Origin of the sequence: Brachybacterium sp. AOP3-A1-3 (genome assembly GCF_052378285.1) — a bacterium.
Taxonomy (GTDB): Bacteria; Actinomycetota; Actinomycetes; order Actinomycetales; family Dermabacteraceae; genus Brachybacterium.
Genome location: NZ_JBQSXM010000005.1, coordinates 172,350 through 230,020, shown reverse-complemented (window position 1 = coordinate 230,020; position 57,671 = coordinate 172,350). Strand labels below are relative to the sequence as shown.

Below are 57,671 nucleotides of genomic sequence, written 5' to 3'. Positions count from 1 at the left end.
CGTCCTCGACTTCCCCGGCGCCGATCCGGCCGTGCCGCTGTTCGGTTTCGTGTTCCTCGTCGCGCTGGGGATCGACTACAACATCTTCCTCATGACGCGGGTCCGGGAAGAAGCCCTGCAGCACGGGGCCCGGGAGGGGGTGGTGCGCGGCCTGGCCGTCACCGGCGGGGTGATCACGTCGGCCGGACTGGTGCTGGCGGCGACCTTCGCGGCGCTGGCGGTCATCCCGATCCTGTTCCTCGCGCAGATCGCGTTCATCGTCGCCTTCGGCGTGCTGCTGGACACCTTCGTGGTCCGTACGCTCCTGGTGCCGGCGCTCGCGCTCGACTTCGGCCGAATCATCTGGTGGCCCTCGCGGCTGTGGCGCGCCGAGCAGAGGTGAGCGCGCCGTGACGTCCGCCCCACTCCCGGGCCCCGTCATGCGGTCGGTCATCGCACTCGGCCCCGTCCGCTCCTAGACTTCCGGCCATGAGCAGTCCGATCGCCGCCACCGGCGCCCTCTCCCCCACCGTCGAATACGTCCTGACCTTCGTGTGCGAGGACCGTCCCGGCATCGTCCATGCCGTCACCGGGGCCATCGTCGAGGTGGGTGGGAACATCACGGAGAGCCGCCAGTTCGAGAGCGGCAGCTCGCATCGCTTCTACATGCGCCTGCAGCTGACCACCAGGGCGACCGCCGAGGAGATCGCCGAGGCGCTTGCCCCCGTCGTCGAACGGTTCGGCATCGAGCACCGGCTCGACGTGGTGGGACGACCGGTGCGCACCCTCGTGCTCGGCTCCACCGCCAAGCACTGCGTCAACGACCTGCTGTTCCAGGTCGATGCCGGCCACCTGCCCATCGAGGTGCCGCTGATCCTGGCCAACCACCCCACCCTCGAACCCCTCGCGGATTTCCACGGGATCCCCTTCGAACACCTGCCCACCAAGGGCGAAGGGGCCAAGGCCGCCTTCGAGGACCGGGTGCGTGCGGCGATCGAGGAGCACGACATCGAGCTCGTGGTCCTGGCGAGGTACATGCAGATCGTCTCGCCCGAGCTGTGCGCGGAGCTCGCCGGGCGCTGCATCAACATCCACCACTCGTTCCTGCCCGGCTTCAAGGGCGCGAACCCCTACCGCCAGGCCCACGCCCGCGGCGTGAAGCAGATCGGGGCGACGGCGCACTTCGTCACGAGCGATCTCGACGAGGGACCGATCATCGAGCAGGACGTGATCCGCGTGGACCACACCCGCTCCCCCCAGGAGCTCATGGCCATCGGCCAGGACGCCGAGGTGCGCACCCTCCGTCAGGCCGTCACGTGGTTCGCCCAGTCCCGCGTGCTGCTGGACGGGACCCGCACGATCATCTTCCGCTGATCCGCAACGGGCGGTCGGTCAGACCAGCCTGAGCTCCCACGCCGTGCGGACCGCCGACGCACGGTCGCCGACGCCGAGCTTCTCGTAGACGTGCATCAGGTGCGTCTTCACGGTCGCCTCGCCGATGCCGAGCCGTGACGCGGCGGCGCGGTTCGTGCAGCCGTCCGCGACCAGACGCAGCACCTCCGCCTCCCGGCCGCTGAGGGCGACCCGGTTCCCGGGAGCACCGGTGAGGGCCGCGAGGGCCGCCGGCGCAAGGACCGCACGGCCCGCGACGAGGTCGTGCACGGCGCGGATGACCTCCTCGCGGCGGGTGTCCTTGAGGAGGTACCCGTCGGCCCCCGCCTCGAGCGCGCTGCGGATGTCACGATCGGTGTCATAGGTGGTGAGGACCAGGATCCGCGGGGCGGTCCGGCCGTCGCGGCGCAGGGCCCGGATCGCGTCGACGCCGTGGCCGCCGGGCATCCTCAGGTCCATGAGCACGACGTCCGGCACGGAGGCAGCGATCACCACGAGCGCCTCCACGCCGTCCTCTGCGGTGCCGACGACCTCGAGGTCCGGTTCGGCGCCGAGCATCGCGACCAGGCCGTCGCGCACCACCGGATGGTCGTCGACGACCACCACCCGCACCGGGCACGTCGCGGATTCCTCGTCCGACGTCATCGAGGGACCCGCGCCGTCACGGTGCAGCCCCGGCCGTCACGGGCCCCGACCTGGAGATCCCCCTCGGCCTCCCGAGCACGGGCCAGCATGTTCTCCAAGCCGTGGCCCCGCGGCACGGTCGCCGGATCGAAGCCGACGCCGTCGTCGGTGATCTGCAGGATCTGATCGTGGTCGTCCCCGGTCAGCGTCACGCTCACGGCGGTGGCGTCGGCGTGGCGGGCGATGTTCGCCAGCGACTCCTGCGCGATGCGCACCAGCGTCTCGGCATGGCGACCCTCACGCGGTGCGTCGTCCCCGTCGAAGGTCGCGACCACCCGATAGGTCCGTGCCCATCGTGCGACGAGGGAGGACAGAGCGTCGACGACGTCGCCGTCGTGCAGCTGGTGCGGCCCCAGCGCCTCGACGGCACGGCGGGCCTCGAGCAGGCAGTCGCGGGCGGCCTCCTCCGCGACGCTCACACGATGCCGCGCGGCCTCGTCGATCCCCGGCCCCACGGCCTCCAGCTGCCGGATCACGCCCACCAGACCCTGCGCGACGGTGTCGTGGATCTCGCGGGAGAGCCGCGCCCTCTCCTCGCCCGCGCCCGTGCGCCGTGCCCCGGCCATCAGCTGCTCGTGCAGCCGTGAGTTCTCCTGGTTCACCCGGGCGATCTCGGTCAGGGTCCGCTCGCGCTGCACGAGGAGCCGCTCCCGCTCGCGTGCCAGGTGCAGCATCCCGAGCGCGATCAGGAGGTTCACCGCGGCGAGCCCGGCGAAGAACCAGGTCTCCGCGAGCACCACCCGGTACCCGCCCACCTGGCCGATCGCGCACAGCAGCGCGGTCGCCACGACGACGACCCGCTCCCGCGCACCACCGAGGAACCGGCCGGAGTCCAGGTACCCGGAGAAGGCGTAGATGCAGGTCATGGGATTGAGCAGGAGCGCGGCCAGGACCAACACGAGATGCAGGCCGTAGGCGGCGATCAGCTGGGGTGAATCGGGGCCCGTTCGCCGCAGGAGCCGTTCCAGCACGATCCGCAGGGCCAGCAGGGCCGCGGTGGGCACGAGCGCCCACCCCACCGGGTCGCCCTCCATCCAGGTGTGCGCCGCGATCCATCCCACGATCCAGGACACGATCAGCAGGGCAGGGGGGCTCCACACCTCGATCGCTGCGCCGAGCGGGCCCGGGGACACTCTGGGCTCGACGTCGGGGCTCTCGAGGTCTGGGCTCTCGAGATCAGGGCTCTCGAGATCAGGGCTCTCGAGCTCCGGGTCCTCGCCGACGGGCACGTCCCGGACCCGTCGCGGGGTCGTTGCGGGAAGAATCGCCATGCCCACCAGTCTCGCCGCTGATGCCCGCCCGCACCAGGGCGGAGGCCTCCACCGATCGGTGGAGGGCCGTGCCCCCGATCGGGCGAGGTGCCGAGCGTCCCGCTCCCCTACCGTCGTCCCCATGTCCTCGCACCCTGCTCCCGGAGCCCAGGTTCCGCCCTCTCCGACGTCCGCCTCCCCGACCTCAGCCTCCCGGGCGGCGGCGCCGTCCATCGGCCCCTCGCCGCGCCTGCACCACCTCGACGCGCTGCGCGGCGGGGCGCTCCTGCTCGGCGTGCTCCTGCATGCGCTGATGCCGTTCCTGCCCGGCGGGTTCTGGCTGGTCGACGACGTCCACGAATCCGGTCTCGCTCTCGCCGCCGTCGGAGTGATCCATCTGTTCCGGATGGTCCTGTTCATGATGCTCGCGGGGTACTTCGGGCACATGGTGCTGCATCGCCGGGGCGCGGGATCCTATGTGCGCGATCGTCTGCTGCGCATCGGGCTCCCGCTCCCCACTCTCGGGCCGATCCTGTTCGTCCTGATGGTCGGCGCCCTGGTCCTCAACGGAGTGGTGCGTGATCTCGGCCCCGTGTCCGCCCCGCCGGCTGATCCGGTAGCTCCGACCGGCTTCCTCGCCCTGCCCACGATGCACCTGTGGTTCCTGCTGCTCCTGGTGGAGATCGCGCTCGTGGTGGTGGCGGTGCGGGCCGTGCTCGTGCGGGTGCTGGGGGCTGACCGGGCCGGGAGGCTCTCCGGTCGGATCAGCGATCTGCTCGCATCCCGGGCCGGCCTCCTCGTGGTCGCGGTGCCCTATGGGGTGGGGCTGATCGTCCAGGGCGACGGCATCGCGAGCATCACGGAGCCGTTCACGCTGGTCCCCGTGGCCGGCGCGAGCATCGCCTACGGCGGTGCCTTCGTGGCGGGATGGTTCCTGCGCTCCCGGCCCGGCGCGCTGGCCCGCGTGGAACGCCGATGGGTCCTCCACCTGGTCATCGCCGGGGTCCTCACCCCCGTGGCGCTCCTGCTCCCGCCGACGCTGCCGGTGGTCGTGGCCATCGCCGGGGCGCTCGCCGGCTGGGCCTGGGTCTTCGGGCTCCTGGGACTGTGCGCGCGTCTGGTGCGTCGCGAGATCCCGTGGGTGCGCTACCTCGCGGACTCCTCGTACTGGGTCTATCTCCTGCACTTCCCGCTGCTGCTCCTGGCCGCGGTGCCGCTCGCCGATCTGGGACTTCCCGTGCTCGTCAAGCTGGTCCTCTCCCTCGGGGTCGTGATGACCGTGCTGCTGCTGAGCTACGACCTGCTGGTGCGCCCCACCTGGATCGGGAGGTGGCTGAACGGGCACCGTCGGCCGTCGGCCCTCCTCGCCCGCCGGCGCGAGACCGCTCAGCCCTTCACACCGCCCGCGGCCGCGAAGCCCTTGCCCAGGTTGCGGCCCAGGAACAGGTAGAGGGCGACGACCGGCAGCGAGTAGAAGATCGAGAAGGCCGCGAGCTGGCCGTAGGCGACCTGCCCGTACTGCGAGGAGAAGGTGTACAGAGTGACCGCCGCCGGCAGGTTCTCCGGGCTCAGCAGCAGCATGAACGGGACGAAGAAGTTCCCCCACATGCTCACGAAGGTGAAGATCGTCGCGACCGCGAGTCCGGAGCGCATCAGCGGGATCACCACGGACCAGAGGGCACGCAGCACCCCGGCGCCCTCGGTCCACGCCGACTCCTCGATCTCGATCGGCACCCCGTCCATGAATCCCTTGGTCAGGAAGATCGCGTAGGGCAGCGAGCTGGCGCCGAGGAACAGGATCGCCCCGAACATCGAGTCGATGAGGTTCACCTGCACGAACAACGAGTACACGGGGATCATGATCGCGGTGATCGGCAGGCCGGTCGAGAAGATGATCGTCAGCAGCAGCGAACGCTTGGCCTTGAAGCGGAACCGCGACATCGGGTAGGCGCACAGGATCGCCGCGCTCATCGTCACCACCGTCGCGCCGCCGCACAGGATCAGCGAGTTCAGCAGCGGTCGGAAGGTGGTCTCCGCGTTCCAGATCGCGGAGAAGTTGCCGAGGCTCCAGCGGTCCGGCCAGGCCACGGACAGCGAGGCCTCGGTGTCGAAGGAGGCCAGCACGACCCACAGCAGCGGGACCAGGAACGCGAGACCGATGACGATCATCACCAGGGTGCTGGCGACATGGGCGCTGCGGGCCCGGGAGCCCTGCTTCGACGCCTTCGCGGTGGGCGCATCGCCCTGCGGGCGGGTACGGGTGGTCGCGCTCATCGCTTGTCCTCCTCGGGCAGCAGGCGCAGGTACACCAGCGAGGCCACGGCCCCGATCAGGAGCAGCAGGAGGGCCACAGCGGTGCCGTACCCGAGCTGTCCGTAGGAGAACGCCTGCTCGTACATGTACAGGGGCAGGGTCTGGCTCTGACGGGCCGGACCACCGCCGGTCATGATGAAGATGAGCCCGAAGACGGAGAGCGTCTGGAGGGTGGTCAGCATCAGGTTGGTCGCGATCGCCGGGCGCATCAGCGGCAGGGTCACGGAGACGAAGCGGCGCACGGGGCCGGCGCCGTCCAGGGCCGCGGATTCGTAGATGTCGCCGGGCACCGAGCTCAGCGCCGCGGAGTACACCAGCATCGAGAACGCGGTGCCCCGCCAGATGTTCGCGAAGGAGACCGCGATGATCGGGGCGGTGAACAGCATGTCCTGGCCGGGCAGTCCGATGGAGGTGAGGATCGTGTTGAGGCTGCCCTCGGACGCGAAGAACGTGTACAGCAGGTAGCCGGCCACGACCTCGGGGAGGATCCAGGCGGCGATCACCACCGAGGTGACCACGAAGGTGATGATCCGGTTGGCGCGTTCCATGAGCTGCGCCAGCAGCATGCCCATCACGTTCTGGCCGATCACGGCGGAGACCACGGTGAAGATCAGGGTCAGGGCGACGGAGTTCCAGAAGTCGGCGTCGGTGAAGGCGTCGAGGAAGTTGTCGAAGCCCACGAAGCTGGTCTCGGAGGCGCCGTCGCCACGGATGGCGCTGTCGGTGAACGCGAGATACAGCGAGTAGATGATCGGGCCGAGCATGAACCCGATCAGCAGCACTCCGGCCGGAACCATCGGCAGGGCCCGGGAGAGGGTGAGCCCGTCACCCAGCTTGCCGTGACGTCGGCGCGGGGCCGGGGCGGTGCGCCCGGGGGCAGGTGGGGCGTCGGTGGTCATGCGGTGGCCTCCTGCACGTTCTCGGGGCCGACGATGTCGGTGACGGTGGCGTCGTAGGCGGCCGCGGCGGATTCCGGGCTGGTGCCGGTCATGACCGCCTCCATCGCCTCCTGGATCGCGGAGGACACCTCGGGATAGGCCGGCAGCGCCGGACGGTAGTACGCGGTCTCCAGCAACTTCGTGAAGTACTCGACCGCCGGGGAGTAGCTGAGGTACTCCTCCTTCTCGGCGACGTCGGAGCGCACCGTGATGTGGTTGTCGGCGATCGCGTACTGCACGAGGGTCTGCGTGGAGACGAGCTTCTCGAGGAAGCGGTAGGCGATGTCCCGGTCGGTGACGTACTCGGGGATCGACAGTCCCCAGCCGCCGGCCAGCGTGATCGTGCCGGTCCCGCCGCCGTCCTGCGTGGGCATGTCCGCCAAGCCGATCACGTCGGGCCATTCGGGCCAGGGGCGGGCAGCGGAGTCCGTCCAGTTCTGGGAGATCCAGGAGCCGTCCACGAGCATCCCGAGCTTGCCGTCGGGCAGCAGCGAGGAGTAGATGGTCTCGGAGATGTTGGGGTCCAGGTGCTGGCCGAGGGTCGCGGTGAGATCCTCGTCGAAGAGGGTCTTGAGGAAGGTCAGGGAGTCCACGAAGCCGGGACTGCCCAGGATCCACTTCTTGCTCTCGGCGTCGTACAGACCAGTGCCGTCCCCGGTCCCGTACAGGAGCATCTCGAAGCCCTGCATCGAGGCCTTCTCCCCCTGCGGGGTGCCGGCGAAGAGGAAGAAGGGGATCGCCTCGCTGTCGGAGTCGCGGATCGCGCGCGCCGCCTCGAGGATGTCCTCCCAGCTCTCCGGCTGCCAGTCCGGCGGCAGACCCGCCTGCTCGAAGACGTCGCGGTGGAACCAGATCGCGCGGGTGTCCGTGGTGATCGGGACCCCGTAGACCTCGCCGTCCTCGCTGGTGACCGCCTTCTTGGAGGCATCGGCGATGTCGTCCCAGTGCTCGAAGCCCTCGACGAGATCGGTGATCGGCTGCAGATAGTCCGCGCCGACGTCGGAGAGCAGGATGAAGGAATCCTCGTACACGAGGTCGGGGCTGGTGCGGGGCGAGCTCATGAGCAGCTCGTTCTTGGTGAAGTAGTCGTTCTCGGAGGCGACGATCGGGACCAGCTCGACCGCGAGCTCGGGGTTCTCGGCGGAGAACTCCTGCGCGGCGGTGGTGATCCATTCCTGCTTGATCGTGCCGGAGCCGAACTGCTGGAAGGCGATCCGGATCGTGTCCGGGTCGCGCGAGCTCCCGGAGCATCCGGCAAGGGCGGTGAGCGGGAGAACGGCGGCAGCGCCTGCGGTGAAGCGCAGGAACGTACGCCTGTCGGTCTGTGGCGGATGGGGCGGCCCTGGGGGCACGGGGACCTCTTCGTCGTGGTCGATCACGAGCAGAGACCCTATACGTTGCGGCGCACATCACAAGTTCGCCGCCACGGTGCGGACGACCGCTCGGTCAGGGGCGCTGGCGGGCCCGTCCCACACCGTGCGCCTGCTCAGCATCGGAATACCGCATCCCGGCCGGCACCCCCGCGAGCTCGAACCAGCGGGCGGCGTGCGGCAGCAGACGCACATCGTGCCAGGGCAGTTCGAAGCCCGGGTCCTGCCACAGCGTGAGCGCGATATCGGCGCGGCGTCCCGCCGCGACGAGCACCAGGCGTCGCAGGCGGGACAGCGGATGCGCGGAGGCGCGGGCCGACGCCGGGATCGCAACCACTCCGCCGAGGTCGAGGGGCCAGACGGTCTCGCCCCACTGCAGCTGGGCCCTCTCGCCGTCGCCGGCGATCACCGCCGGCGGGCGGAGGTCCGCGGCGCCGACGCGGGCCGGGGCGATGGATGCACCCCGCTCGAGCACCTCGCGCTGCACCCAGGCGCCGGGGAGCACGAGCCGGTCGGCGACCGAGACATCGACCAGCAGGGAGTCGGCGAAGGGCAGCAGCGGCGTCCCCACGCGTCCGGCACGCACCATGTCCCGGCGGGGCGCGGCGATCACGCGGACGACGGCCAGGTCTCCCGGGGCGTCCGTCAGCGGGATGGTCACGCGGGTGCCGGGCAGGGGGTCGGACGGACCGCCCCGGTTCTGCACACGGGGCGGCGGCGAGAGAGGGGTCATCGACGGAACCGGGCCTCTGGCCGATCGGCCCGGATGAGCTCGAGCTGTTCGAGGAACCGATCGTTCATCGGAGGCGGTGCATCGATCGGGAACCACTGCGCCTGCGTGTTCTCGCCGTCGGCCGGGAACGGGTCTCCCCTGTCGTGCTCGCACAGGAAGCACAGGTCGAGGTATTGCGCGACGTCACCGTTGGCGTAGGTGATCGGCGGATGGGTGCGCACATCGACGAGTCGCAGCGGCGTGCAGTCGACGCCCGCCTCCTCGGCGACCTCGCGGACCGCGGCGGTCGCCGGCTCCTCGCCGGGGTCGATGATCCCGGTGACGGGGGTCCAGGCACCGGTGTCGGCGCGGCGCACCGCCAGCATCCGGGTGCGTGCGGGGTCGAGCACGAACGCCGTGACTCCGGACAGCCAGAGCGCCTCGTGGCCGATGTGCTCGCGGAGGGCGAGCACGAACTCGGGCGTAGCCATGGTCCTCCTTCTGCGCGGGGCGGATGCTGTGCGGATCAGCCGCCGACGAGGGCCGGGATGAAGGCCATCCCGACGATCAGGAAGCTGAGACCGAAATAGACCAGGACGACGAGGAGGCTCACACCGAGGAGCACCCAGAAGACGATCCAGCCGACCTTGTTCATCTGCCGGGCCTGCTGCGGATCCTTGTCCATCTGCACCAGGGCGATGATCCCGAAGATCGCCGGGATGGTCCCTCCGCAGAGGATGCCGACGACGATCAGCCAGATCGCGCTGGTCTGGATGGATCCTCGGTCCGGGGAGTAGCCCGGGGGCGGGTAGCTCATGGTGCTCCTCTGACGGCGTGGTCGATGGCGGGGGCGGCGTGGCCGATGACCAGGGTGGTGTGATCGATGAGGGGTCAGTCGTTGAGCGGTCGCCCGTGGGCATCACGCTCGAACGCGGGCGACTTCGCGAGCACCATGATGCCCTCGATCAGGCCCCAGATCTGAACTAGCGGGGAAAGGAGGAAGCAGCTCAGAACTGTCACAGCGACCTGGATGATTCCGATGGTGGTGTAGCCGAGCAGGAAGCGGTGCACGCCGAAAGCGCCGAGGAAGATGCCGAGCAGGCCGACCACGAGGCGGCTCTGCGCCTGGGGGTCGTGCGGGGCACCCATCGGGGCCTGCTGGCCGCCCTGAGGGCCGTTCTGCTGAGCGCCCTGCGGGCCGTATCCGGCGGCACCCGGCTGTCCGAAGGGACTCGGCTGTCCGAAAGGATCTGCGCCCGACGGGACAGGCCCACCGGCCGGGGTCCAGTTCTGCTGGCCGGCTCCAGATGCCTGCCCATAAGGATCGGAGGCCGACGCAGCCGATGCCTGGCCATAGGGGTCCGAGGCAGAACCTCCGGATGCCTGACCGTAGGGGTCCGAAGCCGACGCACCGGACGCCTGGCCGTACGGCTGCTGGGCTGCGGACTGTCCGGCCTGCGGGGCGCCGTAGGGATTCTGCTGGCCGTACTGCTGATGGCCCTGTTCGCCGCCCGGCGCACCGTAGGGGTTCTGCTGGCCGTACTGCGGGTAGCTCTGCTGACCGTCCTGCGGCTGCGCCCACGGGTCCTGTGCGGGCTGAGCATCCTGCGGGGCAGCCCACGGGTCCTGGCCAGGGGTCCCCTGTCCCGCCTGCGGGGTCGGCGCAGCCTGCTGGGCCTGGTCGTCGCCCTGAGGCGTCCAGGGGTCGTTGTCGCTCGGGGTGCTCATGTCCTCAGACTACTGGCTCACCGGCCACCTCAGCACGCCGGGCCCGCCCGGCCCGGCGTGCGCTCAGCGGCGGCGCTTCTCGCGGATCCGCACACCGATCACGATCGGCGACCCGGTGAACTCGAAGTCCTCGCGCAGGCGGCGCTCGATGAACCGCCGGTACCCGTGCTCGAGGAATCCGCTCGCGAAGATCACGAACCGGGGCGGACGGGTCCTCGCCTGCGTCGCGAACAGGATGCGCGACTGCTTGCCACCGCGCAGCGGGTGCGGATGCGCCGCGACGAGGGTGCCCAGGAAGGCGTTGAGGCGGCCGGTGGGGATCCGGATGTCCCACGACTCCAGGGCGCGCTCGATCGCGGGGACGAGACGATCGGCGTGACGGCCCGTCTGGGCCGAGATGTTCACGCGCGGGGCCCAGGCCACATGCGCGAGATCCTTCTCGATCTCCCATTCGAGCTGCTTGTGACGTTCCTCATCGATGAGGTCCCACTTGTTGAACGCCAGCACGAGAGCACGGCCCGACTCGAGCACCATGTCGATGATCTTCAGGTCCTGGGAGGAGATCGGCTCCGAGGCCTCCAGCAGCACGACCGCCACCTCGGCGCGATCCAGGGCGGCGCGGGTGCGCAGCGAGGCGTAGTAGTCCGCCCCCTGCGACTGCAGGACCCGGCGGCGGATCCCGGCGGTGTCCACGAACGTCCAGTCCTTGCCGGCGAGGGTGATCCTCTCGTCGACCGGATCACGGGTGGTGCCGGCCTCGTCGTCGACGACGACACGCTGCTCCTTGGCGAGACGGTTCAGCAGGGAGGACTTGCCGACGTTGGGCCGTCCCACCAGTGCGACGCGACGCGGTCCGTTGTCGACCGGGGCGCCCCGCCCCTCCTCCGGCATCGCCGCGAGCATGGCGTCCAGCAGGTCGCCGGACCCACGCCCGTGCAGGGCCGAGACCGGGAACGGCTCGCCGAGACCGAGGTTCCACAATCCCGCGGCCTCGAGCTCCCCGCGCTGGTCATCGACCTTGTTCGCGACCAGCACCACCGGGCACTTCGCCGTGCGGAGCACCTTGAGGAGCTGCTCGTCGGTCGTGGTGATGCCCACGTTCGCGTCGACGATGAACATCACGACATCGGCCAGGGAGATGGCCACCTCGGCCTGCTCGGCGACGCGATAGGCCATGCCCTGGACACGGTCCTCCCAGCCGCCGGTGTCCACGAGCCAGAAGTCCTTGCCGGCCCATTCGGCGTCATAGAACACACGGTCGCGGGTCACGCCGGGGCGGTCCTCGACCACGGCCTCGCGGCGCCCGAGGATCCTGTTGACCAGCGTGGACTTGCCGACGTTGGGGCGGCCGACGACCGCCACGACCGGCAGGTTGCGCTGCACGGTGGGACGCGGGTCGTCGGCGTCCTCGCCCTCGAGCAGGGCCAGGTCCTCGTCGTCCAGGTCGTAGCCGGACAGACCGGCCCGCAGGGCGGACTCGACGTCGTCGTCGGACGGCCCGTCCGAGCTCGTCGCGTCGTGCGGACCCCTCGAGCTCTGGCTGCCGACGACGGGCTGCGCCGGGCGGGGCTCGGGCTCGGGCGCGCCATGGAGGGCCGCCTCCTGGGCCTCCTCGGCTTCCGCCACGAGCATGAGCACGCGCTCGACGACGTCCGGGATGTCCAGACCGGTGGTGTCGACGGCGTGCACACCCTCGGCGGCGGTCAGGAACTCCGAGACGGCGGAGTCGTCGCGGTCCCGCCGCAGCACCTGGTCTGCCATGCGGGCGCGGGTCTCCTCGGAGTCCTCGAGGTCGAGCTCGGTGGCCCGACGGCGCATCCGCTCCTCGTCGGAGGCGGTCAGCAGGACGCGCACGTGGGCGTCGGGAGCGACCACCGTCGTGATGTCGCGACCCTCGGCCACGCAGAAGCCGCGCTCGGCCGCGGTTCTGAAGAGGACGTCGCGCTGGCGGCGCTGGAGGATCGCGCGCACCAGGGTGTTCGTGGCGACGGCGCTGACCTGCTCGGAGATCCGCTCGGTGCGGATCTCGGTCGTGATGTCGGTGCCGCCGACGACGACCGTCGCGCCCGCAGGGTCGGTGCCGAGATCCAGGTCGATGGACTCGGCGATCGCTGCGACGGCGTCCCGATCCGTGAGGTCGATGCCCTGCTCGAGACAGGACCAGGCGACGGCGCGGTACATGGCACCGGTGTCGAGGATCCCGCCGTCGAGCGCGTCGGCGAGGAGGCGGGAGACGGTCGACTTGCCGGACCCGGCCGGGCCGTCGATCGCGATGGTGATGCCGGCCCCGTGCTCCGGGCTCGCGAGGGCGGAGGGGTCGTGCGGCGCGCTGGTGTGCATCCCCCAAGGATAGGGGTCGTTCAGGCGTCGGCGACGGTCCAGCCGCGTTCCGCGAGCGATCTCGTGAGCAGGTCCTCACGCGTGGCGTCGATCGCGACGTGCGCGAGGCCCACCGCGCGGCCCAGTTCGTGCTCGAGGCGGAGGTCCTCGAGGTTGACGCCGATCTGCCCGATCTCGGTGAGCAGGCGCGCCAGCTCGCCGGGACGGTCCGGCACGAGCACGGTGACCGTCGCGAACGAGTCGGTGCCGCCGCCGTGCTTCCCGGGGATGCGTCGCACCCCGCGGTTGCCGTCGGCGATGAGTCCTGCCAGCGCGCGTCGCGACCCGATGGACGGGTCCGGGGAGCCGCGCAGCGAGTCCAGCGCCGTCAGCACGTCGTCCAGGCGCACGCGCACGTCGCCGAGCACGTCGGCGACCGCGGCCGCGTTCGCGCCGAGGATCTCGACCCACAGGCGCGGATCGGAGTCGGCGATGCGGGTGGTGTCGCGCAGGCCCTGCCCGGCCAGTCCGAGGGCCGCCTCGGTGGGCTCGAGGAGCGTGCCCGCCACGAGGCTCGCCATCACCTGGGGCACATGGGAGACATGGGCGACCGCGGTGTCGTGCGCGGCGGCGTCCATCGTCACGGGGACCGACCCGATCTCGGTGGCCAGGCCTTTCAGCGCGGTCACCGCCTCGGGGACCGTGCCGGGGTGCGGGACGATCACGAAGGGCCGGCCCTGGAAGAGGTCGCCCCGGGCGGCGATGACGCCGGAGACCTCGCGGCCGGCCATCGGATGGGCACCGATGTAGCGCGGGAGGTCCTCGGCCCGGGCGAGCGACCTCACACCGTCGAGCACCGTGGTCTTCACGCTCGCCACATCGGCGACCACGGCCCGTGGCCAGGTGCGCAGCGCCCGGTCGATGACCTGCGCGGCGACGTCCGGCGGCGCGGCCACCAGCACGAGCTGCGGCGCCGGGTCCTCGGCGCCGGGGAGCGACCCGACGCCGAGCTCGACGGCGAGGGCGGTGGTGCCCGGGGAGACGTCCTCGACCTGGACGGCGGTCCCTGCTCGTCCCAGCGCCATGCCCAGGGAGCCGCCGATGAGGCCCGTGCCGATGATGCGCACGGGTGAGGGCACCAGCGTCGTCACAGGCCGACCTCGGCCATCAGGGTGCCGAGCTCGCGTCCTGTCAGCTCGCGGGTCTCCCCCGCGGCGAGATCGCCGAGCACGACGGGGCCGATGCGGGTGCGCATGAGCGCGGTGAGCTCGAAGCCCTGGGAGGCGAACATCCGACGCACGATGCGATTGCGACCCTCGTGCAGCGTCACCTCGACCACGGCCTCGCGACCGTCCTGGGCGAGCACCCGCGCGCGATCGGCATGGGCGGGGCCGTCCTCGAGCTCGACGCCGTCCCGCAGGATCTTCACCAGTCCGCGGCGCGGCCCGCCCGGGGCGTCGAAGCGGCACACGTAGGTCTTCTCGACCTCGAAGCTGGGGTGGGTGAGCCGGTGGGCCAGCTCGCCGTCGTTGGTCAGGAGCAGCAGCCCCTCGGTCTCGTAGTCCAGCCGCCCCACGTGGTAGAGCCGCTGGGAGAAGGGAGCGGTGAACTCGGAGAGGTCACGACGGCCCTCCGGATCGCTCATGGCGGAGACGACATGGCGCGGCTTGTTCAGCACGACGGTCACCTTCGCGTCATCCAGCTGGAGCCGACGGCCGTCGACATGGATCACATGGGCCGACGCCTCGATGCGTATCCCCTGCTCGCTCACCACGACGCCGTCGACCATCACCCGTCCGGTGGAGATCAGCGTCTCGCACGCGCGTCGGGAACCGAACCCGGCGCGCGCCAGAATCTTCTGCAGACGCTCCGCGCCCTCCTGGTGGAGATCCGGCCCGTCGCCGTCCTCGGACCGATCGGCCTTCGGACGCGGCGCCCCCTGGTCGTCGCGGAGCTTCACCGTGCGCGGCGGGGTGAAGGCGCTGCGGCGACGCGGTCCCCGCCCCGAGGCGCCGGGACGCCCCGCCTCCGCCTTCGGGGTGGCCATCAGGCCGCCGCGCCGCGGGAGATGAGCTCCCGGGCCAGCTGCCGGTAGGCGTCGGCGCCCTTGGTGGAGCCGGCGAAGGAGATGATCGGCTCCGCCGCCACCGAGGCGTCGGGGAACTTCACGGTGCGGTTGATCGTGGTGTGGAAGACCTTGTCGGGGAACGCCTCCACGACGCGCTGGCACACCTCGCGGGCATGGAGGGTCCGCGGGTCGAACATCGTGATGACGATCCCGTCGATCTCCAGTCGCGGATTGATGCGGTCCTGCACCTTCTCGATGGTCTCCACGAGCAGGGCCACACCGCGCAGTGCGAAGTACTCGGCCTCGAGCGGGATGATCACGCCGTGGCTGGCCGCGAGCGCGTTGACCGTGAGCAGGCCCAGCGAGGGCTGGCAGTCGATGATGATCACGTCGTACTCGTCGGCGACCGGGCGCAGCACACGGGCGAGCGCCATCTCGCGAGCGACCTCGTTGACCAGCTGGACCTCGGCGGCGGACAGGTCGATGTTCGCCGGGAGCACGTCGAGGTTCTCGGTCGTGGTGGTCTGGATGACGTCGCGCACGTCGTGCTGACGATCCATGAGCAGGTTGTAGACCGTCACGTCGAGCTCGTACGGGTTCACCCCGGTCCCGGCGCTGAGCGCGCCCTGCGGGTCGAGGTCCACCAGGAGCACCTTGCGTCCCAGCTCTGCGAGGGCGGCACCGAGGTTGATGACGCTCGTGGTCTTCCCCACGCCGCCCTTCTGGTTCACCATCGAGATGATCCGAGCCGGTCCGTGACCGTCGATGGGGGCTGGCTCCGGCAGTTCCGGCATCGGTCGGCCGGTGGGGCCGAGGTCGATGTCCAGCTGCTGGTTGGAGGTCGAGCTCACGTCGTTGTCCTGTCGTCGGCGTCGAGGGGCTGTGCGCGGGAGGGACGGGCCGCCGTGGGGACGGCGGGCCACGGGTCCCAGCCCGGGGAGCGGCGGCTGCGAGCAGTCGTCGAGGTCGTGGGGGCGGCGACCCGGGTGGTCCGGGCCCTGCCCGTCCTCCCTGGTCGCCATGCCGCACAAGTCTAAGCCCCCCGCCGAGCACGGGGGTGGGCGCTCGCATGCGTTTCGCGCAGCGAGTCGACCGTCACCTGCGTGTAGAGCTGCGTCGTGGTGACCGATGCGTGCCCCAGAAGCTCCTGGACGCTGCGCACATCGGCGCCGCCGTGCAGCAGATGCGTCGCATAGGAATGGCGCAGCGTGTGCGGGCTGATGGGCTCCGCGAGCGCCAGCTCCGCGGCCTCCGCCGCGCGCCGGACCACCTGCCAGGCCGCCTGACGCGTCAACCGCGTGCCGCGGGATCCCAGGAAGACGGCAGGTGTCCCGGCTCCCCGGGCCGCCAGCGACGGGCGGCCACGGGTCAGATAGGCATCCAGCGCCTCGAGCGCGAATCGGCCTACGGGCACCACCCGCTGCTTGTCCCCCTTGCCCCGCAGGAGCGCCGAGCGCTGTTCACGGTCCACGTCATCGAGGTCCAGGCCGGTCGCCTCGGAGATCCGGGCCCCGATCCCGTAGAGCAGCTCCAGGAGCGCCCGGTCGCGCAGGGCCCGCTCGGCGGAGTCCCGTCCGGTGCCGGGCCGACCGGCCGCCTCCAGCAGCGCCTCCACCTGGTCGATGGCCAGAGGGTGGGGCAGGCGGGAGGGAAGTGACGGCGGGGGCACCAGGCGAGCAGGATCCCCGGTGGTCGAGACCCGCTCGGCATCGAGGAAGCTGTGCAGCCCGCGCACGGCGGCGAGAGATCGTGCCGCAGAGGCCGCGGACAGCGCGGAGCCGCCGTCGGCCCCCGTGCGGAGCGACTGCAGCCAGGTCGCCAGATCCTGCGGATCCACCGCGGCCGGGTCGATTCCGGCACGGGCCAGATGGGCGAGATAGCGATCCAGGTCACGACGATAGGCGGCGAGGGTGTTCGCCGAGAGGCCGCGCTCGATACGCAGATGGCTCAGGTACTGCTCGAGGATCCGACTGTCCCCGGGGCGCAGGACGACCTGCTCCCGGGACTGTCGCCGTTCACCCCCGGTCGTCACAGGGCCGGACTCACAGCGTGACGAAGGGATCGATCGCGAGGGCCACGAACAGCAACGTCAGGTAGGTGATCGATCCGTGGAAGACGGTCATCGGGCCGAGCTTCTTGCCGCTCAGGCCCCGGTGCACCCGCACCGCGTACCGGATCACGAGGAAGGCGAACCAGGCGCCGACGGCGACGGCGCTGACGCCGTAGACCCACCCCGTCTCCCCCAGCGGGATGATCGCGAGGCTCGCAGCGATCATGAGGAAGGTGTGCATGATCATCTGCCCGGCGACGCTCATGCGCGTGGCCACCACGGGGAGCATGGGCACACCCGCGTCGGCGTAGTCCTGGGAGAACTTCTCAGCCAGGGGCCAGTAATGCGGGGGCGTCCAGAAGAAGATCACCAGGAACAGCAGCACCGCCGTCCAGGAGACCGTGCCCGTCACCGCGGACCAGCCGATCAGCACCGGCATGCAGCCGGCCACGCCGCCCCAGACGATGTTCTGGCTGGTGCGCCGCTTGAGGATCATCGTGTAGAAGACGACGTACAGCAGGATCGCGCCCAGTGCGAGGGCCGCCGACATCCAGTTGACCAGGAGGCCCAGCCAGAGGGTGGAACCGATCGAGAGCCCGACGCCGAACACCATCGCCGCGCGCGGGGAGACCTCACCCGTGACGAGCGGACGGTTCCGCGTGCGCTTCATCTTCGCGTCGATGTCGCGATCGAGGTACATGTTCAGCGTGTTGGCGCCGCCGGCGGCGAGATAGCCGCCCACCAGCGTCGCGACGATCAGCCACCACGACGGGAACCCACCCGCGGCGAGGAACATCGTCGGGATCGTGGTGATCAGCAGCAGTTCGATGATCCGCGGCTTGGTGAGGGCGACGTACGCACGGATCACGGACCGCGCAGTGCGTTGCGGGGTGTGGTCACCGCCCTGCCCTGCGTGCCGGATCGAAGCTCCCTGGGTGGCGGTCACCGCCCACCGTCCTTCCTCCTGAGCGCGACGCTTCCGTCGCGTGAACCCGTTCAGTCTAGGCTCTCGGGCTGTGCGAACCCAGTGTTCACGGGGTGAGTCCCGGCACCGTCCGGGCATCTGCCGGGCACGTCACAGGGGCTCGGCGGGGCAACAGGCTGGACGCGAGCCGTGATCGGGCCCCGGCACTACTAAGGTAGAGCCATCGCTTCGAGTGGACGCCCACCGCGACGGACCCCGTCGGGGCTGATCTGCCGAAGCTGTCGTCCCAGCGGCCACAGCGGCCGCACTCCGGTGAAAGGAAGCAATCGACGTGACCGAAACGTTCAAGGCCCCCGAGGGCTGGACCGAGCTCGACAAGCGCGCAGTGGACACCGTCCGCGTCCTGGCCGCGGATGCGGTCGAGAAGGTCGGCAACGGCCACCCCGGCACCGCCGTGAGCCTCGCACCTGCCGCGTACCTCCTCTACCAGGACGTGATGCGTCACGATCCGACCGATCCGAGCTGGCTGGGCCGCGACCGCTTCGTGCTGTCGGCCGGGCACTCCAGCCTCACCCAGTACATCCAGCTCTACCTCGGCGGCTTCGGCCTCGAGAAGAAGGACATCGAGGAGCTGCGCACCTGGGGCTCCAAGACCCCGGGCCACCCCGAGAACTTCCACACCCAGGGCGTCGAGATCACGACCGGCCCCCTCGGCCAGGGCATCTCCTCGGCCGTCGGCTTCGCCATGGCCCAGCGCCGCGAGCGCGGTCTCCTCGACCCCGGAGCGGCCCCGGGCACCAGCCCCTTCGACCACTTCACCTACGTGATCGCCTCCGACGGCGACCTCGAGGAGGGCGTCAGCAGCGAGGCCAGCTCGCTCGCGGGGACCCAGCAGCTGGGCAACCTCATCGTCCTGTGGGACGACAACGAGATCTCGATCGAGGGCGACACGTCGATCGCGTTCACCGAGGACACCGCAGCCCGCTACGCCGCCTACGGGTGGGACGTCCGCACCGTGGACTGGACCAACGGGGGCACGGGATACGTTGAGGACGTCGCCGCCCTGAAGGCCGAGATCCTCGAGGCCCAGAAGGTCACCGACAAGCCGACCTTCATCCAGCTGCGCACCGTCATCGGCTGGCCCATCCCCGAGCTCGCCGGCAGCCACACCGTGCACGGTGCCAAGCTCGGCGCCGAGGGCGTCGCCGGGCTGAAGAAGGCCATCGGCTTCGACCCGGACCAGCAGTTCCAGGTCGACGAGGACGTGCTGGCCCACACCCGGTCCCTCGCCGAGCGCGCCGCCGCCGACAAGGCCGAGTGGGACACGGGCTACCAGGCCTGGCGCTCCGCGAATGCTGACGCCGCTGCCCTGCTGGACCGTCTCGTCGCCCGCGAGCTCCCCGAGGGCTTCGCCGAGGCCTTCCCGGCCTTCGAGGCCGACGAGAAGGGCATCGCGACCCGCGCCGCCTCCGGCAAGATCCTGAACGAGCTCGCCGGCGTGATGCCCGAGCTGTGGGGCGGCTCCGCCGACCTCGCCGGCTCGAACAACACCACCATGAAGGGCGAGCCGTCGTTCCTCCCCAAGGAGTACAGCTCCTCCGAGTTCGCCGGTGACGAGTACGGCCGCACGCTGCACTTCGGCATCCGCGAGCACGCGATGGGCGCGATCCTCTCGGGCATCTCGCTGCACGGGCTGACCCGTCCGTACGGCGGCACCTTCTTCCAGTTCGCCGACTACATGCGCGGCGCGGTGCGCCTCGCCTCGCTGATGAAGGTCCCGGCCACCTACGTGTGGACCCACGACTCCGTCGGCCTCGGCGAGGACGGCCCGACCCACCAGCCGGTCGAGCACCTGGCCGCGTACCGGGCGATCCCGAACCTCTCGATCGTGCGTCCGGCCGACGCCAACGAGACGGCTCAGGCCTGGAAGATCCTGCTCGAGCGGGACAACGGCCCCGTCGGCCTGATCCTCAGCCGCCAGGCGATGCCCACCTTCGACCGCAGCGAGTACGCCGGCGCCGAGAACCTCGCCAAGGGCGGGTACGTCATGAAGGACGCCTCGACGGGCTCTCCGGAGGTCATCCTCATCGCCACCGGCTCCGAGGTGCAGTACGCCGCCGAGGCGCAGAAGCAGCTCGAGGCCGAGGGCACCCCCACCCGCCTGGTCTCGATGCCGTCCGTCGAGTGGTTCGACGAGCAGGACGAGGAGTACAAGGAGTCCGTCCTCCCCTCCTCGGTCACCGCCCGCGTCTCCGTCGAGGCCGGCATCGCCATGCCGTGGTACCGCTTCCTCGGCACCCACGGCCGCGCCGTGTCGCTCGAGCACTACGGTGCCTCGGCCGACGCGAAGACCCTGTTCCGCGAATACGGCTTCACGCCGGAGGCCGTCGTGGCCGCCGCGAAGGACTCGCTCTCCGCAGCAGGAGCCTGATCGACCGCGGGGCGGGGCCTCCGGGCCCCGCCCCGCGCCTCTCCCCCGTCCTGCCCGCCCCATCGCTCGACGTTCCTTCCGCCACAGGTGGGAAGGGTGTCGTCCCGGATCTCGTTGAGCAGGACACCAGCAGTTCGACACAGGGCGCGCAGCGCCCGGAAGGAACGCACATGACTCAGAACCCCCGCACCCAGACCCTCTCCGATGCCGGCGTCTCCATCTGGCTCGACGACCTCTCGCGCCAGCGCATGGACTCCGGCAACCTGCAGGAGCTCATCGACACCCGCAACATCGTGGGCGTCACGACGAACCCGTCGATCTTCCAGGCGGCCATCTCCGGCCGCTCCGAGTACGACGCCGACATCACCCGCCTCGCCGGCGAGGGCAAGGACGTCGACGCGGTCGTCGAGACCGTCACGACCGATGACGTGCGCCATGCCGCGGACCTCTTCGCGGACGTGTACACGACCTCCCACGGCTTCGACGGCCGCGTGAGCATCGAGGTCGATCCCCGCCTCGCCCACGAGACCGAGAAGACCATCGCGCAGGCCAAGCACCTGCACGAGGTCGTCGGCCGCGAGAACGTCATGATCAAGATCCCTGCGACCGTCGAGGGCCTGCCGGCCATCACGGCCGCCATCGCCGAGGGCATCAGCGTCAACGTGACGCTCATCTTCTCGGTGGCCCGCTACGTCGAGGTCATCGACGCCTACCTCACCGGTCTCGAGCAGGCCGCCGAGGCCGGCAAGGACCTCTCGACGATCCACTCGGTCGCCTCCTTCTTCGTCTCCCGCGTCGACGCGGAGATCGACAAGCGCCTGGCCGATCTGGGCGAAGAGGCCGTGTCCCTGCAGGGCGCAGCCGGTGTGGCCAACGCGCAGGTGGCCTTCGGCAAGTACCTCGAGGCCTTCGGCTCGGAGCGCTTCTCGGCGCTGTCCGCGAAGGGCGCGAACGTGCAGCGGGCCCTGTGGGCGTCGACCGGCGTGAAGAACCCCGAGTACTCCGACACCCTCTACGTCGACAACCTCGTCGCCGATCCGAGCGTGAACACGATGCCCGAGAAGACCCTCGACGCCGCGGCCGACCACTCCGAGCCCGCCGCCTCGCTGAACGCCGAGATCGCCACCTCCGCCGAGGGCGTGCTCGAGCGCGTCGCCGGTGCAGGGGTGGACCTGGACGACGTCTTCGCGCTCCTGGAGCGCGAGGGTGTCGAGAAGTTCGAGAAGGCCTGGGAGGAGCTCCTCGCGACCGTGTCGGAGTCGATGGACACCGCCCGCGCCTGAGTTCCCCACGAGCACGGTCCTGCCCCTCGGGGCGGACCGTGCTCTTGCCGTCCGTGTCCGAGAAAGGACCATCGTGACCGATACATCCACTCCCTCTGCCGGGACCGACGCCGAGGATCGCCTCAACCCTCTGCGCGATCCCCGCGATCGCCGACTCCCCCTCATCGCCGGGCCCAGCTCCATGGTGATGTTCGGTGTCACCGGCGATCTCGCCCGGAAGAAGCTCCTCCCGGCGATCTACGACCTGACGCATCGCGGTCTGCTTCCCCCCAGCTTCGGTCTCGTCGGCTTCGGTCGTCGTGACTGGTCCGACGACGACTTCGCCGACTACGTGCGGAAGTCCGTCTCCGAGCACTCCCGGACCGGCTTCTCGGAGAGCGTGTTCGAGCAGCTGCGCGGCGGGCTCCGCTTCGTCACCGGCACCTTCGACGAGTCCGCCGCCTTCGAGAAGCTCACCGAGGTCGTCGGCGAGCTCGACCGCACCCGCGGCACGGGCGGCAACCACGCCTTCTACCTGTCGATCCCGCCGGATGCTTTCCCCAAGGTGTGCGGCCAGCTCGCCGAGTCCGGCCTCAACACCCCGCGGGACGGCTCCTGGCGCCGAGTCGTCATCGAGAAGCCCTTCGGTCACGACCTCGCCTCCGCCCGCGAGCTCAACGACGTCGTCGAGAAGGTCTTCCGCCCCGAGGACGTCTTCCGGATCGACCACTACCTCGGCAAGGAGACGGTGCAGAACATCCTCGCGCTGCGCTTCGCCAACCAGCTCTACGAGCCGGTGTGGAACGCCGGCTATGTCGATCACGTGCAGATCACCATGGCCGAGGACATCGGCATCGGCTCGCGCGCAGGCTATTACGACGGCATCGGCACGGCCCGCGACGTCATCCAGAACCACCTGCTGCAGCTGCTCGCCCTGACAGCGATGGAGGAGCCGGTCTCCTTCCGCGCCTCGGACCTCCGGGCGGAGAAGGAGAAGGTGCTCTCCGCGATCGAGCTGCCCGAGGACCTCGGGGAGCACACCGCCCGCGGTCAGTACGTGGGCGGCTGGCAGGGCGGCGAGGAGGTGCGTCCCTACATGGAGGAGGACGGCATCCCCGCCGATTCCACCACCGAGACGTTCGCGGCCATGCGCCTGGACATCGCGACGCGCCGCTGGGCGGGCGTCCCGTTCTACCTCCGCGCCGGCAAGCGCCTGGGTCGACGGGTCACCGAGATCGCCCTGGTGTTCAAGCGCGCACCGTTCCTGCCCTTCCGCTCCACCGACACCGCGGATCTCGGCCAGAACGCGATCGTCATCCGTGTCCAGCCCGACGAGGGCGTGACCATCCGCTTCGGCTCCAAGGTGCCCGGCACGCAGATGGAGGTGCGGGACGTGACCATGGACTTCGCCTATGGCATGAACTTCACCGAGGAGTCGCCGGAGGCCTACGAGCGCCTGATCCTGGACATGCTGCTCGGCGACCCGCCGCTGTTCCCCCGCCAGAAGGAGGTCGAGCTCTCCTGGAAGATCCTCGACCCCATCACCGACTACTGGGCCGAGCACATGAAGCCCGCCCCGTACCGCCCCGGCACCTGGGGCCCCGACACCGCGCACGAGATGCTCGCCCGTGACGGACGTACCTGGAGGCGACCGTGATCACCACCCTGACCGACACCACCGCATCGGCCATCGACAAGACGATGTTCGAGATGCGGGAGACCTTCGGTGCGAACACCATCGGCCGTGTCCTGACCCTCATCATCATCGCCACCGGCGACATCGAGGAGCCCCTGGGCGCCGCGATCAGCGCGAGCCATGAGCACCCTGCACGGGTCCTCGTGGTCCATGCCGATCCGGACGCCGAGACCTCCGGGCTGGATGCCGAGATCCGCGTGGGTCGCGACGCCGGAGCCGGCGAGATCATCATCCTGCGGGCCCGCGGAAACATCATGTCGTCCCTGGACACGCTGGTCATGGCGCTCCTGCTGCCCGACGCCCCGATCGTCACCTGGTGGCCGGAGTCCGCTCCGTCCTCACCGGTCCATGACGTGCTGGGGTCCATGTCGCAGCGGCGCATCACGGATTCCGCGGCCTGCTCCGGCCCCATCGCGACCCTGAAGCGCCTGCGCCGCGGGTACGCCCACGGCGACTCGGACCTGGCCTGGTCGCGCCTGACCCGCTGGCGCGGGCTGGTCGCGAGCGCCTACGAGGTGCCGCCGGTCTCGGTGCCCTCGAAGGTCGAGGTCGCCGGCTCCGAGACGAACCCGTCCGTCGTGCTCATGGCGGCCTGGCTCTCGCACAGCCTCGGCGTCGACGCACAGATCGTCGACCCGTCGGAGGATGCCCCCGACTACGCCGGAGTGCACGGTGTGCGACTGACCCGCGAGGACGGCACGATCGACCTCACGCGCGTGAGCGACGAGGCCATCGTGCTGACGCTGCCGACCGATGATTCCGGTCAGCACGTGACGATGCCGCGACGCACCCTGAACGAGCTGCTCGCCGAGGAGCTGCGTCGGCTGGATCCCGATGAGGTCTACGGCGAGGTCCTCGCCACCGCCTTCAGCGGGATCGACGACATGAGCACCTACGCGAGCGGGAAGCCGGACCCGACCGATTCGGTCAGCGCCGACGCGGAGGCCGTCGCGGCGGATGCCGCCGAGGCCACCGCGGCTCAGCTCGCCACGGCCCTCGAGGAGCGCTCCTCCGCGCACCTCGTGGTCACCGGCGGCACCGTCGGCACGGCGACCGCGAAGGCTCTGCCGTCCGCGCTCTCCGCCGCCGGCGTCGATGTCTCCCGCCTGCACATCTGGTGGGGGGACGAGCGCTTCGTCGACCCCGACTCGAGCGATCGCAACGAGGTCGGCGTGCGCGCCTGCCTGCTGGAGCCCCTCCAGGAGGCCGGACTGCCCGCGCGCAACATCCACGTCATGCCCTCGCCCGCCGACGGCATGTCCTTGGACGATGCTGCGGCCTGGTACGGACAGCAGCTCGACCTCTCGGGAGGCGACGAGCCCTTCCGCACCCGTGGACGGGCGTTCTTCGACGTGCTCCTGCTGGGCGTCGGACCTGACGGGCACATCGCCTCCCTGTTCCCGGAGCATCCGGATCAGCGGGCGGTCAGCGCGAGCGCCATCGCGGTGACGAACTCGCCGAAGCCGCCGCCGGAGCGGATCTCGCTCACCTGGCCGGTCCTGAACTCCGCCCGCCACGTGGCCCTGCTGGTCGCCGGCGAGGAGAAGGCCGAGGCCGTGGCGGCGGCCCACGGGGAGATCAACCCGTGGCCCGTGCCGGCCTCCGCCGTGCGCGGCCTGGAGTCGACGACCTGGTTCCTCGACACCGCGGCGGCCTCCCGGCTGGACGGCTGACCTGCTGGTCGCACGACTCGCTGGACGCCTGACCCGCTGACAGCCCGGACCGGCCGCCGCAGATCCTCGATCTGCGGCGGCCGGTCCGTCGTCGCGGCGGGGGAAGGGTCCCGATCCCAGCCACGATCTGGGAGGATCGGACCATGCTGGCCACCACTCCCTCCCGGATCACCGCCTCCCTGATCCAGGACGGGCCGGCGCACCGGGCGGATCTCGCACGCAAGCTCTCCGTCTCCCGCACCGCCGTGACGAACGCGGTCGATCTCCTCCTGGACAGCGGACTGGTCGTGACGCTCCGACGGAGCGCCGAGGGCGCCGTCCTCAAGGACCGTGTGTGCCTGAGCCCGCAGTTCGGACTGATCGGGACCGTCATCGTCGACTTCACCGAGACCATCATCGGGATCGGCACCCTAGACGGGCGACTGCTCGCCTCACGCGTCCTCCCGGCCGACCCCCAGGCCCGCGGCGAGGAGAGGCTGCGCCGCGCGGCCACCGTGGTGCGCGAGCTGATCGAGGAGTCCGGCGACGGAGGAGAACTCGTGCACACCCAGCTCGCCGTCAACACCCAGGCCGATCGGCGCACCGGTGAGGTGCTGGGCGGGATCGCGTCGGCCTCCTGGTCCGGGACCAACCCCAAGGTGCTGCTCGAGGAGGATCTCGGCTGCCCGGTGCGTCTGGAGAACACCGTGCGCCTGCTCGCCCTGGCGGAGCAGCTGGAGCGGCCCGAGGTCAGCGACCTCGTCTACGTGCAGCTCAGCTACGGCGTCGCCATGGGCCTCGTGGTGGACGGCAGGATCCTCGGGGGCTCGCGCAGAGGAGCCGGCGAGCTCGGGCACACCAGCATCGATCTGGAGGGCCGTCCCTGTTCCTGCGCAGGTCGTGGCTGCCTCATGCAGTACGTGGGCCGCAGCGCCCTGATCGCCGACATCGAGGCGGTGCTCGGGGCGGGGACCGACGTCCCGGACCTGATCAGCGCCGTGCAGGAGGGTCATGCCGGATCCGTGGAGCTGCTGGGGACGTACGGCCGACGGATCGGCGAGGCCCTGGTAGCGGTGTGCAATCTGCTGGAGCCGACGACACTGGTGATCGGCGGGATGCTCTCTCCGGCGGGCGAGCCGTTCCTCGACGCGGTGCGTCGGGCGCTGACGGACCGAGCCCTCCCCCTCGCGGTGGACGACCTGCGGGTCGAGAACGCGACGGGCTCCCGCCGCTCCGCCACGGTGCTCGACGCCGGGCTGCTCTGCCTGCGGCAGGACGCCTCCGTCCGCGCGACGGTGATCTCCCGCAGCCTCGACACGTTCCGTACCCGGCGCTTCCCGCAAGTGTCATGAACATTGACACCTGATCGTCACCTCCGTACCTCGGGCGGACCCCTCACGGGTCCCCGTACCCCCACCCAGGACTTCGACGATGACGTCACCCGCACCGGCCCACGCTCGTTCACAGGCACAGGCACAGACCCATGCTCCGAGCCGCCGCACCGTTCTCGGCCTCGCCACCGCCGCGGCCGCGGCCACCGGTCTCGCCGCACCGCCGATGCTTCCCGCCGCGGCACGAGCCTCCTCAGGCCCCACCGATGACACGGGAGGTTCCGACTTCTCCCTGGTCCGGGAGGACGGTTTCGCCGGGTCGAGGCTGGATCCGCGCAGCTGGGAGCTCGAGCTCGGCAACATCCGCGGCAACGAGCAGCAGCACTACTCCTCGGCGTCGGAGAACATCCGGGTCCAGGACGGGAAGCTGGTCATCCAGGTCACCGACCGCCCCGAGGCCGACCAGTACCGCAACACCGAGCGGTGGGGCGACGCGGCGCGCGTGGTCACGTACAACTCCGGCAGCGCCCGCACGCACGCCGCGCGAGATTTCCTGTACAGGAAGATCGAGGTCCGGGCGAAGCTGCCGCGGGGCAAGGGCGCCTTCCCCGCCATCTGGACCCTCGGCCATGACTTCCCCCTGGACGGACGCATCGCGGCATCCCAGGGCTATGGCTGGCCTGCCACCGGCGAGATCGACATCGTCGAGATGATCGGCGCTCCCACCGCCGAGCGCGCCGCCGAGGGCGAGGTCGCGAAGGAGGGCACCAGCAACCGCGTCGTGCACGGCACACCGCACTTCTGGTACTCCCAGGGAGATGCCGACGGCGACGGGAGCTACTCCCCCACCGGCCTCGGCGGAACCACCACCGCCGCCGCCGATCTGGCGGATGTCTTCCACGTCTACGCCGTGAACCGTACGCCGGCCAAGATCGAATGGCTGCTCGACGACGTCGTCTTCCATACGATGTCCTTCACCGCCGAGGACCCGGCCGACCAGGCCCGCCTGGATGCTGCGAAGGCCGGGCTCGATCGCCCCGCCTATCTGCAGCTGAACCTCGCCACCGGAGGCAACTGGGCCGGTGACGCCGGGGATCATCTCGCCGCGGACGGCGCGTCGATGATCGTGGATCACGTGCGCTTCTCGCAGACCCCCGCCCAGAAGGCCCAGGACGAGGCCTATCGCGCGGCGATGCCGACGCTGAGCGGGATCACGAGCCTGACCTCGACCGAGGGTGAGGCGACGGATCTCGTCGCCGATGTCACCGTCGACTCGTCGGCCCATGTCGTGCAGCTCTCGGTCAACGACTCCCCGCAGTTCGTGAACTCCGGGGCACCGGGCGGGCGCAATGAGGTCACGCTGAGGGTCGATGACGCAGACGACGCCGAGGCGATCGCCGCGCTGGCCCCCGGCGTCTACTCCCTCTACTACACGGCAGTGCCCACCGGCGCGGACCTCACCGGCGGGCAGCTGCCCACCGAGCTCACCCATCGCGCCCGCACCACCCTGACGGTCACAGCCCGCGTCTGAGCGGAGCAGACCCCCAGCTCCCGACCCCGATCACGCGCCGCGCCGCGCCGCGCCGCGGACAGCGAACGCTCGGGACAGCACGAAGGGCCGGTCACCTCACGGTGACCGGCCCTTCGCGGGAGTGTGAGGAGCGAGCGCTCAGAGGAAGCGTTCGACCACGCCGAGGCCGACGCAGGCCGCGCCCCACAGCACGGCGACCGTCACGGTCAGCCGGTTGAGGTTCCGCTCGGCCACGCCGGAGGCGCTGGCGGAGGAGGAGACGCCGCCCCCGAACATGTCGGACAGGCCGCCGCCGCGCCCCTTGTGCAGGAGCACGAACATGATGGCGAGCAGGCTGAGAACAGCCAGCGAGATCTGAAGGATGAGCTTCAGGAGGGGCAGATCCACGAGGGCGAGCACCTTCCACGAGGTCGGACGGACCGATCCAGCATACGGCACGGGCCGGACCCCGAGGAGGTCCGGCCCGCGTGGCGCGGCTCTCGCCGGGGCGGAGCCGCGCTCAGGGCTGTCAGCCCTGGAAGCCCACGATCTTCGCGAACTCCTCGGCCTTGAGCGAGGCACCGCCGACGAGGGCGCCGTCGACGTCGGCCTTGCCCATCAGCTCGACGACGTTCGAGGACTTCACGCTGCCGCCGTACAGGACGCGCACGGCATCGGCGACGACATCGCCGTGGAGCTCGCGCAGCGCCTCGCGGATGGCCTGGCAGACCTCCTGCGCATCGTCCGCGCTGGCGACCTCGCCGGTGCCGATGGCCCAGACGGGCTCATAGGCGATGACGACCTGCTTGGCCTGCTCGGCGTCCAGGCCCTCCAGGCCGCCCGTCAGCTGGGCCAGGGTGTACGCGACGTGGTTGCCGGCCTTGCGCTCCTCGAGCGGCTCGCCGACGCACAGGATCGGGGTGAGGCCCGCCGCGAGGGCGGCCTTCACCTTGGCGTTCGTGACCTGCTCGTCCTCGCCGTGGTACTGGCGACGCTCCGAGTGGCCCACCGCGACATAGGTCGCGCCGAGCGCCGCCAGCATGGAGCCGGAGACCTCACCGGTGTAGGCACCGGACTCGAAGGCGGAGATGTCCTGCGCGCCATAGGCGATCGGCAGCTTGCCGGCGTCGACGGCGACCTGGACGGTGCGCAGGTCGACGAACGGGGGAAGCACGACGGTCTCGACCGCGTCGGTGTTGAAGCCCTTGAGCTGATCGCCCAGCTCCTCGACGAGGGCCAGGCCCTGCTTCCAGTCGAGGTTCATCTTCCAGTTGCCCGCCATCAGCGGGGTACGGGTGCTCACTTGGTGCCCTCCTCGAGGATCGAAATGCCCGGCAGGTCCTTGCCCTCGATGAGTTCGAGGCTCGCTCCACCGCCGGTGGAGATGTGCGAGTACGCGGATTCGTCGAATCCGAGGATGCGGACGGCTGCGGCGGAATCGCCACCGCCGACCACGGTGTAGCCGTCCGCCGTGCCGAGGACGTCGGCGACGGACTTGGTGCCCTCGGCGAAGGCCTCGAACTCGAACACGCCCATGGGCCCGTTCCAGAACACGGTCGCGGCGTCGGAGACCTTCTCGGCGAACAGCTTCGCGGTCTCCGGGCCGATGTCCATGCCCTCCTGGTCGGCCGGGATCTCGCTGGCCTTGACCACGGTGGCCGGGGCGTCGGCGGAGAACTCGGGCGCGACGACGGTGTCGACCGGCAGCACCAGCTCGACGCCGTTCTTCTCGGCCCGGTCCATGTACTCACGGACCACATCGAGCTTGCTCTCGTCAAGGAGCGACAGACCGACCTCGTAACCGAGCGCCTTCTGGAAGGTGTAGGCCATGCCGCCGCCGATGAGGATGCGGTCCGCCTTGCCCAGCAGCGAGTCGATGACCCCGAGCTTGTCGGCGATCTTCGCGCCGCCGAGGATCACGACGAACGGACGCTCGGGCGAGTCGGTGACCTTGCGCAGCGACTCGACCTCGCGCAGCACCAGCTCGCCGGCCGCCGAGGGCAGCAGCGAGGCGAGCTCGTAGACGGACGCCTGCTTGCGGTGCACGACGCCGAAGCCGTCGGAGACGAAAGCGTCGCCGAGGGCGGCGAGGGCCTGGGCGAACACGAGGCGCTCACCCTCCTGCTTCGCCGTCTCCCCCGGGTTGAAGCGGAGGTTCTCGAGCACGGCGACCTGGCCGTCCTGAAGCGCGGCGACGACCCCAAGGGCAGAATCGCCGATGGTGTCCGTCGCGAAGGCGACCTCCTGGCCCAGCAGCTCGCCGAGGCGACCCACGACGGGCTTGAGGGAGTACTTGTCCTCGGGGGCACCCTTCGGGCGACCGAGGTGGGAGATGACCACGACCCGGGCACCGGCCTCGACGAGGCGGGTGAGGGTGGGCAGAGCGGCGCGGATCCGGCCGTCGTCGGTGATCGTGGTGCCGTCCAGCGGGACGTTGAGATCGGCTCGGACGAGCACGCGCTTGCCGCGCAGCTCTCCGAGCGAATCGATGGTCTTCAGCACGATAGGTGCTCCTTCGGTTCGAGGCCGTGCGGCGCCGGGGCGCCGCGATGGCCGTGGGACGAGCGGAGCCCGCCGGAGGCCGACCCCTCGGGGTGGCGACCGGCGGGCTCCGGAGATGTCCTGGTCGTCCGGGGACGACTCGAGGATCAGAGGGAAGTCAGAGAGACTTGCCCACGAGCTGCGAGAGCTCGACGAGGCGGTTCGAGAAGCCCCACTCGTTGTCGTACCAGGAGAAGATCTTCACCAGGTTGCCGTTGACCTTGGTCAGCTGCGCGTCGAAGATCGAGCTGTGCGGGTCGCCCTCGATGTCCTTGGACACGATGGGATCCTCGGTGTAGCGCAGGATGCCCTTGAGGGGGCCCTCTGCTGCCTTCTTCACCGCGGCGTTGACCTCTTCGGCGGTGACCTCGCGGGACGCCTCGAAGGTCAGGTCGGTGATCGAGCCGGTCGGGACCGGCACGCGCAGCGAGTAGCCGTCGAGCCTGCCCTTGAGCTCCGGGAGCACCAGTGCGACGGCCTTGGCCGCGCCCGTGGTGGTCGGGATGATGTTCAGGGCGGCGGCGCGTGCACGACGCGGGTCGCTGTGGGGGCCATCCTGCAGCACCTGGTCGGAGGTGTAGGCGTGGATGGTCGTCATGAGGCCCTTGACGATCCCGAACTCGTCGTTCAGCACCTTGGCCACGGGAGCGAGGCTGTTGGTGGTGCAGGACGCGTTGGAGACGATGTGGTGCTTCTCCGGGTCGTAGTCGCCCTCGTTGACACCGATCACGAAGGTCGCGTCCTCGTTCTTCGCCGGAGCGGAGATGATGACCTTCTTGGCGCCGGCCTCGAGGTGGGCCTTGGCCTTCTCGGCGTCGGTGAAGATGCCGGTGGACTCGATGACGACGTCCGCGCCGATCTCGCCCCACGGGATGTTCTTGGGATCGCGCTCGGCGAACGCCTTGATCGTGGTCTCGCCGACGGTGATGGTGTCGTCGTCGAAGGAGACGTCGTACGGGAGCACGCCACCGATCGAGTCGTACTTGATGAGATTCGCGAGCGTGGCATTGCTCGTGAGGTCGTTGACCCCGACGATCTGGATGTCAGCCTTCTGCTCGAGCGCGGCGCGCAGGAAATTGCGGCCGATACGACCGAATCCGTTGATTCCGACCTTAATGGTCACGGTTCCTCCTAGATTCGCAGGGGATCTGCGAAATATGGACAGTGGCGCGCACGCCCTCGTACGCTCGGACGGCGCCGGCTGTGACCGACGACCGCGTCGATACTATCAATGTCACAGAGTGCTTCTGCAGGACGTTCATCCCCCGGGATCAGGAGACCGGATCAGGAGAGGGCGGAAGCTGCTCCTCGTTGACCCCGTCCTCGGTGCCCGGCATTCCCAGATCGTCAGCCTTCTTGTCCGCCATGGCGAGCAGCCGACGGATCCGTCCGGCGACCGCATCCTTCGTGAGCTGCGGGTCCGCGAGGCGTCCGAGCTCCTCGAGGCTGGCCTGGCGATGCTCGAGGCGCAGCTGGCCGGCGGCCTGCAGGTGCTCGGGCACGTCGTCGCCGAGGATCTCCAGCGCGCGCTGGACGCGCTGCCCGGCGGCCACGGCGGCTCGCGCGCTGCGTCGGAGGTTCGCGTCGTCGAAGTTCGCCAGCCGGTGCGCGGTCGCCTTCACCTCGCGCTTGGTGCGGCGGTCCTCCCACGTCACCACGGTCTGCTGGGCCCCCATACGGGTCAGGAGCGTCGAGATCGCGTCGCCGTCGCGCAGCACCACCCGGTCCGCGCCCCGTGCCTCACGGGCCTTGGAGGCGACTCCGAGGCGGCGGGCTGCGCCGACCATGGCCAGAGCGACCTCCGGTCCGGGGCAGGACAGCTCGAGGGCAGAGGACCTGCCGGGCTCGGTGAGCGTTCCCCGGGCGAGGAAGGCTCCGCGCCAGGCGGCCTCCGCGTCGACCGCGGCGCCGCCGACCACGAACGGGGGCATGCCGCGCACGGGCCGGCCCCGGGCGTCGAGCAACCCGGTCTGCCGCGCGAGCATCCCGCCCTCCCGGTCCACCCGCACGATGTAGCGCGTGGTGCGACGGATTCCCGACGGGGCGAGCACCGCGAGATCGGCGCGATGGCCGTACATGTCGCCGATGATCGCGTGCAGGCGGCGGGCGACGGCCGCGGAATCCAGCTCCGCCTCGACCACGACCCGACCGGCGACCAGGTGCAGACCTCCGGCGAAGCGGAGCATCGCCGCGGCCTCCGCCTTGCGGGCGGAGGGCCGGGTCACCTCGAGGTGGCTCAGCTCCTCCTTGGCATCACCCGTCAGTGCCATGCAGGTCCTCCTCGTTCGATGGTGCGTCCGCCATCGTCGCACTGTACGGGGTGGCGCTGGCCGCGTCGCCCCGGGTGCTCGGATTCGGCTCGACATCACCGTAGGCGTCGTCGAAGAGATCACGATAGGCGGCGGCCAGGCGCACGGGGTCGTGGTGGGGCTGGCCGTCCCCGACGCTCACCTGGCGCAGCAGGGTGTGGATCCCCCGCGCTTCGGCGGCCTCGGAGAGCTCGAGCGCATCGTCGAGGGTGGTGGGGTCCGCCAGGAGAGCATCGAACCGGCAGTCCCCGGCCTGCTCGAGCAGGACCTCCAGCATGTCCAGGCTCGTCATCCCCTCGGCCTCCTGGGAGCCGACGGACAGGTTGGTGGTGATGCAGCGGCGGGCGGGGCTGGTGCGGATCGCCTCGGCGATCTCCGGGATCATCAGGTGCGGGAGCACCGAGGTGTACCAGGAGCCCGGCCCCACGATGATCCAGTCGGCACGTCCGATCGCCTCGAGCACGGCCTCGGGCACACGCGGCCGCGGCGGGTCCAGCCTCACCTGCTCGACCCGTCCCTCGGCGGTCGCGACCTGCCACTGTCCGGCGACGGTGCGCAGCTGACCGTCGGTGCCGCGCACGTCGGCCTCGATGTCGAGGGGCTCGAGCGCCATCGGGAGCACCCGGCCGCGTGCCCCGAGCAGCTCGGCCATCTGGTCCAGGCCCTCGATCGGGTCGCCGAGGATCTGCCACAGGGAGACGATCATGAGGTTGCCCAGCGCGTGGCCGTCGAGCTCGCCGTCGGTCGCGAAGCGGTGCTGGATCACGTCGCCCCAGATGGATCCCCAGTCGGAGTCCTCGCACAGCGCGGCCAGCGCCATCCTCAGGTCGCCGGGCGGCAGCACCGGCATCTCGGTGCGGATCCGGCCGGAGGAGCCGCCGTTGTCCGCCACGGTGACCACGGCGGTGATGTCGTCGGCCAGCAGACGCAGGGCACGCAGGTTCGCGGCGAGCCCGTGGCCGCCGCCCAGGGCGACCACGCGCAGGGGCCGCTGCGGGTCGCCGCGCCGGCCGCGACGGGCGCTGCCGGACCGATCGGCGGTGCGCAGGCGATGCCCGCCGGAGCGGGAGGCGATGGTGCTCATTCGCGCCCCAGATCACGGTGACGGATCCGTACCGCATGGCCGGAGCCGCGGAGTCGGTCGCCGATCCGCTCGGCGACCGCCACGGAGCGATGCTTGCCCCCGGTGCACCCGATGGCCAGGGTCGTGAAGTGCTTGTTCTCCGCGCTGTAGCCGCGCAGCACCGGCGTGATCATCTCGAGGTACTTGTCCACGAACTCGGCGGCGTTGGCATCGCCGAGCACAAAATCGGCGACCTCCTGATCCGTGCCGCGCTTGGGCTTCAGCTCGGGCACCCAGTACGGATTGGGGATGAAGCGCACATCGCTGACGTGATCGGCCTCGAGCGGGATCCCGTACTTGAACCCGAAGGACAGCATCGTCACGGTCAGCTGCTGCTCCTCGCTGGTCCCGAAGACGGCGCGCATCTTCATCGTCAGCTGGTGCACGTTCAGCGGGGAGGTGTCGACGACCAGGTCGGCCATCGCCCGGTAGGGAGCGAGCATCTCGCGCTCGCGACGGATCCCCTCGAGCACGCCCTCCTCACCCTGCAGCGGATGGGGACGGCGCACGGAGTCGAAGCGCCGCACGAGCGTGGACTCGTCGGCGGTGAGGAACAGCAGGCGCAGCCGGAGGTCCGCGCGCCGCAGCTCGGCGACCACATCGGCGAGCTCGGAGAAGAAGGGTCCGGAGCGGGGATCGACCACGACCGCGAAGCGGTTCTCCCGTCCCACGGCCGACGCACGGAGCTCGTAGAGGGTCCCGATCAGCTGGGGCGCGATGTTGTACACCACGTACCAGCCCATGTCCTCGAGGGCATGGGCGGCCGTCTCACGGCCGGCACCTGCGAGACCGGTGATGATCACGACGTCGCCCGTCGTGTCGGAGCGAGGGGTCAGCGGGGACTCGTCGTGCACGAGACGCTCCTTCCAGGGTCGCGGCGACGCGGACGGGCGGGTCAGCGGTCGAGGATCTCGCCCGTGGCCATGTCGACCGCGACGTCGAGCGATTCATCGCCCGGTGGAGTATCCGTCACGGCGTCCGTGTCGGTCGCCTGCTCGGATCGTAGCGCGACCATGATCTGCGCGGCCAACGCGGGCCCGACCCCGTCGACCTCCTGCAGCTCCTCCTCGCTCGCCTCGCGGATCGCGGAGACCGTCACGAAACGATCGAGCAGGGCGCGCCGACGCGCCGGGCCGAGCCCCGGGATGCCGTCCAGCGCGCTGGACTGCATCGCCCGGCCGCGCTTGGAGCGGTGGTACGTGATCGCGAAGCGATGCGCCTCGTCCCGCAGCCGCTGCACGAGGAAGAGCGCCTCGCTGGTGCGCGGCAGGATCACCGGGTACTCGTCACCGGGGAGCCAGATCTCCTCCAGGCGCTTCGCGATGCCGGCCAGGGCGATATCGGTGACCCCGAGATCGTCGAAGGCGCGCTGAGCGGCCGCCACCTGCGGCGCCCCGCCGTCGACGAGGATCAGGGAGGGCGGATACGCGAAGCGGCGCGACTCCTCCTCGGACTTCTCCGGCGGATCCAGGTGGTGCTTCAGACGCCTCGAGATGACGTCGTACATCGACGCGGTGTCATCGCGCGCCGCCTCGCCGCTGACCGAGTACCGGCGGTACTCGCTCTTCTTGGGCAGACCGTCCTCGAAGACGACCTGCGAGCCGACGACGTTGGTCCCGTGGGAGTGGGAGATGTCGTAGCACTCGATGCGCAGCGGCGGCTCCGCGAGATCGAGCGCCTCCCCCAGATCCTCGAGAGCCTTGGTGCGGGCGGTGATGTCGCCGGTGCGCTTGAGGCGGTGGAGCCGCAGGGCGTCGACGGCGTTGTCGGTGACGGTGGCCAGGAGGTCCTTCTTCTCCCCCCGCTGCGGGATGCGCAGGTCCACCTGCTTCCCGATCAGTGCGAGCACCTGGTCGACGTTGGTGGGCTGGATCGGGACCAGCACCTCCCGCGGCGCGGTGCCCTCGGTGTACAGCGTGGTCAGGGCGCGCTCGATGAGGTCCGGGGCGCTGGACTCGTCGAGGATCTCCGCGGTCCAGCCGCGCTGGCCGCGGATCCGGCCCCCACGCACGTGGAAGACCTGCACGGACGCCTCGAGCTCATCCTGCGCGAGGCCGATGAGGTCCGCGTCGGTGGCGTCGGAGAGCACCACCGAGTTCTTCTCCATGACCTTGTCCAGCGCCGCGAGGTCATCGCGCAGCCCGGCGGCGGTCTCGTAGTCCATGGCGGCGGCCGCGTCGCGCATCTGCTTCTCGATGCGCCGGGTGTAGGTCGCAGTGTTGCCGGCCATGAAGTCCGCGAACTGCTCCGCGAGGCGGCGATGCTCCTCCTGCGTGATGTCGCCGACGCACGGCGCGGAGCACTTTCCGATGAACCCCAGCAGGCACGGCCGGCCGGACCGCTCCGCCCGCCGGTACACGCCGGCGGTGCAGGAGCGGATCGGGAACACCCGCAGCATCAGGTCGAGCGTCTCGCGGATGGCGCCGACCTGCGGGTAGGGCCCGAAGGTGCGATCGCCCTTGGCGCGCGGCCGACGGGTGATGTGCACCCGCGGCACCTTCTCCCCCATCGTGAGAGCCAGGTAGGGATAGGACTTGTCGTCGCGGAACTTGACGTTGAACCGCGGGTCGAACTCCTTGATCCAGGTGTACTCGAGGGTGAGCGCCTCGACCTCGGTGCCCACGACGGTCCATTCCACGCTCGCCGCGGTGGTGACCATGCGCCGGGTGCGCTCGTGGAGCACCGAGAGGTCCTGGAAATAGTTCGAGAGCCGCTGGCGGAGGTTCTTCGCCTTGCCGACGTAGATGACGCGCCCGTGCTCGTCCCGGAAGCGGTACACCCCCGGGCGGACGGGGATGGTGCCCCGCTCGGGACGGTAGGTCGACGGATCAGCCATGGCTCGCGCTCACACGCCCCGGCCCGCGCGCCCGACCTCGAGCAGCGGGGCGAGGAACTGCCCCGTGTAGGACCCGGCCACGGCGGCGACCTGCTCCGGGGTGCCCTTGGCGACGATCTCGCCGCCGCCGGCGCCTCCCTCGGGGCCGAGATCGATGACATGGTCCGCCGTCTTGATGACGTCGAGGTTGTGCTCGATGACGAGCACGGTGTTGCCCTTGTCGACCAGGCCGCCGAGCACCTCGAGCAGCTTGCGCACGTCCTCGAAGTGGAGGCCGGTGGTGGGCTCGTCCAGCACGTAGATGCTGCGACCGTTGGAGCGCTTGTGCAGCTCGGAGGAGAGCTTCACCCGCTGCGCCTCGCCGCCCGAGAGCGTCGTCGCGGACTGCCCGAGCTTCACGTAGCCCAGGCCCACGTCCACGAGGGTCTGCATCTGACGACGGATCGGGGGGACCGCGTCGAAGAACTCGAGCGCCTCGGAGATCGACAGGTTCAGCACCTCGGCGACGTTCTTGTCCTTGAACTTGACCTCGAGCGTCTCGCGGTTGTAGCGCTGACCGTGGCAGACCTCGCACTGGACGTAGACGTCGGGCAGGAAGTTCATCTCGATCTTCAAGGTGCCGTCGCCCGAGCAGGCCTCGCAGCGGCCGCCCTTGACGTTGAAGGAGAAGCGCCCGGCGGTGTAACCGCGCACCTTCGCCTCATTGGTCTGGGCGAACAGGGTGCGCACGCGGTCCCACACGCCCGTGTAGGTCGCGGGGTTCGAGCGCGGTGTGCGCCCGATCGGCGACTGGTCGACGTGGACCACCTTGTCGAGATGCTCGAGGCCGGTGACGCGCTTGTGCCGGCCGGGGACGATCCGGGCCCGGTTGAGCTCCTTGGCGAGCACCGAGTAGAGGATGTCGTTGACCAGGGACGACTTGCCGGAGCCGGAGACTCCGGTGATGGCGGTCAGCACGCCCAGCGGGAAGCTGACGTCCTGTCCCTTGAGGTTGTTGGCGCGCGGGCCGATGACCTTGATCATGCGGTCCTTGTCGACCGGCCGCCGCGTGAGCGGGAGCGGGATCTCGAGGTCGCCGGAGAGGTAACGACCGGTCAGGCTCTCGGGGTTCTTCTTGAGGTCCTCGACGCTGCCGGAGTGGACCACCCTGCCGCCGTGCTCACCGGCCAGAGGACCGATGTCCACGACCCAGTCGGCGGCGTTGAGCGTGTCCTCGTCGTGCTCGACGACGATGAGGGTGTTGCCCAGGTCGCGGAGCCGGTTCAGGGTGATGATGAGGCGGGCGTTGTCACGCTGGTGCAGACCGATCGAAGGCTCGTCGAGCACGTACAGCACACCGACGAGTCCCGAGCCGATCTGGGTGGCCAGGCGGATGCGCTGGGCCTCGCCGCCGGAGAGGGTCGCGGCGGCGCGCTCGAGGCTGAGGTAGTCCAGGCCCACGTCGAGCAGGAAGCCCAGGCGCGAGCGGATCTCCCGCAGCACCTCGTCGGCGATCGCGGCCTCGCGCACGCCGAGCCGGAGCCCCTCGTGGAAGGTGAGCGCGTCGCGCAGCGACATCGCGCAGACCTCGGCGATGGAGCGGCCGCCCACGGTGACCGCGAGGACCTCGGGGCGCAGCCGCGCCCCCTTGCAGGCGGGGCAGGGAACCTCGCGCATGAACTGCTCGTAGCGCTCCTTGGCCCAGTCCGACTCGGTGTCCGAGTGACGGCGCTCGAGGAAGTGCATGATGCCCTCGAAGCCGGTCGAGTAGGTGCGCTCGCGGCCGAAGCGATTGCGGTACTTCACGTGGACCTTGTGGTCCTTGCCGTGCAGCAGCGCCTCGGTGGCGCGCTCCGGGAGGGCCCGCCAGGGCACGTCCATCGAGAAGCTGAGCTCCTCGGCGAGCGCCGCCATGACCTCCTGGTGGTGATCGGAGGATCCCATCGTCCAGGGGGCGATGGCGCCCTCCGCGAGGGTGAGGTCCTCGTCGGGGATCACGAGCTCGGGGTCGACCTCGAGGCGCATGCCGATGCCGGTGCACTCGGGGCAGGCGCCGTAGGGGGCGTTGAAGGAGAAGGTGCGCGGCTCGATGTCGTCGATCGCGAGGGGGTGGAGGTTGGGGCAGGCCCGCTTCTCGGAGAAGCGACGGGTGCGCTCCGCGTCCTCCTCCTCGAGGTCCACGTAGTCGACCAGGACCACGCCCTCGGCGAGGCGGAGCGAGGTCTCGACGGAGTCCGTGAGGCGGCGACGCGCGTCGGGCTTGGCCGCCAGACGGTCCACGACGACCTCGATGGTGTGCTTGAACTTCTTGTCGAGCGAGATCTCCTCGTCGAGCCGACGCGTCGTCCCGTCGATCCGCGCGCGGGCATACCCCTGGGAGCGCAGCGAGCTCAGCAGATCCGCGTGCTCGCCCTTGCGGCCCTGGACGACGGGTGCCAGCAGCTGGAAGCGGGTGCCCTCGCTCTGCTCGAGCAGCGTGTCCACGATCTGCTCCGCCGAAGAGGAGCTGACGGCCTCGCCGCACACCGGACAGTGCTGCACGCCGGTGCGGGAGAACAGCAGGCGCAGGTAGTCGTAGATCTCGGTGATCGTGCCGACGGTGGAGCGCGGGTTGCGGTTGGTCGACTTCTGGTCGATCGAGACCGCCGGGGACAGGCCTTCGATGAGGTCGACGGAGGGCTTGTCCATCTGGCCCAGGAACTGCCGGGCATAGGCGGACAGCGACTCCACGTACCGACGCTGACCTTCGGCGAAGATCGTGTCGAACGCCAGGGAGCTCTTGCCCGAGCCGGAGAGCCCGGAGAAGACCACCAGCCGGTTCCGGGGGATATCGATGTCGATGTTCTTGAGGTTGTGCTCGCGCGCACCGCGGACGACGAGGGATTCAGTCACCGGATCATCCTACGAGCGGGACACGACGTTCGAACAGCTGTTCGCCGGAGACGAACGCGACATACTGGGGCCATGGACGAGAGCGAATACACCGGACACGTCGAACCCCATGGTGAGAGCGGCGTACGCACGCTGAAGGGCCTCCAGATCCGCAAGGCGTCGGTGGGACCGATGGACAACAACGCCTATCTGCTGACCTGTCGGTCGACGGGGGCGCAGCTCCTGATCGACGCCGCGGCGGAGCCCGACCGCCTGCGACGCCTGGTCGCCGAGGGCGCGGAGCACAACTGGCTCGATCTCATCGTCACCACGCACAGCCATCACGATCACGTGGGCGCGCTCGAGGAGCTGGCCGCCGCCACCGGGGCCCGCACCGCCGCGGGGGCGGAGGACGCGAAGGAGATCGTCGCGAAGATCGACCTGCCGCTCACCCACGGCCAGGTGCTCGAGTTCGGTGAGCAGTCGGTGCGGATCATCGCCCTGCGGGGCCACACCCCGGGCTCGGTCGCCGTGCTGTGGAGCGGGGTCGACGACGCCGGGGACCCCAGCCACCACCTCTTCACCGGGGACTCCCTCTTCCCCGGAGGAGTGGGCAACACGGGTGATGATCCGCAGCGCTTCACCCAGCTGCTCGACGACGTCGAACAGCGGATCTTCGCGGAGCTCCCGGACTCCACCTGGGTCTACCCCGGCCATGGCGACGACACCACGCTCGGTGAGCAGCGTCCCGCGCTCCCCCAGTGGCGCGAGCGGGGCTGGTGAGCACGGAGCCGTCCCCCGTCTGGTGCGTCGTCGGCCGGGGCACCGGCGGGCGCACCGCCCTCGTCGACCTCGACGCGCAGGGAGAGCGGATGGGCTCCCGCGAGGTCGAGCCCGCGCAGCTGGCCGACGCCGTCTCCCGGTGCGAGGCCGAGCACTCCCCCCGCTGGGTCTGGAGCGATACACCCACCTGGTACGCCCGTCTCCTCGCCGCGGGAGTGACGGTCGCCCGCTGTCACGACCTGCGCCTGATCCACGTGATCCTGCGCCACTCGCAGCTGGTCCGCGACGCCGAGGAGATCCGTGATGCGACCGCATGGGACGCTCCCCTCGATCTCCCGCTCGAGGACCGCACGGTCGGAGCGACCCTCTTCGACCTGGATGCGTCGTCGGCCCGGCGCGGAGGGGTCCCGCACGATATCGACGCGGCGCTCGCGGAGCTGGCCCGGCAGCTCGCCGCGATCGACGCCGCCACGGCTGCTTCCCGACTGCGACTGCTGGTCGCCGCCGAATCCGCGGGAGGTCTGATCGCGGCCGAGCTGCATGCGGCCGGGATCCCCTGGGACGTCGCCGAGCACGACCGGATCCTCACCGAGTCCTTGGGGCCGCGTCCCGCACCCGGCCATCCGCCCTCGAAGATGGTCGCCTCCGCCGCCGAGGTGCGCGCCGCGCTGGGCGACCCTCAGCTGGCGCTGGACTCGCCGCCCCGCCTGCTGCGCGCTCTGCATCGGGCGGAGATCGACGTCGAGTCCACCTCGAAGTGGGAGCTGACGCGCTACGACCATCCCGCGATCGAGCCGCTGCTGCGCTACAAGAAGCAGTCGCGCCTGCTCACCGCGAACGGCTGGGCGTGGATCGACGAATGGGTGCACGAGGGCCGTTATCGACCGGTGTACGTGCCGGGCGGGGTGGTCACCGGGCGCTGGGCCAGCAGCGGCGGCGGGGCCCTGCAGATCCCCCGTCAGCTGCGGCCGGCGCTGCGGGCCGACGAGGGCTGGCGTCTGGTCAGCGCCGACGTGGCCCAGCTGGAGCCGCGAGCGCTCGCGGCGATGGCCGCCGACGCGGCGATGGCCACCGCCGGCGCCGGCAAGGACCTGTACTCCGGCATCGTCGAGGCGGGGATCGTCGCTTCTCGGCAGGAGGCGAAGGTGGGGGTCCTCGGCGCGCTGTACGGCGGCACCACCGGGGACAGCGGCCGCGTCGTGCCGCGGCTGCGGCAGAACTTCCCCGACGCGATGGCCCTCGTCGACGGGGCCGCCGCGACCGGCGAGCGCGGCGGGACCGTGTCGACCTGGCTGGGACGCTCCTCCCCCGCACCCGAGACCGCGTGGACACAGGCGCAGACCAGTGCCTACCTCCCCGATTCGGCGGCCGGTGAGCAGGAGCGCGCGAGGCGCTCTGCCCGGGATCGCGGACGCTTCACCCGCAACTTCGTCGTGCAGGGCACCGCAGCGGAATGGGCTCTGTCGTGGCTGGCGGCGCTGCGCCTGGCCCTGGCCCGTTTCGAGCCGGTGGCCCCCGCGGCCGCGGCGCACGCGTCGGGCCCGGTGTTCGCCCGCCGCGCACACCTCGCGTTCTTCCTCCACGACGAGGTGATCGTGCACGCCCCGGCCCACCAGGCCGACGCCGCAGCCACCGCGATCCGAGAGGCGGCCGATGCCGCTGGTCGCCTGCTGTTCCCCGGCAGCCCGGTCGACTTCCCGTTGGACCTCACGATCACCGAGCGCTCCCCCGCGAAGTGACGGGCCGCGTCCTTCGCAGAGCTGCCCCGTCCTCTCCGCGGACGGTTCGCAGGAATTCTGCGCCCCGGGGAACCCCGGGTGACCCCGCACTATCTGCAACGCCCGTGGGCCGCCCGATCCGGCCGATCAGCTGCCGACGTGCGTGGCGTGCTCGGTCTCGTCGGTGTCCGATGCCGTGATCGCGACGGTGATCAGCCCGGTGCCCAACCCCATGAGCAGTCGCGGCGCCGGGACGCCCCGGGAGCGCAGGGCATCCTCGATCCGATGGTCCATCCAGATCCCGGCGGCGCTCGCTCCCGCGATGAGAACGCCGAGGCCGAGGGACAGCACGAGCCGGAAGCTCTGCGAGGCGGGTTCCCCGTCCCCGTCCTCGTCCCCGCGAGTGGGTCCTGCCGGTTCCCCCACCCCAACCGTCTCCCTCACCCCAGCCGTCTCCCCCACCGTCGCGGCATCCTCCCCCTCGCCGGCACCCTCCGCCGCGAACGGGGCGGTGCCAGCAGCGCTGGCCGCAGGCTGGTCAGACGCCCCGTAGGCGACGTGGGTCAGGACCGCGGTCAGCGCACCGGGGATGACGCAATAGGCGATCCGGAGGGGGCGCGGCAACCGGTGGAGCGGGATGGTGCCCAGTGCCGCCGCCGCCACACCTCCGACGGCGAGGGGAAGGATCTGGGTCTGTCGTGGTGCGCGCATCGCTCGGGTCACTCCTGGGGTCGGTTCCGTGGGACGACGCCGTCGCGGTGCTGTCTTCTGCGAGGTGGTCCTCCGCGTCGGGATGTCTGCGCCATCCGCGCCGTCGTCATCCCACGCCGTCGTCATCGCTGTGATGATCGACGGTATCGAAGGGGACGGCGTCACGACCCCGACGATCGGCTGGATCTCCTCACCCACCGAAGGGGGCCCCCGGAGTGGATCGTCGCCCTCACAGCTCGCGGACGTACACCTGCATGGACACGGGTTCGCCCTGCTCGTTGCTGCTCGGCACCTCATGCGACATGGTGAATCCCGCCTTCTCCGCGACGCGCACGGAGGCGACGTTCTCGGCCTCGCAGCGGATCACGGCGCGCTCCCCCGCCCCTTGTGCGCTGAGCTGCGCGCACAGCAGGTTCACCGCGTGCGCCGTGATCCCGTGTCCTCGCATCCACGGGGCGAGGGCATAGGCGATGTTCACGTCTCCGGGGCCGACGCCGTCCTGCGGATCGGCGTCGTGGTCGATGGAACCGACGCAGCGCCCGTCGGCCCGGATCGTGAAGGCACGCTTGGTGCTGCCGGCGGCCGCGCGCTCCTCCAGGAGCCGGACGTAACGGCGCGTGCCGTCGACGGTGCTCCGGCCGCCGGAGAACCAGCGCACCGTCTCCTCGTCCTCCGCCGCGACCAGGGCCTCGGCGTCCTCGACCGACAGGGGCTGCACGGTGATCTCCATCCAGCGATCATGCGGTGTCACCGCGAGGCACGTCCATCGAATACTGGTCCGCGACGCCCGATCACCTCGTCAGCCAGATGACGCATGCCGCATGCTTGGTCCATGCGTCTGTGGTCCCTGCACCCCCGTCACCTCGATCGCCCCGGCCTGACCGGCTGCTGGCGGGAGTCGTTGCTCGCGCAGGCGGTGCTCGCCGGGCGGACGACGGGATACCGCTCGCACCCGCAGCTCGAGCGGTTCCGTGCCCAGGTCGATCCGCTCGCCGCGGTCGGGGTCTACCTCGAAGCACTCGCCGCGGAGGCCACCGAGCGGGGATATCGCTTCGACCGCACCCGCATCGACCGACGACCGGCCGACGGCGCACCTGGCGATGGGGTGCCTGACGACGTCGTATCTGGCGACGTCGACCCGACAGGGCTCGGCGAACAGCCCACCGTCGGACGCATCCCTGTGTCCGAGGGACAGATCGCGCTGGAGTGGGATCATCTGCTGCTGAAGCTGTCAGCGCGGGATCCCGAGCGATGGGCGCGGGAGTCCGCCCGGACGGGGCCCGAGCTGCATCCGCTGTTCGTGGAGGTGCCGGGTGATGTCGAGTCCTGGGAGCGCGCCGGCAGATGACGCGGCGCTGGGGAGTCTTCCCCATCGGCTTCCGCGCACGATCCGCATAGCCTCCGAGCACAGGCATTCCACAGCAGGAGGAGGACCCATGAGCACGAGCACGAGCACCACGACGACCACCCGGGCGACCGGACGCCGCAGCCCCAGCACCCTGAGCACGCGCCGCGGCGTGCTGTTCCTCCTGCCGGTGACGACCCTGATCGCGGGGTGCGGGCTCCTCGAGGCTGTGGACCCGTCCCCGACCGTCACGCTCACCGTGGTCTCGAGCGGCTGGACCGGCTGGAGCACGGATCAGCCCGCGCCGGAATCCGCGACGGAGAGTGTCACGAAGGGATCCGAGTTCTCGCGTGAGGGCGACGGCGGCGAGCTCACCTTCACGGTGAAGGAGGTCGACGACGAGGAACTCACGCTGCGCACGAGCCGGCCGATGTCCGAACGCTCCGAGACCGGTGGGATCGACCTGACCACGGAGCAGAGGACCTTCACCGTCGCCGTCGGCGAGACCCTGGAGATCACGACCCCGACCATGGACGGCGGGACGACGTACGCGATCACCTACGAGGAATGATCCCTCGGCACGTGGTCCGTCACCGCTGTTCGGCGAAGATCGCGGCGAACCTGCCGTCGAGGGCGAGCAGCTCCTCGTAGGTCCCCTGCTCGGCGACCCGGCCCTCATCGATGACGTAGATCCGGTCCATCTCCTTGAGCGTCCAGGCACGGTGGGAGACGACGACCGTGATCCTGTGGTGCTTCGTCCGCTGCAGCTCGTGGAAGATCTCCTGCTCGGCCTCCGCGTCGATCGCCGAGGTCGGCTCGTCCAGCACCCAGACCGGGGCATCCCGGAGATAGATGCGTGCCAGCGCCAGCCGCTGCCATTGGCCTCCGGAGATGCCCACCCCTCCCCACTGCTCACCGAGCTGCTGATCCAGGCCGTCGGGCATGGCCTCGACCATGCCTTCCGCGTGAGCCGATCGCAGCGCGTTCCAGACCTCCTCGTCGGTCACGTCCTCTCGCGGCGACCCGAGACGCACTGCGTCGCGCACCGTCAGCTCGAAACGTCCGAACTCCTGGGTCAGCAACCCGAACCTCGCGAGCCGAGCGGCCTCGCTGAGGTCCGAGCAGCTCGACCCGTCCAGGAGGACCCGACCTTCCTGTGGTGTCACGAGTCCTAGCAGTGCGTTGACAGTCGTCGTCTTCCCGGCACCGTTCACCCCGACCAGCGCGACCACCTCGCCGAGTCGAGCCTCGATGCTCACGTCGGTGATCGCGTTCTCCCCTCGTCCGCTGTATCGATGCGAGAGATGTTCCCCCCGCATCTCACGAACCGCAGGAGCAACCGTATGCTTCCTGCTCGGTCTCTCGGCGGCGAGGAACTGATGGAGCCCCCGTGCAAGGGGAAGAGTCTCTATGGCGAGCCCGGCGTTCAACCCGGCCCCGGCGGACGCTGTCATCGCTGCCATGACCCCGTAGATGCCGGCCACGGCGGGTGACTCGAACTGCGCGCCGACGACGACGGACATGACTGCGCCTCCGAGGAGCAGTGCAGCGACGAGCCCGCTGAGGACGTTCCCGGTGATCTGTGGACGCATGGCTCGGGCCAAGATGGAGTCGACTGTCCTCCACCGATCAGCGACCATCTCCCCGATTCTCTCCGAGGTTCCCAGACCAGCGAGCTCGGTCGCCGAGCGTTGCCGGACGATGAGCTCTCGCAGATAGCGTTCCCGGTCGTAGTGCGGGCTGACCTGCTCCCACTGAGATTCCCAGACGCGCGAGAGATACCTGGAGTAGATCAGCGGCGGGATGAGTGCGATGAGGGTGAGCACGCCGGCAAGAGGGCTGAAGGTGAAGACGGCTGCGATCACTCCGATCGAGGACAGCAGAGCCATCAGCGCTTCCATGAACTGCTTGAAGGACCACGCGATGCCTTCACCGATGGCGCGGGAGTGGCGTTCCACCTGTGAGGCGACGGAGGAGTTCACCAGTTCGTCCGGTGCGATCCTCGAGGCTTCGCGGACGAGAGCAGAGTTCAGATCGGCCTGCAGTCGCTGTGCAGCGCGGTGCTGGAAGATCCCGCACATCGAAGATGCCGACGGCGTCAGTCCGACCACCAGGATCATGGCGAGGAGTAGTCCCGCCACGTCGCGAAGATGCTCCGCGTCGCCGAGAGCAGCGATCAGCTCGGCGATGAGAAGCACCTGCAGCGCAGGAACCGCGGCGAGCACGAGCGCCACCAACGTCGTGGAGACGACCATGACCGGAGCAGCAGCCAGGGCGCGCCGAGAGATCCATGCGATGGTCCGCACTGGCACTCCCCTGTCGACGTCGACCCGGTCGCCTCCACCGGCGGCCTCGTCGATCGTCCCACGTCACCCAGCTCGATGGGGCCGAACGGGGAGACCGCTCCAGGGGGCGGAGCCTAGGAGCGCTGGACCGCCCGCAGCTCCTTCTTGAGCTCCTGGACCTCGTCACGCAGGCGTGCGGCCTGCTCGAACTGGAGGTTCTCGGCGGCCTGGTGCATCTGCACCGTCATCTCGTCGATCATGCCGGTCAGGGAGCCGACGGGATCATCGCCGAGGTCGACCGTGCGGCCGTTGACGGCGTCGACCGCATTGGCCCGGGCGCGGTCGCGGGTGACCCGCTCCTTGCCGGAGCGGTAGTCGGTGGCCATCAGGGTGTCGGTGTCGATGTCCTCGCGGGCGAGCATGTCGGTGACGTCCGCGATGCGCTTGCGCAGCGGCGTCGGGTCGATGCCGTTCTCGGTGTTGTAGGCGACCTGGATCTCTCGGCGACGGTTGGTCTCGTCGATCGCGGACTGCATCGAGTCGGTGATCCGGTCGGCGTACATGTGCACCTGGCCGGAGACGTTGCGGGCGGCGCGGCCGATGGTCTGGATGAGCGAGGTGCGCGAGCGGAGGAAGCCCTCCTTGTCCGCGTCGAGGATCGCGACGAGCGACACCTCCGGGAGATCGAGCCCCTCACGCAGCAGGTTGATGCCCACCAGCACATCGAACTCACCCTTGCGCAGCTGGCGCAGCAGCTCGATGCGGCGCAGGGTGTCGACGTCCGAATGCAGGTACTGCACCCGCACCCCGTTCTCGAGCAGGAAGTCCGTGAGGTCCTCGGCCATGCGCTTGGTCAAGGTGGTCACCAGGACGCGCTCATCGCGCTGGACCCGCTTCTCGATCTCCTCGCGCAGATCGTCGATCTGGCCCTTGACCGGCTTCACGATCACCTCGGGATCGACCAGGCCCGTCGGCCGGATGATCTGTTCGACCACGCCGTTCGCCTTGCCGAGCTCATAGTCCGCGGGGGTCGCGGAGAGGTAGACCGTCTGGCCCGTGCGCTCGGTGAACTCCGAGAAGGTGAGCGGCCGGTTGTCCAACGCGCTGGGCAGGCGGAACCCGAAGTCGACGAGCGTGCGCTTGCGGGAGCGGTCGCCTTCGAACATCGCACCGATCTGCGGCACGGTCACATGGGACTCGTCGATGACCAGCAGGAAGTCCTCGGGGAAGTAGTCCATGAGGGTGTTCGGGGCGGTGCCGGGGTCACGGCCGTCGAGGTGCCGGGAGTAGTTCTCCACGCCGTTGGTCGAACCGACCTGGCGGAGCATCTCGAGGTCGTGCGTGGTGCGCATCCGCAGCCGCTGGGCCTCGAGGAGCTTGTTCTGGTGCTCGAGCTCCTCGAGCCGTTCGGCGAGCTCGACCTCGATGGTGCCGATCGCGCGGGAGAGCCGCTCGGGGCCGGCGACGTAGTGGGAGGCGGGGAAGATGTGGATGTGGTCCTCGGCGCGGATGACCTCACCCGTCATCGGGTGCAGCGTGTACAGCGCGTCGACCTCGTCACCGAAGAACTCGATGCGGATCGCGAGCTCCTCGTACATCGGGATGATCTCGACGGTGTCGCCGCGCACGCGGAAGGTGCCGCGCTCGAAGGCGACGTCGTTGCGGTCGTACTGCATGTCCACGAAGCGGTGCAGCAGCTCATCGCGGTCCAGCTGCTGGCCCACCTTCAGCTGCACCATCCGGTCCACGTACTCCTGCGGGGTGCCCAGGCCGTAGATGCAGGACACGGAGGAGACCACGACGACATCACGACGCGTGAGCAGGGAGTTGGTGGCGCTGTGCCGCAGCCGCTCCACCTCGGCGTTCACGGAGGAGTCCTTCTCGATGAAGGTGTCCGACTGCGGGACGTACGCCTCGGGCTGGTAGTAGTCGTAGTACGAGACGAAGTACTCCACCGCGTTGTTGGGCAGCAGATCCCGGAACTCGCTGGCCAGCTGCGCGGCGAGGGTCTTGTTGTGGGCCATCACCAGGGTGGGGCGCTGCACCTGCTCGATCAGCCAGGCCGTGGTCGCGGACTTGCCGGTACCGGTGGCGCCCAGCAGCACCACGTCCTGCTCGCCGTCGTTGATACGACGCGTGAGGTCCGCGATCGCCCTCGGCTGATCGCCCGAGGGCGAGTAGTCGGAGACGACCTCGAAAGGGTGCTCGGCGCGGACCAGATCAGTGATGGGACGCATGGGTCGAGCCTACGTCCCGGGTCGGACACCCGACAGATGACGGCCTGTGCGTCAGCGCACGGCGGAATCGTGCGTGCCCCCGGCGTCCTCCGGCATCCTCCGCCCCTCGCGGGGGATGCGCGAGGTCAGAGGGCGCCGACGAGGACGGCCAGGGCGTGCTGCGCGCGCTGCGCGAGGGCCTCCCGATCCGTCGTGTTGAGCACGAGGCGATCCGCCCGTCGGATCCGTTCGAGGTCGGTGACCTGGGCGGCCATGATCGACTCGACGTAGGCACGGTCCTTGGCGCGGTCGCGGACGACCCGCCGGATGCGGTCCTCCCGGCGGGCGAGCACGGCGACGACGGCGGCGTACTCCGCGTCGCGATCCTTCTCCAGCAGCAGGGGGCTGTCATGCACGACGAGCGCCTCGCCCGCCGCGGCCGCCTCCCGCTCCTCCTCGGCGACCGCGCGGTCGACGCGGGTGAGCACGATCGCCTCCAGATCGGCCCGGGCCTCGGCATCGGCGAAGACGAGGCCTGCCAGCGCCGCCCGGTCGATCGTCCCGCCGGAGGTGCGGAAGTGTTCCCCGAATCGCGCCACGGCCTCCTCGACCCCGTCACCGGGGATGTCGAGCACCGCCCGGGAGTGCGCATCGAGGTCGATCACGCGGTGTCCTGCGTCCCGCCAGAACGCCGCGACCGTCGACTTCCCGGAGCCGATGCCGCCGGTCAGGCCGATGCGAGGAAGGGTGGCACGAGCTGAGATCGTCATGCGCCGATCGTACGGGGCACCTGCCCCCCGACTGTTCGGTCGGCAGGTGGGTGCCCTCTCACGTCGTGCCGGATCCTCACGCGGCGTCGGGGCGGGCTACCGTCGTGGCGTGGACCCTCTCCAACTGCTCGTCACCAATGACTTCCTCCGCGTGCTGGACCTCATCGGGGTCTTCGTGATGGGTGTTGCCGCAGGTGCCCTCGCGTCGCGGCTGAACTTCGATGCCGTCGGCTTCGCGATCATCGGCATCGTCGCCGGTCTCGGCGGGGGCCTCGTGCGCGACCTGATCCTCGATTACGGCACGCCGGCCGCCTTCGACGGCCCCTGGTACCTGACCTGTGCGCTCGCCGGGTCGCTGTTCACCTTCGTGATCGCGGCCGACGGGCCCTGGTGGCGGGGCCTGGTCACCGTGCTGGACATCGCGGCGATGGCGCTGTGGGCGGCGACCGGCACGGCGAAGTCGATCGGCTACGGCCTGGATCCGCTGCCGGCGATCCTGCTCGGGGTGACCAGCGCCGTGGGCGGCGGCGTGATCCGCGATGTCCTCGTGGGCAGGATCCCCGCGATCTTCGGCGGCGGGCCGCTGTATGCGACGGGCGCCCTGGTCACCGCGATAGGCACCTGGGGCGTGACCGCCCTGGGTCTGCAGTCCCCGTATGTGCTGGTGGCCGTCGCCCTCGGCGCGCTCCTCGCCGGGCTCGCGGCCTGGCGGCGCTGGTCGCTGCCCGCGCATGGCGAGTGGCAGGTGACGATGTCCGCCTCCCAGGTCAAGGCCCTCGTGCGGCGCACGCGGCGCTCCGAGCGCGAGCGGGTCGCGATGGAGACCGGTGCGATCCCCGTGGTCGACGCCTCGGTCGACGATCTCGCCGACGACATCAGCTTCCTGGACGCCGATGCCGGTCAGTACGCCGAACGGGCGTTCGCCGACCACGACGGGGACGCCATCCGCTTCCCGGAGCCGGGGCTCGACGGGGGGCACGGACACGAACAGGGGGCCGGAGACGTCCCCCCTCGTGAAGCACGCCGCGCAGGCAGCGCGGACAGCTCGGACGCGGATGACCTCGGCGACGACCCGGACGACCCCCGCTGAGCGGACCCGCTCAGCGGGCAGCAGGGATCCGCACGTCAGGTCCCCAGGTCGCAACCGGCTCAGGGACGCAGCCGGGCTCAGGGGCGCAGGAGCTCGAGCATCCTGGCGACGTCGTCGGCCCCGAGCTGGCCCGGGGCGGAGGCCGCCCCGGCCGTGGCGAACGTCGCGGCGCTGCCGAAGGACTCTGCCGAGACCCGGCTGGCCACGCCGAGGGTTCCCATGCTGATCGCGATGTGGGGCCCCGTGCGCTCGGAGGCCACCGTCAGGCTCGCGGAGAGCAGCGTCAGCACGTCTCGGGCGGTCCTCGGGGTCACGGCGATCTTGGGGACGTCGACGCCGAGGCGGCGCTGGGAGCGCAGCAGCTCGGCGATCTCCGCCTCGTCCGGTGTGCCCTCGAGGTCGTGGAAGGAGCCGATCACGACCACGCCGTTGCGGTGCGCGGTCGTGATCACGCGCGCGACGATCTCAGGCGACCGCGACGTCTCGATGTCGATCATGTCGACCTGGGACTGGGTGCCGGCTCGCCGGGAGCCCATGAGCGCCTCCAGCAGCACGGCGAGATCGAGGTCGCGGATCCGCCGCTCTCCGCCCTCCGCTGCGGTGCGCACGGTCGCCAGCAGCGCCTTGTCGGGTCCCAGCTTGGCGCGCAGCGCCGGGAGGGTTGCGAGCACCACGTCGCGGTGGTCCTCGGAATCCTCCAGGTCCGGGCGGAAACGATCGATGCGCCATTCGATGATGCGTGCCGGGGTCTTCAGCGCGGCGTCGGCCTGGGCGAGCACGGCGTCGTGATCGTCGCCCACCAGCGGGACGATGATCTCGGGCCGTGCACGGCCGAGCTCGATGCCGCGCACCGTCGCAGTGATCGTGGTTCCCGTGGTCTCGGCGCCCGGGGTCTCGATGCCGGCGGGGCCGGTCGGGGCGCTGCCGGTCGCGCTGGGGTCGGTCGGGGTGCTGTCGGTCATGGTGTCCTCCGTCATTCTGCGGTGATGGCTGCGTAGGCGGACAGCAGCAGGGCGGGGTCGGGACCTTCCAGGCGGGACACCGAGCCGACCCGGTCCAGGACCACGAAGCGCAGGAGACCCGCCCGGGTCTTCTTGTCACGCTTCATGGCGTCCTCGAGCTTGGGCCACTGCCGGTCCCGGTACGTCGTGGGCAGGCCCAGCGAGGTGAGGATGCTGCGATGACGGTCGACGTCGGCCTCGGAGAGCTTGCCCGCAAGGTGCGAGAGCTCGGCGGCGAACATCATGCCGACGGAGACCGCCGCGCCATGGCGCCACTGGTAGCGCTCGTTGCGCTCGATGGCGTGGGCGAGGGTGTGGCCGTAGTTGAGGATCTCGCGGCGTCCCTGCTCGGTGAGGTCCTCGGAGACGACGTCGGCCTTGATGCGGATCTTGCGCTCGACGACTTCGCGGAAGGCGTCGGTGGTCACGTCGAGCACCGCGGCGGGGTCCGCCTCGATGATCTCCAGGATGCGCTCATCGGCGATGAACCCTCCCTTGACGACCTCGGCGAGCCCGGCGGCGATGTCGTGGGCACCGAGGGACTCGAGGACGTCGAGGTCGGCGAGCACCGCGATCGGCGGATGGAAGGCGCCGACGAGGTTCTTGCCCTCCGTGGTGTTGATCCCGGTCTTCCCGCCCACGGCGGCATCGACCATGCCCGCGACCGTGGTGGGGATCTGCAGCACGTCGATGCCGCGCAGCCAGGAGGCGGCGACGAAGCCGGCGAGATCCGTCGCGGCGCCGCCGCCGAGGCCGATGATGAGGTCGCCACGGCCGATCTCCGCCTGCCCGCACACGCCCCAGAGGAAGCCGGCGACCTGGGCGGTCTTGGCCTCCTCCCCGTCGGGGATCTCTGCGGCGAAGGCGTCGCGACCGGTGCCGGCGATGGTCGCGCGGATCTCCTCGGCGACATCGCGGAGACTGGGCTGATGGACGATGACGACGCGGCGGGTGCGCCCCGGGATCAGGTCGCCGACGTCGTGCATGATGCCGCGGCCGACGAGGACGTCGTAGCTGCCGACGGGGGTGGTCACGGGGATCACGGTGGTGCTCATGGATTCTCCTCCTCGGGCAGGGACAGCAGGTCCCTGCCCATCATGTCGGTGATGGCGCGCGCCACGGAGGCGGCGCTGCCGCGGCCGGTGTCGACGCTCCAGCGGGCGAGCTCGCGGTAGACGGGCCCTCGGGCACGGGCGAGCTCGCGCCAACGGACCATGGGGTCCGCGCCGCCGGCGAGCATCGGGCGCCCATGGCCCCGGCCGATGCGGCTGGTCGCCGTGCGCTCATCGATCTCGAGCAGCACGACGGGCCCGCCCCGCAGCCGCTCGCGCGAGGCGGGGTGCAGGGGCGCGCCCCCGCCGAGAGAGAGCACACCGCGGCAGGAGGCGAGGGCCCGCTCCAGCACCGCGGCCTCGAGCTCCCGGAAGCCTGCTTCGCCCTCGGTCTCGAAGATGGCCGGGATCGGGCGTCCCGCCTCGGCGACGATCATCGCGTCCAGGTCGTCGAAGGGCACGTCCAGACGGGTCGCGAGCTCCCGCCCGACGCTGGTCTTGCCGGCACCCATCGGGCCCAGCAGGATGACAGCGGGTCCGCTCACGAGGCGGCGCCCGAGCCACCGCCCACGATGCGGGACTGCAGCTCGACCGTCCCTGCCAGGTGCGCCCGGATCTCCTCGACGCTGTCGCCGCCGGTCTTCTCCAGCAGGGCGTCCACGAGGGTCAGCGCGACGACGGCCTCCGCGATCACCGCGGCGGGCGCGACCGCACAGGTGTCGGAGCGCTGGTGGTTGGCGCTGGACTGCTCACCGGTGGCGACATCGATCGTGCGCAGGGCGCGCGGCACCGTCGAGATCGGCTTCAGGGCGCCGCGCACGCGCAGCACCTGGCCGTTGGTCATGCCGCCCTCGAGCCCGCCCGCGCGGTTGCTGGCGCGCGGGATGGCCGTGCGGCTGTCGGCCTCACCGGCCGCGAGGATCTCGTCATGGGCGGCGGAACCGCGCCGGGCGGCGGTCGCGAACCCGTCACCGATCTCCACGGCCTTCATCGCCTGGATCGACATGATCGCCTGGGCGAGGCGACCGTCGAGCTTCCGATCCCACTGCGTGTGGGATCCCAGACCGACCGGGAGGCCGTAGGCGAGGACCTCGACGACGCCGCCGAGGGTGTCGCCGTCCGCCTTCGCGGAATCGACCTCGGCGACCATCGCGGCGGAGGTCTCCGGGTGGAAGCAGCGCAGCGGATCGGCGTCCAGAGCCTGATCGTCGTCCGGCGTCGGCAGGGGGGCGTCCTCCGGGACGCGCACCGGGCCGACGGACAGGGTGTGGGAGACCAGCCGGATACCGGCGGTCTGCTCCAGGATCGCGGCGGCGACGCGGCCCGCCACCACCCGGGCGGCGGTCTCGCGGGCGCTGGCCCGCTCGAGGATCGGGCGTGCTTCGTCGAACCCGTACTTGAGCATCCCGGAGAGATCGGCGTGCCCGGGTCGCGGGCGGGTCAGCGGGCGATTGCGGGCGATCTCCCGCTGGTCACCGGTCCCGGCATCGACGAGGAGGTCCTCAGGCTGCACGGGATCGGCGCTCATGACCTTCTCCCACTTCGGCCACTCGGAGTTCGCGATCTCGATCGCGAGCGGCGAGCCGAGGGTGAGCCCGTGCCGGAGCCCGCTGTGGACCGTCAGGACGTCCTGCTCGAACTTCTGCCGACTGCCGCGGCCGTGGCCGAGCCGCCGACGGGCGAGAGCCGTCTTCAGATCGTCACTGGTCAGCTCGATCCCGGCGGGAACGCCGTCGAGCAGGGAGATGAGGGAAGGGCCATGGGATTCCCCGGCCGTGAGCCAGCGCAACATACCGCTGATCCTCTCATGATGCGCTGGGCGCACGGACGGTCGTCCGCGCCGCACGGACGACGATCCTGGAGGTCCTCGTCACCTCGCGCAGTGCGCTCCGGTTCAGTCCTCCCCCAGCTCCACCGCCTCGGACGGCATCAGCTCCTCCACCAGGGGGACGACATCCGCGATGCCGTCCATGATCGCGGTGGGCCGGAACGGGTACAGAGGGATCTCGTCCTCCGTGGTGGATCCGGTCAGCACCAGCACGGACCGCATGCCGGCCTCGAGGCCCGACTTCACGTCGGTGTCCATCCGGTCACCGATCATCACGGACGTCTCGGAATGTGCGCCGATGCGGTTCAGCGCGGTGCGCATCATGAGCGGGTTCGGCTTGCCGATGTAGTACGGCTGGATCCCGGTGGCCGCGGTGATCATGGCCGCGACGGACCCGGTGGCGGGCAGCGGGCCCTCCGCGCTGGGGCCGCTGACGTCCGGATTGGTGGCGATGAACTTCGCGCCCTTGGTGATCAGGCGGATCGCCCGGGTGATCGACTCGAAGGAGTAGGTGCGGGTCTCCCCCAGCACCACGAACTCCACATCGGAGTCGGCGAGGATGAACCCCTCCTCGTGCATCGCGCTGGTCAGGCCCGCCTCACCGATCACGTAGGCCGACGAGCCGGGTGCCTGCTCCGCGAGGAAGCGTGCCGTGGCCATCGCGCTCGTCCAGATCGACTCCTCGGGGATGTCGATGCCGCTGCGCGAGAGGCGGGCTCGCAGGTCCCGGGGCGTGAAGATCGAGTTGTTCGTGAGAACCAGGAACGGACGGCCGAAACGCTGCAGGGCCGCGATGAAGTCGGCGGCGCCGGGCAGAGCGGACTGCTCATGGACGAGCACGCCGTCCATATCGGTCAGCCAGGAGTGGATCGGATGGTCATCGAGCGCGGTGGTCATGCCTCCAGTGTGCACCGAGAACGCCCTCGCCTGCAGGAGGCCATCCCGATGACCTGCAGATCACTTCTCCGCGGATCCCCCGTGCGCGTCCCCCGGACGCCGGAACGCCCCGGCCCCCGTGAGGGGACCGGGGCGTTCCGCAGAACGATCCGAGGATCAGTTGCCGGTGAGCTTGGCGCGCAGGGCGGCCAGTGCCTCGTCGGAGGCCAGCGTGCCCTCGTCCGTGGTGCTCGACTGGTAGGAGGAAGCCTGCGTGGCCGGAGCGGCCGACGGCGTCGAGGTGGACGTCTCGGTGGCCGGTGCGTTCGCGGACTCCTCGTCGGCCTTGATGGCCTCGGCGACCTGAGCCTTGTGAGCGGTCCAGCGCTCGTAGGCGGCGCCGTACTGGGCCTCCCACACCTCGCGCTGGGCGTCGTAGCCCTCGAGCCACTCGTTGGTCTCCGGGTCGAAGCCCTCGGGGTACTTGTACTCGCCGTTGGCGTCGTACTCCGCCGCCATGCCGTACAGGGCCGGGTCGAAGGTGGTGTCGTCACCCTCGGGGTCGACGCCCTCGTTGGCCTGCTTGAGCGACAGCGAGATCCGGCGACGCTCGAGGTCGATGTCGATGACCTTGACGAAGACGTCCTGGTCGACGGTGACGACCTGCTCGGGCAGGTCCACGTGGCGCTGAGCCAGCTCGGAGATGTGCACGAGGCCCTCGATGCCGTCCTCGACGCGCACGAACGCACCGAAGGGAACCAGCTTGGTGACCTTGCCCGGAACGACCTCGCCGATGGCGTGGGTGCGGGCGAAGAGCTGCCACGGATCCTCCTGCGTCGCCTTCAGCGACAGGGAGACGCGCTCGCGATCCATGTCCACGTCGAGAACCTCGACGGAGACCTTCTGGCCGACCTCGACGACCTCGGACGGGTGATCGATGTGCTTCCAGGACAGCTCGGAGACGTGCACCAGGCCGTCGACGCCGCCGAGATCGACGAAGGCGCCGAAGTTGACGATGGAGGACACTGCGCCCTCGCGGACCTGGCCCTTCTGCAGGGTCTGCAGGAAGTCCGAGCGGACCGCGGACTGGGTCTCCTCGAGGTAGGCACGGCGCGACAGGACCACGTTGTTGCGGTTCTTGTCGAGCTCGATGATCTTCGCCTCGATCTCCTGGCCGACGTACGGCTGCAGGTCGCGGACGCGACGCATCTCGACGAGGGAGGCGGGGAGGAAGCCGCGCAGGCCGATGTCGACGATGAGGCCGCCCTTGACGACCTCGATGACGCGGCCGGTGACGACGCCCTCGTCTTCCTTGATCTGCTCGATCGTGCCCCAGGCGCGCTCGTACTGTGCGCGCTTCTTGGACAGGATCAGACGGCCTTCCTTGTCCTCCTTCTGGAGGACCAGGGCCTCGATCTCGTCGCCGACCTCGACGACCTCACCGGGGTCGACGTCGTGCTTGATGGACAGCTCGCGCGAGGGGATGACGCCCTCGGTCTTGTAGCCGATGTCCAGGAGGACCTCATCGTGATCGACCTTCACCACAGTGCCTTCGACGATGTCGCCATCGTTGAAGTACTTGATGGTCGCATCGATGGCTGCCATGAGTTCGTCGGCGCCGCCGATGTCGTTGATGGCGATCTGGGGGGTCGTGGTGTCGGTCATGTAGGTAAGGACTCCGTCGGGACAGGTTTGAGTAGGAACGATGGACGTGCAGTGCCCCTGCTCAGGGGCACATCCGCACGCACCCGACCACGTTCGAGGATCCATGGGTGTTCACCGCATGCATCCCCCGAGGGGCGGGCCCGCGCGCAGACCTTGACCAGGTTACCAGCCTGAGGATTCCTGCGCGAGGGAGAACCCGGCTCCGACGTCGCGCGCCGATGTGAGTTCAGTCCCTCTGCGGCCCGCCGCCTGCACATCGGCCCGCCGTCGGCTCGGTGGGCGGCCCCGTGTCAGTGGGCGGCCCCGGGTCAGTGTGCGGCCTCGAGCCAGTTCGCGCCGACGCCGATGCCGACCTCGAGGGGCACCGACAGCTCGAAGGCGGAGCCCATGCCCTCGGTGACGGCCTCGCGCACCTGCTGCTCCTCGCCCTCGGCGACGTCCATCACCAGTTCGTCATGGACCTGGAGCAGGACCCGCGAGGTCAGCTCCTTCGCGCGCAGCAGGTCGTCGACCCGGAGCATCGCGAGCTTGATGATGTCCGCCGCACTGCCCTGGATCGGCGAGTTCAGCGCTACCCGCTCGGCGTTCTCGCGGCGCTGGCGGTTGTCGGAGGTCAGATCCGGCAGGTAGCGGCGGCGACCGAGGATGGTCTCGGTGTACCCCGTCGACCGGGCCTTCTCGACGCTCTCGCGGAGGTAGTCCTGCACCCCGCCGAACCGCTCGAAGTAGCCGTCGCGCAGGGCGGTCGCCTCCCCCTGGGAGATGTGCAGCTGGCGGGCAAGGCCGAAGGCGCTCAGCCCGTAGGCCAGCCCGTAGCTGATGGCCTTGGTCTTGGACCGCATCGCGCCGTCGACCTCCTCCGGCTCGACGTCGAAGACGCGCGAGGCCACGAAGCGGTGCAGGTCCTCTCCCGAGCGGAACGCCTCGATCAGGCCGGCGTCCTCCGAGAGGTGCGCCATGATGCGCATCTCGATCTGCGAGTAGTCGGCGGTGAGCAGCGAGCGGTAGCCGGTGGACGTGACGAAGGCGGACCGGATCCGGCGACCCTCCTCGGTGCGGGTC

The 57,671-nt window shown here is 70.3% G+C and carries 50 protein-coding genes (2 of these 50 cut by a window edge); 14 read left to right on the top strand and 36 right to left on the bottom strand.

Annotated features, from left to right (window positions below; genetic code table 11):
- Positions 1-382 carry the 3' end of an MMPL family transporter gene (locus ACT3T5_RS09935; RefSeq protein ID WP_444594261.1) on the top strand. It extends 1,814 nt beyond the left edge of the window, so 382 of the gene's 2,196 nt are visible here — the last part of the coding sequence; its start codon lies off the left edge, out of view; the stop codon is at positions 380-382.
- A gap of 86 nt (positions 383-468) precedes the next feature.
- On the top strand, positions 469-1,353 hold the full coding sequence (locus ACT3T5_RS09930; RefSeq protein WP_444576654.1) for a formyltetrahydrofolate deformylase: 885 nt from the start codon (positions 469-471) through the stop codon (positions 1,351-1,353).
- 18 nt (positions 1,354-1,371) lie between these two features.
- On the opposite strand, the gene ACT3T5_RS09925 is transcribed toward ACT3T5_RS09930, so the two are convergent.
- Positions 1,372-2,016 (bottom strand): response regulator, encoded by a 645-nt coding sequence (locus ACT3T5_RS09925; RefSeq protein WP_444576653.1) that lies wholly within the window; start codon positions 2,014-2,016, stop codon positions 1,372-1,374.
- A complete protein-coding gene (locus ACT3T5_RS09920; RefSeq protein ID WP_444576651.1) occupies positions 2,013-3,326 on the bottom strand; it encodes a sensor histidine kinase in 1,314 nt (437 codons plus the stop codon). The genes ACT3T5_RS09925 and ACT3T5_RS09920 overlap by 4 nt, the downstream gene beginning before the upstream one ends.
- Before the next feature lie 121 nt (positions 3,327-3,447).
- On the opposite strand from ACT3T5_RS09920, the gene ACT3T5_RS09915 reads away from it, so the two are divergent.
- The gene (locus tag ACT3T5_RS09915) at positions 3,448-4,755 is read left to right on the top strand and encodes an acyltransferase family protein (RefSeq protein ID WP_444576650.1); all 1,308 of its coding nucleotides are present in this window, start codon (positions 3,448-3,450) and stop codon (positions 4,753-4,755) included.
- Here ACT3T5_RS09915 and ACT3T5_RS09910 read toward each other — a convergent pair.
- The 13 genes from ACT3T5_RS09910 to ACT3T5_RS09850 form a co-directional block, all read right to left on the bottom strand.
- Entirely contained in the window at positions 4,692-5,579 is an 888-nt protein-coding gene (locus ACT3T5_RS09910) for a carbohydrate ABC transporter permease (protein ID WP_444576648.1), read from the bottom strand. The genes ACT3T5_RS09915 and ACT3T5_RS09910 overlap by 64 nt on opposite strands.
- On the bottom strand, positions 5,576-6,517 hold the full coding sequence (locus ACT3T5_RS09905; protein WP_444576646.1) for a carbohydrate ABC transporter permease: 942 nt from the start codon (positions 6,515-6,517) through the stop codon (positions 5,576-5,578). Before ACT3T5_RS09905 ends, ACT3T5_RS09910 begins: the two co-directional genes overlap by 4 nt.
- Complete coding sequence (locus ACT3T5_RS09900; RefSeq protein ID WP_444576974.1) at positions 6,514-7,932, bottom strand: substrate-binding domain-containing protein; 1,419 nt, start codon at positions 7,930-7,932, stop codon at positions 6,514-6,516. The genes ACT3T5_RS09905 and ACT3T5_RS09900 overlap by 4 nt, the downstream gene beginning before the upstream one ends.
- A 70-nt stretch (positions 7,933-8,002) precedes the next feature.
- The gene (locus tag ACT3T5_RS09895; RefSeq protein ID WP_444576644.1) at positions 8,003-8,659 is read right to left on the bottom strand and encodes a hypothetical protein; all 657 of its coding nucleotides are present in this window, start codon (positions 8,657-8,659) and stop codon (positions 8,003-8,005) included.
- A complete protein-coding gene (locus ACT3T5_RS09890; protein ID WP_444576642.1) occupies positions 8,656-9,129 on the bottom strand; it encodes an NUDIX hydrolase in 474 nt (157 codons plus the stop codon). Before ACT3T5_RS09890 ends, ACT3T5_RS09895 begins: the two co-directional genes overlap by 4 nt.
- Before the next feature lie 35 nt (positions 9,130-9,164).
- Positions 9,165-9,455 carry a hypothetical protein gene (locus tag ACT3T5_RS09885; RefSeq protein ID WP_444576641.1) on the bottom strand — a complete coding sequence of 97 codons (291 nt, stop codon included), beginning with the start codon at positions 9,453-9,455 and terminating at the stop codon, positions 9,165-9,167.
- Positions 9,456-9,529: 74 nt separating this feature from the next.
- Positions 9,530-10,366: an NINE protein gene (locus ACT3T5_RS09880; RefSeq protein WP_444576639.1), complete on the bottom strand. Its 837-nt coding sequence runs from the start codon at positions 10,364-10,366 to the stop codon at positions 9,530-9,532.
- A gap of 63 nt (positions 10,367-10,429) precedes the next feature.
- The gene (der, locus tag ACT3T5_RS09875; RefSeq protein WP_444594260.1) at positions 10,430-12,706 is read right to left on the bottom strand and encodes a bifunctional cytidylate kinase/GTPase Der; all 2,277 of its coding nucleotides are present in this window, start codon (positions 12,704-12,706) and stop codon (positions 10,430-10,432) included.
- A 20-nt stretch (positions 12,707-12,726) separates the two neighbouring features.
- Entirely contained in the window at positions 12,727-13,836 is a 1,110-nt protein-coding gene (locus ACT3T5_RS09870) for a prephenate dehydrogenase (RefSeq protein WP_444576636.1), read from the bottom strand.
- Positions 13,833-14,732 (bottom strand): pseudouridine synthase, encoded by a 900-nt coding sequence (locus ACT3T5_RS09865; RefSeq protein WP_444594259.1) that lies wholly within the window; start codon positions 14,730-14,732, stop codon positions 13,833-13,835. The genes ACT3T5_RS09870 and ACT3T5_RS09865 overlap by 4 nt, the downstream gene beginning before the upstream one ends.
- Positions 14,732-15,604, bottom strand: a complete 873-nt coding sequence (locus ACT3T5_RS09860) for a ParA family protein (RefSeq protein ID WP_444576973.1) — start codon at positions 15,602-15,604, stop codon at positions 14,732-14,734. Before ACT3T5_RS09860 ends, ACT3T5_RS09865 begins: the two co-directional genes overlap by 1 nt.
- Positions 15,605-15,786: 182 nt before the next feature.
- Positions 15,787-16,785 (bottom strand): tyrosine recombinase, encoded by a 999-nt coding sequence (locus ACT3T5_RS09855; protein ID WP_444576634.1) that lies wholly within the window; start codon positions 16,783-16,785, stop codon positions 15,787-15,789.
- 10 nt (positions 16,786-16,795) lie between these two features.
- Positions 16,796-17,749, bottom strand: a complete 954-nt coding sequence (locus ACT3T5_RS09850) for a heme o synthase (RefSeq protein ID WP_444576632.1) — start codon at positions 17,747-17,749, stop codon at positions 16,796-16,798.
- A gap of 310 nt (positions 17,750-18,059) precedes the next feature.
- On the opposite strand from ACT3T5_RS09850, the gene tkt reads away from it, so the two are divergent.
- The 6 genes from tkt to ACT3T5_RS09820 all read left to right on the top strand — a co-directional run bounded on the left by tkt (position 18,060) and on the right by ACT3T5_RS09820 (position 27,631).
- A complete protein-coding gene (gene tkt / locus ACT3T5_RS09845; RefSeq protein ID WP_444576630.1) occupies positions 18,060-20,159 on the top strand; it encodes a transketolase in 2,100 nt (699 codons plus the stop codon).
- A 170-nt stretch (positions 20,160-20,329) separates the two neighbouring features.
- Positions 20,330-21,442, top strand: a complete 1,113-nt coding sequence (gene tal / locus ACT3T5_RS09840; RefSeq protein WP_444576629.1) for a transaldolase — start codon at positions 20,330-20,332, stop codon at positions 21,440-21,442.
- A 73-nt stretch (positions 21,443-21,515) separates the two neighbouring features.
- A complete protein-coding gene (gene zwf / locus ACT3T5_RS09835; RefSeq protein WP_444576628.1) occupies positions 21,516-23,078 on the top strand; it encodes a glucose-6-phosphate dehydrogenase in 1,563 nt (520 codons plus the stop codon).
- Entirely contained in the window at positions 23,075-24,790 is a 1,716-nt protein-coding gene (pgl, locus tag ACT3T5_RS09830; protein WP_444576627.1) for a 6-phosphogluconolactonase, read from the top strand. Before zwf ends, pgl begins: the two co-directional genes overlap by 4 nt.
- A gap of 143 nt (positions 24,791-24,933) precedes the next feature.
- Entirely contained in the window at positions 24,934-26,121 is a 1,188-nt protein-coding gene (locus ACT3T5_RS09825; RefSeq protein ID WP_444594258.1) for an ROK family protein, read from the top strand.
- Positions 26,122-26,200: 79 nt separating this feature from the next.
- Positions 26,201-27,631, top strand: coding sequence for a glycoside hydrolase family 16 protein (locus ACT3T5_RS09820; protein ID WP_444576625.1), 1,431 nt, complete (start codon positions 26,201-26,203; stop codon positions 27,629-27,631).
- Between the two features lie 138 nt (positions 27,632-27,769).
- Here ACT3T5_RS09820 and secG read toward each other — a convergent pair whose 3' ends face one another.
- The 9 genes from secG to uvrA all read right to left on the bottom strand — a co-directional run bounded on the left by secG (position 27,770) and on the right by uvrA (position 39,290).
- Positions 27,770-28,012 (bottom strand): preprotein translocase subunit SecG, encoded by a 243-nt coding sequence (secG, locus tag ACT3T5_RS09815; RefSeq protein WP_193117338.1) that lies wholly within the window; start codon positions 28,010-28,012, stop codon positions 27,770-27,772.
- A gap of 127 nt (positions 28,013-28,139) precedes the next feature.
- Positions 28,140-28,913, bottom strand: coding sequence for a triose-phosphate isomerase (gene tpiA, locus ACT3T5_RS09810; protein WP_444576624.1), 774 nt, complete (start codon positions 28,911-28,913; stop codon positions 28,140-28,142).
- The gene (locus ACT3T5_RS09805) at positions 28,910-30,112 is read right to left on the bottom strand and encodes a phosphoglycerate kinase (RefSeq protein WP_444576623.1); all 1,203 of its coding nucleotides are present in this window, start codon (positions 30,110-30,112) and stop codon (positions 28,910-28,912) included. The genes tpiA and ACT3T5_RS09805 overlap by 4 nt, the downstream gene beginning before the upstream one ends.
- A 157-nt stretch (positions 30,113-30,269) precedes the next feature.
- Entirely contained in the window at positions 30,270-31,274 is a 1,005-nt protein-coding gene (gene gap, locus ACT3T5_RS09800; protein ID WP_444576622.1) for a type I glyceraldehyde-3-phosphate dehydrogenase, read from the bottom strand.
- 148 nt (positions 31,275-31,422) lie between these two features.
- A complete protein-coding gene (gene whiA / locus ACT3T5_RS09795; protein WP_444576621.1) occupies positions 31,423-32,421 on the bottom strand; it encodes a DNA-binding protein WhiA in 999 nt (332 codons plus the stop codon).
- The gene (locus ACT3T5_RS09790; protein ID WP_444576620.1) at positions 32,405-33,544 is read right to left on the bottom strand and encodes a gluconeogenesis factor YvcK family protein; all 1,140 of its coding nucleotides are present in this window, start codon (positions 33,542-33,544) and stop codon (positions 32,405-32,407) included. Before ACT3T5_RS09790 ends, whiA begins: the two co-directional genes overlap by 17 nt.
- Positions 33,541-34,437 (bottom strand): RNase adapter RapZ, encoded by an 897-nt coding sequence (gene rapZ, locus ACT3T5_RS09785; RefSeq protein ID WP_444576619.1) that lies wholly within the window; start codon positions 34,435-34,437, stop codon positions 33,541-33,543. Before rapZ ends, ACT3T5_RS09790 begins: the two co-directional genes overlap by 4 nt.
- A gap of 41 nt (positions 34,438-34,478) precedes the next feature.
- Complete coding sequence (gene uvrC, locus ACT3T5_RS09780; RefSeq protein WP_444576618.1) at positions 34,479-36,419, bottom strand: excinuclease ABC subunit UvrC; 1,941 nt, start codon at positions 36,417-36,419, stop codon at positions 34,479-34,481.
- Between the two features lie 9 nt (positions 36,420-36,428).
- Positions 36,429-39,290 (bottom strand): excinuclease ABC subunit UvrA, encoded by a 2,862-nt coding sequence (gene uvrA / locus ACT3T5_RS09775; RefSeq protein WP_444594257.1) that lies wholly within the window; start codon positions 39,288-39,290, stop codon positions 36,429-36,431.
- A gap of 72 nt (positions 39,291-39,362) precedes the next feature.
- Between uvrA and ACT3T5_RS09770 the strand changes: the two genes are divergently transcribed.
- Positions 39,363-40,052 (top strand): MBL fold metallo-hydrolase, encoded by a 690-nt coding sequence (locus ACT3T5_RS09770; RefSeq protein ID WP_444576616.1) that lies wholly within the window; start codon positions 39,363-39,365, stop codon positions 40,050-40,052.
- Positions 40,049-41,791 (top strand): bifunctional 3'-5' exonuclease/DNA polymerase, encoded by a 1,743-nt coding sequence (locus ACT3T5_RS09765; RefSeq protein WP_444576615.1) that lies wholly within the window; start codon positions 40,049-40,051, stop codon positions 41,789-41,791. The genes ACT3T5_RS09770 and ACT3T5_RS09765 overlap by 4 nt, the downstream gene beginning before the upstream one ends.
- Positions 41,792-41,917: 126 nt before the next feature.
- On the opposite strand, the gene ACT3T5_RS09760 is transcribed toward ACT3T5_RS09765, so the two are convergent.
- Complete coding sequence (locus ACT3T5_RS09760) at positions 41,918-42,481, bottom strand: hypothetical protein (RefSeq protein WP_444576614.1); 564 nt, start codon at positions 42,479-42,481, stop codon at positions 41,918-41,920.
- Positions 42,482-42,710: 229 nt separating this feature from the next.
- Positions 42,711-43,211 carry a GNAT family N-acetyltransferase gene (locus ACT3T5_RS09755; protein ID WP_444576613.1) on the bottom strand — a complete coding sequence of 167 codons (501 nt, stop codon included), beginning with the start codon at positions 43,209-43,211 and terminating at the stop codon, positions 42,711-42,713.
- Positions 43,212-43,313: 102 nt separating this feature from the next.
- Between ACT3T5_RS09755 and ACT3T5_RS09750 the strand changes: the two genes are divergently transcribed.
- Entirely contained in the window at positions 43,314-43,829 is a 516-nt protein-coding gene (locus tag ACT3T5_RS09750) for a pyrimidine dimer DNA glycosylase/endonuclease V (RefSeq protein WP_444576612.1), read from the top strand.
- An 88-nt stretch (positions 43,830-43,917) separates the two neighbouring features.
- A complete protein-coding gene (locus tag ACT3T5_RS09745; RefSeq protein WP_444576611.1) occupies positions 43,918-44,397 on the top strand; it encodes a hypothetical protein in 480 nt (159 codons plus the stop codon).
- A 19-nt stretch (positions 44,398-44,416) separates the two neighbouring features.
- Here the strand turns inward: ACT3T5_RS09745 and ACT3T5_RS09740 are convergent, their stop codons facing one another.
- The 3 genes from ACT3T5_RS09740 to coaE form a co-directional block, all read right to left on the bottom strand.
- The gene (locus tag ACT3T5_RS09740; RefSeq protein WP_444576610.1) at positions 44,417-46,132 is read right to left on the bottom strand and encodes an ABC transporter ATP-binding protein; all 1,716 of its coding nucleotides are present in this window, start codon (positions 46,130-46,132) and stop codon (positions 44,417-44,419) included.
- A 113-nt stretch (positions 46,133-46,245) separates the two neighbouring features.
- Complete coding sequence (gene uvrB, locus ACT3T5_RS09735; protein WP_444576609.1) at positions 46,246-48,348, bottom strand: excinuclease ABC subunit UvrB; 2,103 nt, start codon at positions 48,346-48,348, stop codon at positions 46,246-46,248.
- A gap of 125 nt (positions 48,349-48,473) precedes the next feature.
- Positions 48,474-49,097, bottom strand: coding sequence for a dephospho-CoA kinase (gene coaE, locus ACT3T5_RS09730; protein ID WP_444576608.1), 624 nt, complete (start codon positions 49,095-49,097; stop codon positions 48,474-48,476).
- A gap of 109 nt (positions 49,098-49,206) precedes the next feature.
- Here coaE and ACT3T5_RS09725 point away from each other — a divergent pair, with 109 nt between their 5' ends.
- Positions 49,207-50,187 (top strand): trimeric intracellular cation channel family protein, encoded by a 981-nt coding sequence (locus ACT3T5_RS09725; RefSeq protein WP_444576607.1) that lies wholly within the window; start codon positions 49,207-49,209, stop codon positions 50,185-50,187.
- 77 nt (positions 50,188-50,264) lie between these two features.
- Here the strand turns inward: ACT3T5_RS09725 and aroD are convergent, their stop codons facing one another.
- From aroD to polA, 7 genes are all read right to left on the bottom strand, one after another.
- Entirely contained in the window at positions 50,265-51,149 is an 885-nt protein-coding gene (aroD, locus tag ACT3T5_RS09720) for a type I 3-dehydroquinate dehydratase (protein WP_444576606.1), read from the bottom strand.
- A gap of 11 nt (positions 51,150-51,160) precedes the next feature.
- On the bottom strand, positions 51,161-52,243 hold the full coding sequence (gene aroB, locus ACT3T5_RS09715; protein WP_444576605.1) for a 3-dehydroquinate synthase: 1,083 nt from the start codon (positions 52,241-52,243) through the stop codon (positions 51,161-51,163).
- Positions 52,240-52,785 (bottom strand): shikimate kinase, encoded by a 546-nt coding sequence (locus ACT3T5_RS09710; RefSeq protein ID WP_444576604.1) that lies wholly within the window; start codon positions 52,783-52,785, stop codon positions 52,240-52,242. Before ACT3T5_RS09710 ends, aroB begins: the two co-directional genes overlap by 4 nt.
- The gene (gene aroC, locus ACT3T5_RS09705) at positions 52,782-54,032 is read right to left on the bottom strand and encodes a chorismate synthase (RefSeq protein WP_444576603.1); all 1,251 of its coding nucleotides are present in this window, start codon (positions 54,030-54,032) and stop codon (positions 52,782-52,784) included. The genes ACT3T5_RS09710 and aroC overlap by 4 nt, the downstream gene beginning before the upstream one ends.
- A 102-nt stretch (positions 54,033-54,134) precedes the next feature.
- On the bottom strand, positions 54,135-54,965 hold the full coding sequence (locus ACT3T5_RS09700) for an HAD-IIA family hydrolase (RefSeq protein WP_444576602.1): 831 nt from the start codon (positions 54,963-54,965) through the stop codon (positions 54,135-54,137).
- Between the two features lie 156 nt (positions 54,966-55,121).
- On the bottom strand, positions 55,122-56,609 hold the full coding sequence (rpsA, locus tag ACT3T5_RS09695) for a 30S ribosomal protein S1 (protein ID WP_444576601.1): 1,488 nt from the start codon (positions 56,607-56,609) through the stop codon (positions 55,122-55,124).
- 308 nt (positions 56,610-56,917) lie between these two features.
- Positions 56,918-57,671 carry the end of a DNA polymerase I gene (gene polA, locus ACT3T5_RS09690; RefSeq protein ID WP_444594256.1) on the bottom strand. It continues 1,946 nt past the right edge of the window, so only the last 754 of its 2,700 coding nucleotides appear in the window; its start codon lies off the right edge, out of view; it ends in the stop codon at positions 56,918-56,920.

What these genes read in the sequence shown, in the direction of transcription:
- whiA (WP_444576621.1), bottom strand. Translation starts at nt 32,421, where the DNA reads ATGGCACTGACGGGTGATGCCAAGGAGGAGCTGAGCCACCTCGAGGTG.
- ACT3T5_RS09895 (WP_444576644.1), bottom strand. Translation starts at nt 8,659, where the DNA reads ATGACCCCTCTCTCGCCGCCGCCCCGTGTGCAGAACCGGGGCGGTCCG.
- ACT3T5_RS09905 (WP_444576646.1), bottom strand. Translation starts at nt 6,517, where the DNA reads ATGACCACCGACGCCCCACCTGCCCCCGGGCGCACCGCCCCGGCCCCG.
- aroB (WP_444576605.1), bottom strand. Translation starts at nt 52,243, where the DNA reads ATGAGCACCACCGTGATCCCCGTGACCACCCCCGTCGGCAGCTACGAC.
- ACT3T5_RS09790 (WP_444576620.1), bottom strand. Translation starts at nt 33,544, where the DNA reads ATGAGCACCATCGCCTCCCGCTCCGGCGGGCATCGCCTGCGCACCGCC.
- uvrC (WP_444576618.1), bottom strand. Translation starts at nt 36,419, where the DNA reads ATGGCTGATCCGTCGACCTACCGTCCCGAGCGGGGCACCATCCCCGTC.
- ACT3T5_RS09925 (WP_444576653.1), bottom strand. Translation starts at nt 2,016, where the DNA reads ATGACGTCGGACGAGGAATCCGCGACGTGCCCGGTGCGGGTGGTGGTC.
- ACT3T5_RS09920 (WP_444576651.1), bottom strand. Translation starts at nt 3,326, where the DNA reads ATGGCGATTCTTCCCGCAACGACCCCGCGACGGGTCCGGGACGTGCCC.
- ACT3T5_RS09700 (WP_444576602.1), bottom strand. Translation starts at nt 54,965, where the DNA reads ATGACCACCGCGCTCGATGACCATCCGATCCACTCCTGGCTGACCGAT.
- ACT3T5_RS09750 (WP_444576612.1), top strand. Translation starts at nt 43,314, where the DNA reads ATGCGTCTGTGGTCCCTGCACCCCCGTCACCTCGATCGCCCCGGCCTG.
- ACT3T5_RS09885 (WP_444576641.1), bottom strand. Translation starts at nt 9,455, where the DNA reads ATGAGCTACCCGCCCCCGGGCTACTCCCCGGACCGAGGATCCATCCAG.
- ACT3T5_RS09880 (WP_444576639.1), bottom strand. Translation starts at nt 10,366, where the DNA reads ATGAGCACCCCGAGCGACAACGACCCCTGGACGCCTCAGGGCGACGAC.
- ACT3T5_RS09770 (WP_444576616.1), top strand. Translation starts at nt 39,363, where the DNA reads ATGGACGAGAGCGAATACACCGGACACGTCGAACCCCATGGTGAGAGC.
- der (WP_444594260.1), bottom strand. Translation starts at nt 12,706, where the DNA reads ATGCACACCAGCGCGCCGCACGACCCCTCCGCCCTCGCGAGCCCGGAG.
- aroD (WP_444576606.1), bottom strand. Translation starts at nt 51,149, where the DNA reads ATGACCGACAGCACCCCGACCGACCCCAGCGCGACCGGCAGCGCCCCG.
- ACT3T5_RS09890 (WP_444576642.1), bottom strand. Translation starts at nt 9,129, where the DNA reads ATGGCTACGCCCGAGTTCGTGCTCGCCCTCCGCGAGCACATCGGCCAC.
- ACT3T5_RS09755 (WP_444576613.1), bottom strand. Translation starts at nt 43,211, where the DNA reads ATGGAGATCACCGTGCAGCCCCTGTCGGTCGAGGACGCCGAGGCCCTG.
- ACT3T5_RS09760 (WP_444576614.1), bottom strand. Translation starts at nt 42,481, where the DNA reads ATGCGCGCACCACGACAGACCCAGATCCTTCCCCTCGCCGTCGGAGGT.
- rpsA (WP_444576601.1), bottom strand. Translation starts at nt 56,609, where the DNA reads ATGACCGACACCACGACCCCCCAGATCGCCATCAACGACATCGGCGGC.
- ACT3T5_RS09820 (WP_444576625.1), top strand. Translation starts at nt 26,201, where the DNA reads ATGACGTCACCCGCACCGGCCCACGCTCGTTCACAGGCACAGGCACAG.
- ACT3T5_RS09910 (WP_444576648.1), bottom strand. Translation starts at nt 5,579, where the DNA reads ATGAGCGCGACCACCCGTACCCGCCCGCAGGGCGATGCGCCCACCGCG.
- aroC (WP_444576603.1), bottom strand. Translation starts at nt 54,032, where the DNA reads ATGTTGCGCTGGCTCACGGCCGGGGAATCCCATGGCCCTTCCCTCATC.
- ACT3T5_RS09930 (WP_444576654.1), top strand. Translation starts at nt 469, where the DNA reads ATGAGCAGTCCGATCGCCGCCACCGGCGCCCTCTCCCCCACCGTCGAA.
- ACT3T5_RS09915 (WP_444576650.1), top strand. Translation starts at nt 3,448, where the DNA reads ATGTCCTCGCACCCTGCTCCCGGAGCCCAGGTTCCGCCCTCTCCGACG.
- ACT3T5_RS09865 (WP_444594259.1), bottom strand. Translation starts at nt 14,732, where the DNA reads ATGGCCACCCCGAAGGCGGAGGCGGGGCGTCCCGGCGCCTCGGGGCGG.
- ACT3T5_RS09825 (WP_444594258.1), top strand. Translation starts at nt 24,934, where the DNA reads ATGCTGGCCACCACTCCCTCCCGGATCACCGCCTCCCTGATCCAGGAC.
- uvrB (WP_444576609.1), bottom strand. Translation starts at nt 48,348, where the DNA reads ATGCGTCCCATCACTGATCTGGTCCGCGCCGAGCACCCTTTCGAGGTC.
- ACT3T5_RS09745 (WP_444576611.1), top strand. Translation starts at nt 43,918, where the DNA reads ATGAGCACGAGCACGAGCACCACGACGACCACCCGGGCGACCGGACGC.
- coaE (WP_444576608.1), bottom strand. Translation starts at nt 49,097, where the DNA reads ATGACGATCTCAGCTCGTGCCACCCTTCCTCGCATCGGCCTGACCGGC.
- tal (WP_444576629.1), top strand. Translation starts at nt 20,330, where the DNA reads ATGACTCAGAACCCCCGCACCCAGACCCTCTCCGATGCCGGCGTCTCC.